The organism is Burkholderia sp. ZZQ-2 (assembly GCF_050768715.1).
In the GTDB taxonomy this organism is placed as follows: domain Bacteria; phylum Pseudomonadota; class Gammaproteobacteria; order Burkholderiales; family Burkholderiaceae; genus Burkholderia; species Burkholderia cepacia.
The window spans coordinates 57254-113424 of the sequence record NZ_LDVA01000297.1; the positions used below are offsets into that span (position 1 = coordinate 57254).

55 protein-coding genes (2 of these 55 running past the window's edge) are annotated in these 56171 nt (G+C 68.1%); 32 read left to right on the plus strand and 23 right to left on the minus strand.

Annotated features, from left to right (window positions below; all coding sequences use genetic code 11):
* The 4 genes from ABY44_RS26175 to ABY44_RS26190 form a co-directional block, all read left to right on the plus strand.
* Positions 1-1799: the 3' portion of a DUF2126 domain-containing protein gene (locus ABY44_RS26175; RefSeq protein ID WP_060171224.1), read on the plus strand. 1615 nt of this gene lie to the left of the window's left edge; only the last 1799 of its 3414 coding nucleotides appear in the window; its start codon lies off the left edge, out of view; its stop codon occupies positions 1797-1799.
* 204 nt (positions 1800-2003) lie between these two features.
* A complete protein-coding gene (locus tag ABY44_RS26180; protein WP_060085090.1) occupies positions 2004-4610 on the plus strand; it encodes a circularly permuted type 2 ATP-grasp protein in 2607 nt (868 codons plus the stop codon).
* Entirely contained in the window at positions 4604-5653 is a 1050-nt protein-coding gene (locus tag ABY44_RS26185; protein ID WP_060171222.1) for a transglutaminase family protein, read from the plus strand. Before ABY44_RS26180 ends, ABY44_RS26185 begins: the two co-directional genes overlap by 7 nt.
* 184 nt (positions 5654-5837) lie before the next feature.
* Positions 5838-6110 carry a hypothetical protein gene (locus ABY44_RS26190; protein ID WP_027791308.1) on the plus strand — a complete coding sequence of 91 codons (273 nt, stop codon included), beginning with the start codon at positions 5838-5840 and terminating at the stop codon, positions 6108-6110.
* Between the two features lie 72 nt (positions 6111-6182).
* Here ABY44_RS26190 and ABY44_RS26195 read toward each other — a convergent pair whose 3' ends face one another.
* A complete protein-coding gene (locus ABY44_RS26195; protein ID WP_081072565.1) occupies positions 6183-7076 on the minus strand; it encodes an alpha/beta fold hydrolase in 894 nt (297 codons plus the stop codon).
* A 176-nt stretch (positions 7077-7252) separates the two neighbouring features.
* Positions 7253-8185, minus strand: coding sequence for a prolyl aminopeptidase (gene pip, locus ABY44_RS26200; RefSeq protein ID WP_060171220.1), 933 nt, complete (start codon positions 8183-8185; stop codon positions 7253-7255).
* 289 nt (positions 8186-8474) lie between these two features.
* On the opposite strand from pip, the gene ABY44_RS26205 reads away from it, so the two are divergent.
* From ABY44_RS26205 to ABY44_RS26240, 8 genes are all read left to right on the plus strand, one after another.
* Positions 8475-8723, plus strand: a complete 249-nt coding sequence (locus ABY44_RS26205) for a response regulator transcription factor (protein ID WP_060171218.1) — start codon at positions 8475-8477, stop codon at positions 8721-8723.
* 7 nt (positions 8724-8730) lie between these two features.
* A complete protein-coding gene (locus tag ABY44_RS26210; RefSeq protein ID WP_230942755.1) occupies positions 8731-8886 on the plus strand; it encodes a LuxR C-terminal-related transcriptional regulator in 156 nt (51 codons plus the stop codon).
* A gap of 168 nt (positions 8887-9054) precedes the next feature.
* Positions 9055-9417 carry a hypothetical protein gene (locus tag ABY44_RS26215; protein ID WP_060171216.1) on the plus strand — a complete coding sequence of 121 codons (363 nt, stop codon included), beginning with the start codon at positions 9055-9057 and terminating at the stop codon, positions 9415-9417.
* Between the two features lie 110 nt (positions 9418-9527).
* Positions 9528-10838: a DUF2589 domain-containing protein gene (locus ABY44_RS26220; RefSeq protein ID WP_080981948.1), complete on the plus strand. Its 1311-nt coding sequence runs from the start codon at positions 9528-9530 to the stop codon at positions 10836-10838.
* 61 nt (positions 10839-10899) lie between these two features.
* On the plus strand, positions 10900-11751 hold the full coding sequence (locus tag ABY44_RS26225) for a hypothetical protein (protein WP_060171214.1): 852 nt from the start codon (positions 10900-10902) through the stop codon (positions 11749-11751).
* A gap of 4 nt (positions 11752-11755) precedes the next feature.
* Positions 11756-12397, plus strand: a complete 642-nt coding sequence (locus tag ABY44_RS26230; RefSeq protein WP_431642627.1) for a DUF2589 domain-containing protein — start codon at positions 11756-11758, stop codon at positions 12395-12397.
* Positions 12394-12633 (plus strand): hypothetical protein, encoded by a 240-nt coding sequence (locus ABY44_RS26235; RefSeq protein ID WP_027791314.1) that lies wholly within the window; start codon positions 12394-12396, stop codon positions 12631-12633. Before ABY44_RS26230 ends, ABY44_RS26235 begins: the two co-directional genes overlap by 4 nt.
* A 235-nt stretch (positions 12634-12868) precedes the next feature.
* Positions 12869-14020 carry an acyltransferase family protein gene (locus ABY44_RS26240; RefSeq protein ID WP_027791315.1) on the plus strand — a complete coding sequence of 384 codons (1152 nt, stop codon included), beginning with the start codon at positions 12869-12871 and terminating at the stop codon, positions 14018-14020.
* A 25-nt stretch (positions 14021-14045) separates the two neighbouring features.
* Here ABY44_RS26240 and ABY44_RS26245 read toward each other — a convergent pair whose 3' ends face one another.
* Positions 14046-14864, minus strand: a complete 819-nt coding sequence (locus ABY44_RS26245) for a hypothetical protein (protein ID WP_060171264.1) — start codon at positions 14862-14864, stop codon at positions 14046-14048.
* A 137-nt stretch (positions 14865-15001) separates the two neighbouring features.
* The gene (locus ABY44_RS26250; RefSeq protein WP_060171212.1) at positions 15002-15571 is read right to left on the minus strand and encodes a GNAT family N-acetyltransferase; all 570 of its coding nucleotides are present in this window, start codon (positions 15569-15571) and stop codon (positions 15002-15004) included.
* A gap of 24 nt (positions 15572-15595) precedes the next feature.
* On the opposite strand from ABY44_RS26250, the gene ABY44_RS26255 reads away from it, so the two are divergent.
* Positions 15596-16282: a GNAT family N-acetyltransferase gene (locus tag ABY44_RS26255; RefSeq protein WP_081072566.1), complete on the plus strand. Its 687-nt coding sequence runs from the start codon at positions 15596-15598 to the stop codon at positions 16280-16282.
* Between the two features lie 215 nt (positions 16283-16497).
* Here the strand turns inward: ABY44_RS26255 and ABY44_RS26260 are convergent, their stop codons facing one another.
* The 8 genes from ABY44_RS26260 to ABY44_RS26295 form a co-directional block, all read right to left on the minus strand.
* Complete coding sequence (locus tag ABY44_RS26260; protein ID WP_230948724.1) at positions 16498-16962, minus strand: lysozyme inhibitor LprI family protein; 465 nt, start codon at positions 16960-16962, stop codon at positions 16498-16500.
* Between the two features lie 244 nt (positions 16963-17206).
* On the minus strand, positions 17207-18271 hold the full coding sequence (locus ABY44_RS26265; RefSeq protein ID WP_431642631.1) for a 2-aminoethylphosphonate aminotransferase: 1065 nt from the start codon (positions 18269-18271) through the stop codon (positions 17207-17209).
* Complete coding sequence (aepY, locus tag ABY44_RS26270) at positions 18271-19452, minus strand: phosphonopyruvate decarboxylase (RefSeq protein WP_060171205.1); 1182 nt, start codon at positions 19450-19452, stop codon at positions 18271-18273. Before aepY ends, ABY44_RS26265 begins: the two co-directional genes overlap by 1 nt.
* Positions 19449-21134, minus strand: coding sequence for a phosphoenolpyruvate mutase (gene aepX / locus ABY44_RS26275; RefSeq protein WP_021162084.1), 1686 nt, complete (start codon positions 21132-21134; stop codon positions 19449-19451). The genes aepY and aepX overlap by 4 nt, the downstream gene beginning before the upstream one ends.
* Positions 21131-21898 carry an NTP transferase domain-containing protein gene (locus ABY44_RS26280; protein WP_027791322.1) on the minus strand — a complete coding sequence of 256 codons (768 nt, stop codon included), beginning with the start codon at positions 21896-21898 and terminating at the stop codon, positions 21131-21133. The genes aepX and ABY44_RS26280 overlap by 4 nt, the downstream gene beginning before the upstream one ends.
* A 36-nt stretch (positions 21899-21934) precedes the next feature.
* Positions 21935-22936 carry an HpnL family protein gene (locus tag ABY44_RS26285; protein WP_027791323.1) on the minus strand — a complete coding sequence of 334 codons (1002 nt, stop codon included), beginning with the start codon at positions 22934-22936 and terminating at the stop codon, positions 21935-21937.
* Positions 22933-23742: a HalD/BesD family halogenase gene (locus ABY44_RS26290; RefSeq protein ID WP_059485097.1), complete on the minus strand. Its 810-nt coding sequence runs from the start codon at positions 23740-23742 to the stop codon at positions 22933-22935. The genes ABY44_RS26285 and ABY44_RS26290 overlap by 4 nt, the downstream gene beginning before the upstream one ends.
* Positions 23739-24419 carry a CDP-alcohol phosphatidyltransferase family protein gene (locus ABY44_RS26295; protein WP_021162080.1) on the minus strand — a complete coding sequence of 227 codons (681 nt, stop codon included), beginning with the start codon at positions 24417-24419 and terminating at the stop codon, positions 23739-23741. Before ABY44_RS26295 ends, ABY44_RS26290 begins: the two co-directional genes overlap by 4 nt.
* Positions 24420-25073: 654 nt before the next feature.
* Here ABY44_RS26295 and ABY44_RS26300 point away from each other — a divergent pair.
* Positions 25074-26588, plus strand: coding sequence for an acetyl-CoA hydrolase/transferase family protein (locus ABY44_RS26300; protein WP_027791325.1), 1515 nt, complete (start codon positions 25074-25076; stop codon positions 26586-26588).
* A 37-nt stretch (positions 26589-26625) separates the two neighbouring features.
* Here ABY44_RS26300 and ABY44_RS26305 read toward each other — a convergent pair whose 3' ends face one another.
* Positions 26626-28155 (minus strand): DHA2 family efflux MFS transporter permease subunit, encoded by a 1530-nt coding sequence (locus tag ABY44_RS26305; protein WP_027791326.1) that lies wholly within the window; start codon positions 28153-28155, stop codon positions 26626-26628.
* A 135-nt stretch (positions 28156-28290) separates the two neighbouring features.
* Here ABY44_RS26305 and ABY44_RS26310 point away from each other — a divergent pair, with 135 nt between their 5' ends.
* The gene (locus ABY44_RS26310; RefSeq protein ID WP_060171202.1) at positions 28291-28731 is read left to right on the plus strand and encodes a MarR family winged helix-turn-helix transcriptional regulator; all 441 of its coding nucleotides are present in this window, start codon (positions 28291-28293) and stop codon (positions 28729-28731) included.
* Between the two features lie 258 nt (positions 28732-28989).
* On the opposite strand, the gene ABY44_RS26315 is transcribed toward ABY44_RS26310, so the two are convergent.
* Positions 28990-29487, minus strand: a complete 498-nt coding sequence (locus ABY44_RS26315) for a DUF2938 domain-containing protein (RefSeq protein ID WP_431642635.1) — start codon at positions 29485-29487, stop codon at positions 28990-28992.
* Positions 29488-29627: 140 nt separating this feature from the next.
* Between ABY44_RS26315 and ABY44_RS26320 the strand changes: the two genes are divergently transcribed.
* On the plus strand, positions 29628-30053 hold the full coding sequence (locus ABY44_RS26320; RefSeq protein ID WP_060171198.1) for a helix-turn-helix domain-containing protein: 426 nt from the start codon (positions 29628-29630) through the stop codon (positions 30051-30053).
* Between the two features lie 114 nt (positions 30054-30167).
* A complete protein-coding gene (locus ABY44_RS26325) occupies positions 30168-30977 on the plus strand; it encodes a hypothetical protein (protein ID WP_155637848.1) in 810 nt (269 codons plus the stop codon).
* A 5-nt stretch (positions 30978-30982) separates the two neighbouring features.
* On the opposite strand, the gene ABY44_RS26330 is transcribed toward ABY44_RS26325, so the two are convergent.
* Complete coding sequence (locus ABY44_RS26330; protein WP_021162072.1) at positions 30983-31864, minus strand: helix-hairpin-helix domain-containing protein; 882 nt, start codon at positions 31862-31864, stop codon at positions 30983-30985.
* Positions 31865-32044: 180 nt separating this feature from the next.
* Positions 32045-33580 carry a sigma-70 family RNA polymerase sigma factor gene (locus tag ABY44_RS26335; RefSeq protein WP_175757395.1) on the minus strand — a complete coding sequence of 512 codons (1536 nt, stop codon included), beginning with the start codon at positions 33578-33580 and terminating at the stop codon, positions 32045-32047.
* A gap of 298 nt (positions 33581-33878) precedes the next feature.
* Here ABY44_RS26335 and ABY44_RS26340 point away from each other — a divergent pair, with 298 nt between their 5' ends.
* Both ABY44_RS26340 and ABY44_RS26345 read left to right on the plus strand, forming a co-directional pair.
* A complete protein-coding gene (locus ABY44_RS26340; protein WP_060171193.1) occupies positions 33879-34334 on the plus strand; it encodes a hypothetical protein in 456 nt (151 codons plus the stop codon).
* Between the two features lie 33 nt (positions 34335-34367).
* Positions 34368-35267 (plus strand): SH3 domain-containing protein, encoded by a 900-nt coding sequence (locus ABY44_RS26345; RefSeq protein WP_060171191.1) that lies wholly within the window; start codon positions 34368-34370, stop codon positions 35265-35267.
* Between the two features lie 140 nt (positions 35268-35407).
* Here the strand turns inward: ABY44_RS26345 and ilvD are convergent, their stop codons facing one another.
* From ilvD to ABY44_RS26370, 5 genes are all read right to left on the minus strand, one after another.
* Positions 35408-37267 (minus strand): dihydroxy-acid dehydratase, encoded by a 1860-nt coding sequence (gene ilvD / locus ABY44_RS26350; protein WP_027791333.1) that lies wholly within the window; start codon positions 37265-37267, stop codon positions 35408-35410.
* Between the two features lie 285 nt (positions 37268-37552).
* On the minus strand, positions 37553-38575 hold the full coding sequence (locus tag ABY44_RS26355) for an Ldh family oxidoreductase (protein WP_060171188.1): 1023 nt from the start codon (positions 38573-38575) through the stop codon (positions 37553-37555).
* The gene (locus ABY44_RS26360) at positions 38568-40160 is read right to left on the minus strand and encodes an aldehyde dehydrogenase (NADP(+)) (protein ID WP_060171186.1); all 1593 of its coding nucleotides are present in this window, start codon (positions 40158-40160) and stop codon (positions 38568-38570) included. The genes ABY44_RS26355 and ABY44_RS26360 overlap by 8 nt, the downstream gene beginning before the upstream one ends.
* Before the next feature lie 75 nt (positions 40161-40235).
* Positions 40236-41861, minus strand: a complete 1626-nt coding sequence (locus tag ABY44_RS26365; RefSeq protein ID WP_060171183.1) for an APC family permease — start codon at positions 41859-41861, stop codon at positions 40236-40238.
* A gap of 233 nt (positions 41862-42094) precedes the next feature.
* On the minus strand, positions 42095-43015 hold the full coding sequence (locus tag ABY44_RS26370; protein WP_060171181.1) for a dihydrodipicolinate synthase family protein: 921 nt from the start codon (positions 43013-43015) through the stop codon (positions 42095-42097).
* A gap of 251 nt (positions 43016-43266) precedes the next feature.
* Between ABY44_RS26370 and ABY44_RS26375 the strand changes: the two genes are divergently transcribed.
* From ABY44_RS26375 to ABY44_RS26390, 4 genes are all read left to right on the plus strand, one after another.
* Entirely contained in the window at positions 43267-44199 is a 933-nt protein-coding gene (locus ABY44_RS26375; RefSeq protein ID WP_060171262.1) for a 4-hydroxyproline epimerase, read from the plus strand.
* Positions 44196-45323 (plus strand): NAD(P)/FAD-dependent oxidoreductase, encoded by a 1128-nt coding sequence (locus ABY44_RS26380; protein ID WP_060171179.1) that lies wholly within the window; start codon positions 44196-44198, stop codon positions 45321-45323. The genes ABY44_RS26375 and ABY44_RS26380 overlap by 4 nt, the downstream gene beginning before the upstream one ends.
* A 245-nt stretch (positions 45324-45568) precedes the next feature.
* Positions 45569-45802 carry a 2Fe-2S iron-sulfur cluster-binding protein gene (locus ABY44_RS26385; RefSeq protein WP_027791339.1) on the plus strand — a complete coding sequence of 78 codons (234 nt, stop codon included), beginning with the start codon at positions 45569-45571 and terminating at the stop codon, positions 45800-45802.
* A complete protein-coding gene (locus ABY44_RS26390) occupies positions 45799-47067 on the plus strand; it encodes an NAD(P)/FAD-dependent oxidoreductase (protein WP_060171177.1) in 1269 nt (422 codons plus the stop codon). The genes ABY44_RS26385 and ABY44_RS26390 overlap by 4 nt, the downstream gene beginning before the upstream one ends.
* Positions 47068-47174: 107 nt before the next feature.
* On the opposite strand, the gene ABY44_RS26395 is transcribed toward ABY44_RS26390, so the two are convergent.
* Complete coding sequence (locus tag ABY44_RS26395; RefSeq protein WP_059696422.1) at positions 47175-48119, minus strand: LysR family transcriptional regulator; 945 nt, start codon at positions 48117-48119, stop codon at positions 47175-47177.
* A gap of 164 nt (positions 48120-48283) precedes the next feature.
* Here ABY44_RS26395 and gtdA point away from each other — a divergent pair, with 164 nt between their 5' ends.
* The 8 genes from gtdA to ABY44_RS26435 all read left to right on the plus strand — a co-directional run bounded on the left by gtdA (position 48284) and on the right by ABY44_RS26435 (position 54742).
* Positions 48284-49327 (plus strand): gentisate 1,2-dioxygenase, encoded by a 1044-nt coding sequence (gene gtdA / locus ABY44_RS26400; protein WP_060171175.1) that lies wholly within the window; start codon positions 48284-48286, stop codon positions 49325-49327.
* Positions 49328-49411: 84 nt separating this feature from the next.
* Positions 49412-50110 carry a fumarylacetoacetate hydrolase family protein gene (locus tag ABY44_RS26405; RefSeq protein ID WP_060085119.1) on the plus strand — a complete coding sequence of 233 codons (699 nt, stop codon included), beginning with the start codon at positions 49412-49414 and terminating at the stop codon, positions 50108-50110.
* A 25-nt stretch (positions 50111-50135) separates the two neighbouring features.
* A complete protein-coding gene (maiA, locus tag ABY44_RS26410) occupies positions 50136-50777 on the plus strand; it encodes a maleylacetoacetate isomerase (protein ID WP_060171173.1) in 642 nt (213 codons plus the stop codon).
* A gap of 19 nt (positions 50778-50796) precedes the next feature.
* On the plus strand, positions 50797-52005 hold the full coding sequence (locus tag ABY44_RS26415) for a 3-hydroxybenzoate 6-monooxygenase (protein WP_060171171.1): 1209 nt from the start codon (positions 50797-50799) through the stop codon (positions 52003-52005).
* An 80-nt stretch (positions 52006-52085) separates the two neighbouring features.
* Positions 52086-53447 (plus strand): MFS transporter, encoded by a 1362-nt coding sequence (locus ABY44_RS26420; protein ID WP_060171260.1) that lies wholly within the window; start codon positions 52086-52088, stop codon positions 53445-53447.
* Between the two features lie 96 nt (positions 53448-53543).
* A complete protein-coding gene (locus tag ABY44_RS26425) occupies positions 53544-53894 on the plus strand; it encodes an ArsR/SmtB family transcription factor (protein ID WP_027791347.1) in 351 nt (116 codons plus the stop codon).
* Positions 53884-54318: a YeeE/YedE family protein gene (locus ABY44_RS26430; protein ID WP_060171169.1), complete on the plus strand. Its 435-nt coding sequence runs from the start codon at positions 53884-53886 to the stop codon at positions 54316-54318. Before ABY44_RS26425 ends, ABY44_RS26430 begins: the two co-directional genes overlap by 11 nt.
* A 1-nt stretch (position 54319) precedes the next feature.
* Positions 54320-54742: a DUF6691 family protein gene (locus tag ABY44_RS26435; protein WP_059696413.1), complete on the plus strand. Its 423-nt coding sequence runs from the start codon at positions 54320-54322 to the stop codon at positions 54740-54742.
* Between the two features lie 158 nt (positions 54743-54900).
* Here the strand turns inward: ABY44_RS26435 and ABY44_RS26440 are convergent, their stop codons facing one another.
* Positions 54901-55251: a hypothetical protein gene (locus tag ABY44_RS26440; RefSeq protein ID WP_027791350.1), complete on the minus strand. Its 351-nt coding sequence runs from the start codon at positions 55249-55251 to the stop codon at positions 54901-54903.
* Between the two features lie 202 nt (positions 55252-55453).
* Here ABY44_RS26440 and ABY44_RS26445 point away from each other — a divergent pair, with 202 nt between their 5' ends.
* On the plus strand, positions 55454-56171 hold the 5' end (the start) of the coding sequence (locus ABY44_RS26445; RefSeq protein WP_060171167.1) for a PLP-dependent aminotransferase family protein. It continues 767 nt past the right edge of the window; the window shows 718 of its 1485 coding nt (coding positions 1-718); the start codon lies at positions 55454-55456; the stop codon falls past the right edge of the window.

Consider the following 56171-nt stretch of genomic DNA (forward strand, 5'->3'; position numbering starts at 1 on the left):
ATCGGCTGCCGCTCGATTCGCTGCCGTGGGCCAGCCGCGCCGACTATCCGTATCTCGTCGAGCGCGATCCGTTCGCGCCGCGCGACGCGCTGCCTGAAGCCGCCGCGATCCGCGCGCGCTACGCGGGGCCGGCCGATGCGCCGCGCTACCTGTCCGGCGTGCATCGCGAGGCGTCCGCGCAGACCGTGATGCAGTGGCGCGACGACAGCCCGGCCGGGAACGATCGGCCTGCCGCGCGCGACCCGGGTCGCGTTCCCGAGCGCTTCGAATCGGCCGCGTGGATCACGCGCACCGCGCTGTGCGTCGAAGTGCGCAACGGCATCCTGTACCTGTTCATGCCGCCGCTTGCCGCGCTCGAGGATTATCTCGACCTGCTCGGCGCGATCGAGCTGACCGCGCACGCGCTGGGCGTGAAGCTCGTGCTGGAAGGCTATCCGCCGCCGCGCGACGCGCGGCTGAAGCTGCTGCAGGTGACGCCCGATCCCGGCGTGATCGAGGTGAACATCCACCCGGCCGCCAACTTCGACGAGCTCGTCGACCACACCGAATTCCTGTACGACGCCGCGTGGCAGTCGCGGCTGTGCAGCGAGAAATTCATGGTCGACGGCCGCCACGTCGGCACCGGCGGCGGCAACCACTTCGTGCTCGGCGGCGCGACGCCGGCCGACAGCCCGTTCCTGCGCCGCCCGGACCTGCTCGCGAGCCTGATCGCGTACTGGCACAACCATCCGTCGCTGTCCTACCTGTTCTCCGGGCTGTTCATCGGGCCGACGAGCCAGGCGCCGCGCGTCGACGAGGCGCGCAACGACCAGCTCTACGAGCTCGACATCGCGTTCGCCGAGATCCAGCGCAACAAGCTGCTGTTCGGGCAGGACATGCCGCCTTGGCTGGTCGACCGCGTGCTGCGCAACCTGCTGATCGACGTGACGGGCAACACGCACCGCAGCGAATTCTGTATCGACAAGCTGTATTCGCCCGACTCGTCGACCGGCCGGCTCGGCCTGCTCGAACTGCGCGCGTTCGAGATGCCGCCGCATGCACGGATGAGCATCGTGCAGCAATTGCTGCTGCGCGCGCTGGTCGCGCGTTTCTGGGCCGCGCCGTACACGACGCCGCTCACGCGCTGGGGCACCGCGCTGCACGACCGCTTCATGCTGCCCGAGTTTCTTCAGATGGATTTCGACGACGTGCTGGCCGAGCTGCGCGACGCCGGTTTCGCGTTCGATCCGGCGTGGTTCGCGCCGCACTTCGAATTCCGCTTCCCGCTGTTCGGCCAGATCGCGGTAAACGGCATGCAGCTGTCGCTGCGCGGCGCGCTGGAACCGTGGCACGTGATGGGCGAGGAGGGTGCGCCCGGCGGCACGGTGCGCTACGTCGATTCGTCGGTCGAACGGCTCGAAGTGCGCGTGACGGGGCTGAACGACAACCGCCACGTCGTGACCGTCAACGGCCGCGCGTTGCCGCTGCAGCCGACCGGCACCGTCGGCGAATATGTCGCGGGGGTGCGCTACAAGGCGTGGTCGCCGCCGTCCGCGCTGCATCCGACCATCGGCGTGCACGCGCCGCTCACGTTCGACATCGTCGATACGTGGCTGCAGCGCTCGCTCGGCGGCTGCCGCTACCACGTCGCGCATCCGGGCGGACGCAACTACGCGACGTTCCCGGTCAATGCCTACGAAGCGGAGAGCCGCCGGCTCGCACGCTTCGTCGAGATGGGGCATACGCCGGGGCGGATGGAGGTCGCGCCTGCCGCGCCGAGCCGCGAATTCCCGTTCACGCTCGACCTGCGGCGGCCGTGACCGGACGATGACGAGGCGGACGACGATGCGCGGTGTGCGGTCTCCCGGCAAATGGGGTGATGGCGGCCCCGCCGGAATGCTAGGATGCGGGCAGATTGCGGCCGCACGCCGCCGGCGCGGCGGTGCGCGTGCGCGGCCGCGCCCTGACGACGGAACGACACCGTGCCGCCCATAAACACCGACCATCTCGCCGCCCTCGACGCGATGCCCACGCTTTTCGATACCGGCGCGCAGCCGGATGCCGCGGAACTGGCCGCCGCGCTCGCGGCGCCGGCGGCCGCCGGCCGCTACGACGAACTGCGTGGCAGCGCGGCCGGCCTGAACGCGCCTGCGCTCGCGCCCGCGTGGCGCAGTTTCTTCACATCGATCGGCAGCGACGGCGTGGCCGACCTCGATCGCCGCGCCGACGCGCTGCACCGGCGCATGCGCGAGAACGGCCTGTTCTACCAGCTGCACGAGCAGCGCGCCGGCGACGGTGCGGCCGGCCCATGGTCGCTCGACCTGCTGCCGCTGATCGTCACGCCCGAGGACTGGGTCGCGATCGAGCGCGGTGTGCTCCAGCGCGTGCGGCTGCTCAATGCGACGCTGGCCGACCTGTACGGGCCGCAGACGATCCTCGAGCGCGGGCTGCTGCCGCCCGCGCTCGTCACCGGGCACCCCGGCTACCTGCGCGCGATGCGCGGCGCGAGCGTGCCGGGCGACACCTGGCTGCACGTGGTCGCGTTCGATCTCGCGCGTGGCCCGGACGGGCAGTGGCGGATCGTCGCGCAGCACACGCAGGGCGCGGCCGGCCTCGGTTACCTGCTCGAAAACCGGCTGATCGTGTCGCGGCTCTTTCCGCGCGGGTTTCGCGGGCTGCGCGTGCAGCGGCTCGCGTCCGCGTACCGCGCGCTGCTGCAGAGCATGCAGGCGCTCAGCCCGGCCCGCAAGAACTCGCGGATCGTGCTGCTGACGCCGGGGCCGCACAGCGCGACGTATTTCGAGCACGCGTATCTCGCGCGCTACCTCGGCCTCACGCTCGTCGAAGGCGGCGACCTGACCGCGCGCGACAACCGCGTATTCCTGAAGACGCTGAGCGGCCTCGAACCCGTGCACGGCATTCTGCGGCGTGTCGACGACGCGTGGCTCGATCCGCTCGAACTGCGGCCCGATTCGATGCTCGGCGTGCCGGGGCTGCTGCAGGCCGTGCGCGCGGGCAACGTGCTGCTCGCGAACGCGCCGGGCTCGGGCTTCCTCGAATCGCCGGCGATGCTCGGTTTCATGCCGCGTCTCGCGGAAGGGCTGCTCGGCGAAACGCTGACGCTGCCGGCCGTGCATTCGTGGTGGTGCGGCGAGGCGGCGGCCTGCGACGACGCGTTGCCGCAACTCGCGCGCGCCATCGTGAAGGCATCCTATCCACCCGACGTGCAGCCCGGCGGCCCGCTCGAGCCGGTGATCGGCGCGCGGCTCACGCAGGCGCAGCTGGCCGAATGGCGCGCACGCATCCTCGCGCGGCCCGAACACTACACGGTGCAGGCCGACCTGCCGCTGTCGCAGGCGCCGACCTGGCCGCGTCAGGACGCGCCCGACGGCCACGGCGGCGCGCGCATCGTGCCGAAGCCGGTGCTGCTGCGCGTCTTCGCGCTCGCCGACGGTGCGCAGCGCTGGCGGCTCCTGCCGGGCGGGCTGTCACGGGTCGGCACGCGCGACACGCTGTTCAATGCGCCGATGCCGCGCGGCGGCAGCACCGTCGATACATGGGTGATGACCGAAGGCATCGTCGACTCGACGACGCTGCTGCAGACGCATCTCGGCCCCGACGACCTCGTCGAACGGCCGCGCGCGATCGCGAGCCGCGCGGCCGAGAACCTGTTCTGGCTCGGCCGTTACACCGAGCGCGCGACCAACCTGATGCGGCTCGCGCGCGCGGCGCTCGAACGGCTGCGCGGCGAGGACGACGTCGACAGCCCCGCGCACCTGGAGCTGCTCGACACGCTGTGTCGCGACACGGGCCTGATCGCGGCCGATGCACCGAACGCCGTCGATGCGCCGCGTGCGTTCCAGCATGCGCTCGCGACGTCGCTGACGCGCGGCGCGGATCGCACGTCGGGCATTGCGTCGTGCCTGTTCGGGATGCGTGGCGCGGCTGCCGCGATCCGCGAACGGCTGTCGAGCGACCAGTGGCGCCTGATCGACGATGCGACCCAGCTGTTCGCGGACAGCGCGGGCCAGCCGGAAGCCGAGGAACAGATCGGCAACGACGCGCTGCAGTTGCTGGAGCGCCTCGGCCTGCTGCTCGGCGCGATCACGGGCGCGCAGACCGACAACATGACGCGCGACGACGGCTGGCGGCTGCTGTCGATCGGCCGGCAGATCGACCGGCTGGACTTCCTGTGCAGCGTGCTGAAGTGCGCGTTCGACGAAGGCGCGGTGCACCGGCAGGACGGCTTCGAGCTCGTGCTGGAGCTGTTCGACAGCACGATCACGTTCCGTTCGCGTTTCCAGCGCGGCTTCGATGTCGCGCCGCTGCTGTCGCTCGTCGTGCTCGATACCGACAATCCGCGCTCGCTCGGCTGGGTCGTGCAGGCGCTGCGGGGCCGGCTGACGAAGGTCGAGCGCAGCGAAGGTTATGCGCTGTCCGAACTGGCCGAGACGATTCCGGACGTGCCCGCGTGGTCGCTGCACGAGCTGTGCGAAACCACCGACGGTGGCCGGCACGGCGCGCTGCTCGAAGCGCTCGACACGACGGCGAAGGCGGTCTGGGAACTGTCGAACCGGATCGGCGAGCGCTATTTCAGCCACGTACGCGAGGCGGGCAGGACGTTATGGTGACGACGAAAGGCGCGGGGAAAGCCCCGCCGGGTTCCGGCGATGCCCGGAACGCATCGGCATCGGCATCGGCCGCGAAAGCAACGACCGCCGACGTCGCGCCGGGCCGCTTGCTGCGCGTCACGCACGACACCGAATACCGTTACGCGGCGCGCGTCGAATCGGCGCAGCACCAGGCACGGCTGCAACCGCTCGAGACGCCGCGCCAGCAAGTGCTGTCGTTCGCGCTCGACATCGATCCCGAGCCGGAATCGGTCTGTACCGAGATCGATGCATTCGGCAACGCGCGCGCATCGTTCGCGTTGAACTTGCCACATGACGCGCTGCTCGTGCGCAGCTGCAGCACGGTACGCGTGACGCCGCCCGTGTGGTCGCGCGGTGCGCGCGGCGCGCCGCCGCCCGCCATCGCGCATCCCGATGCGAAACAGGCGACTGCGTGGGAAGCCGTGCGCGACCGCCTGCGGTTTCGCGCAGGGCAGCCTTACGATGCCGCGAGCGAATTCGTGTTCACGTCGCCGCATGTCGCGTGCGACGCCGAACTCGCCGCGTATGCGGCTGCGAGCTTCACGCCGCAACGGCCGCTCGTGCAGGCTGCCTGGGACCTGATGCGGCGCGTGCATGCCGATTTCGCGTATACGCCGAACAGCACCGACATCACGACGTCGGCGCTCGACGCGCTGCACTTGCGCAAGGGCGTGTGCCAGGATTTCGCGCACGTGATGATCGGCGGGCTGCGCTCGCTCGGGCTGGCCGCGCGTTACGTGAGCGGCTACCTGCTGACGCAGCCGCCCCCCGGGCAGCCGCGGCTGATCGGCGCCGATGCGTCGCATGCGTGGGTCGAGGTGTACGACCCGGCATGGCCCGAGGACAACGGCTGGCTGCAACTCGATCCGACCAACGATCGCGCGCCGGGCGACGACTACGTGATGCTGTCGATCGGCCGCGACTACGCGGACGTGACGCCGTTGCGCGGTGTGATCCGTGGCGGCGGTGCGGATCAGGAGCTGAAGGTCGGCGTGACGGTGGAGCCGCTCGACACGCCGTAATGTCGCGCGATGCCGCGTGCCCGCGCGCATTGCGGTTTAAGTCTTCGTTAATACTGCACGCCTAGCATGGCCATGCCGGTGAACGGATCTGGCTTGATTCGGAAGCCGGCGGCACGCGCGGGTGCGTCGACGTCACGGCGCCGCACCGACGCGCCGCGCCATTCCCTTGCAACGGCGGCGGATCATGATCAAGACCTTCGACTACACGCTCGGCAGCGAGACGATTGCGCTTTGTGCGAGCTTCGGCGCGGGGCCGGCGTGGCGCCGCGTGCTCGTGAGCCGTGCGGATTCGATGGAGACGCTGGTGGTGCTCGACGCGCGCGGCCTGTCGGGCTTGCTGAAGGTGGCGACCGAAGCGCCGGAGGGGCTGCTCGACGACGCGATCCGCAAGGTCGGCGACGAGCAGCTCGTCGAGCGGGCGATCAGCGGCAGGGCGATCGTCGAAACCGCGCTGTGAACCCCCGGGCAGGATCAAGCTGCTGACGGCACATCCCGGCGACTTCCGGCGATCGTCGGCAACCGGCGGACATCATCGCGCGAGAAAGTCGAGAAGGACGGACGCAAGCTGTGCCGGCTGCTCTTCGGCGGGATAGTGGCCGGAGTCGCGCAGCACGATCCCGTGCACGTCGGATGCGACCTGCGCCATGGTGGCCTTTGATCCTTCTCCGTACCCGAATTCGCATCCGATGGCGAGGACAGGCATGTCGAGTTTCTTCGCGCCGAACGTCTTGTTGTCGTCGAGATCCACGAACAGGGTGCGGTAGTAGCTGAAGCTCGCACGAAGGGCGCCGGGCTGCGTGAGCGCGGTCGCGTAGACGTCGATGTCCGCTTCGGTGATGGACCCGGGATCGACGGTGCCTACCGTGTCGCGCCGGATGAAGTGACGCACGAACAGTGCTTCACGGCCGCGCACCAGCTCTTCCGAAATGTCCCCCGCCATATTGAAGCCGAAGTGCCAGCTGCCGCCCGTGGCCACGTTCATCGCCTTTTCCTGGCCGAAGCCCGGCAAGCCGCTCTCGATGAACACGAACCGCTCCGTGAGTTGCGGGTACAGCGCCGCGAACGCGTAGCCCACCTGGCCGCCCATGTCGTGTCCGACGATGCAGGCCTTTTCGATCTGCAGCGCATGCAGCAACGCGGCGATGTCGCCTGCGACGGTCTTCTTGTCATAGCCTGCCGCGGGCTTGCTGGAGTGGCCGAATCCGCGCAGGTCGGGGGCGATGACCATGCAGTGAGGCGAAAGCAACGGCACAAGCTTTCGCCACGCATGCGACGTTTGCGGCCAGCCGTGCAGCAGCACGACCGCCCGGCCGGCTCCGGCCACTTTCGTGTGAATGCGCAAGCCGTTCACGCGGACGGCAAGCGACTTGACCGCAGGGCCGTCGAGACGCTCGGAACGGGGTTCGGTCGGGGTCAACGCCATGAATCAGCCTTCGAAGTGGAAGAGTGGCCGGTGTGCGTGCCATCCGGCAAACCGCAGCGACTCGCGATGACGGAACGGCCTCCAACTTCCCGGTCGGCAGACATCCGGCTCGCGCAATGGCTGGAGGCTCGACGCGGATCAATCGGCGCGCGCGCGACGTTGCCCGATGGCGCGCCTTAGTTCGCGAACCGGTCCGTGGCCGCGATCAGCGCCTCCAGGATCCCCGGTTCGTTGTACGCATGCCCGGCGCCGGGCACGATCTCGAACGTCGCATCCGGCCAGGCCTTCGACAGCTCCCATGCGGTGCGAGCAGGCGTCGCGACGTCATAGCGGCCCTGCACGATCACGCCCGGAATGCCGGCGAGACGATGCGCGTCACGCAGCAGCTGGCCTTCCTCGACGAAACCCTGGTTCACGAAGTAATGATTCTCGATCCGCGCGAACGCGAGTGCGTAGTGGCCGTCCGCGAAGTGCGCGGCGAGTGCGGGGTCGGGCAGCAGCGTGATCGTGCGGCCTTCCCAGATGCTCCACGCGCGCGCGGCTTCGAGCTTCGCGGCTTCGTCGTTGCCGGTCAGCCGGCGATGGTAGGCGGCGATCAGGTCGCCGCGCTCGGCTTCGGGAATCGGTGCAAGGAAGGCTTCCCACAGGTCGGGGAACAGCCACGACGCGCCTTCCTGGTAGTACCACAGCACTTCCGCGCGGCGTATCGTGAAGATGCCGCGCACGACCAGCGCGCTCACGCGCTCCGGGTGCGTTTCCGCATACGCGATCGACAGCGTGCTGCCCCACGAGCCGCCGAACACGAGCCACTTTTCCGCGCCGACCATCTCGCGCAGGCGCTCGATATCGGCAACCAGATGCCACGTCGTGTTGTTCTCGAGGCTCGCATGCGGCGTCGAACGTCCGCAGCCGCGCTGGTCGAACAGCAGGATGTCGTAGCGCTCCGGATCGAACAGGCGGCGATGGTCGGCGCTGCAGCCGGCGCCGGGGCCGCCGTGCAGGAACACGGCGGGCTTGCCGGCGGGGTTGCCGCAGCGCTCCCAGTAGATGCGGTGGCCGTCGCCGGTGTCGAGATGGCCGTGGGCGTAGGGTTCGATCGGTGGGTACATGACGTTTCCTGATTGAAAGGTCGGTGGGGTGCCGGGCAACCGGTGCCGAAAGCAGTACGCCATTATGCCCAACTCGCCGAAATGGCGCGCTTCGGTTCCGGCATGCCGCACGATTGCCGTTCCTGTCGATCGGCATTGAAAAATCCGTAAAAAAACGCATCGCATCATTCACGCATTCCGATTCAATATGTCGTTGTGTTTCATGCGCGTGCCACGCATGAAATGCACTCATGACGCTGGCCATGCGTCGCGAATCAACGAGAAATCAAAATAATTCCGGGGATTGTGAATGGTTAGCGATTCTCTGACGAGGAAGGAGCGCGAGATCGTGTCGTTGATCGCGCGGGGGATGCGCTGTACGGAAATTGCCGAGGCATTGGGGGCCGCGCCGATGACGGTGCGCAAGCATCGCTCGAACATCGTGCGCAAGCTCGGGCTGACGGGCACCGCGCAACTCGTCTCGTATGCGGTCGAACACGCGCCGCCGCTCGCGGACGACCTCTCTCCTTGCGAAGATCGCCGCGCTCGGGCCGCGTGAGCGGGATGTGCTGCGCCTGATCGGTGCCGGTCTCGCGAGCAAGGAAATCGCAAGGTTGCTCGATGTCAGCCCGCGCACGGTCAGCAAGCATCGTGAAAACATCATGCACAAATTGTCCATTCACGAACTTGCCCGCCTGATGAAAATCGGCCGCGAATTGTGATTCCGGCGATTCGCTTTTCACTACGCAATCGGAGGTATTGAGCGGCATTCGCATTCGGCGCAATTTGAATGGCGGGCGGATATTGCGTTGCATTCGCCCGCGGACGGGAGAATGCGCGATATTCCGAGGGCGAATTCACCCGGTTTTCTTAATGAAAAGGAGTGAAAAATGGAAAGCGAAAATGTGATTATCTGGAAGGACGATCGCGCCACACAGGTCGAAGTGGCGCAACTCGTCAATCGATTCGCCGGGGAGATCCTGGTCGACGTCACCGACGCGCAGCAGGTCAAGGAGTGGACGAAGCTGCTCGAACCTCGGGCCGCCGACGATCACGCGGAAGGGGACACCGCGCTGTTCACCTGGCCGTTTCGTCCCGTGCCGAACGCCGCGATCTACGGCGGCGTGGTGGTCACGACCGTCAGCACGTTCGCGCTGCTGACCGGTTTCGCGATCTGGCGGCGCTACAGCGTGGATGCGGAGCTTTCCGCAAACCGCATGCGTTTCCGCCTGCGCCCGCCGCCGCGCCCGTAACCGCCGGCCCGGCCGCCGCCCGCCGAGGGCCGGCGGCCGCATGACGTACCGCACGCGCCGGCGAGACAGCACGGCGGCGCGTGCGGAACCGAAATCACAGGAGATCAATCATGCCAGTTGACAATTCGGCGGCCGAGTCCGCCCGGAGTCTGTTGAACGGTATCGACTACAGCGCCCTGATCGGCGGCCCGTTGCAGGCCGCGATCACCGCGCAGGCGATGGCCGCGAAATCCACCTACGAGTTCATCGACAAGGTCGGCCTCACGACCGACACCGACGGCGTGAAGCAGGCCGTCAACGTCACCTTCCTGTACCAGAAGGACGGGCAGATGGTGAAGCTGATCGTGCCGCTGCTGACGATCGTGCCGGTGCCGCTGATCCTGGTCGACGAAGTGACGATCCAGTTCAAGGCGAACATCAACGCGGCGGCGTCGTCGACGTCGGAAGAGTCGAAGTCCGAAGCGATCGCGGGCGAACTCTCGGCGCAGGGCAAGATCGGCTGGGGGCCGTTCAGCCTGTCGGCGCAGATGAAGGCCAGCTATTCGAGCAAGAAGGATTCGAAGGCGACGCAGGACTCGCGCTATTCGGTCGAGTACACGCAGGACGTGTTCGTGCATGCGTCGCAGGCCGGCGTGCCGGCCGGGCTCGCGACCGTGCTCAACATCCTGTCGAGCGCCGCGACCGGCGCGAGCCGCAACGGTGACATGCAGGTCAGTCCGGCGTTGTCGACCGTGATGTCGGGCGATCCGTCACAGCAGCAGATGCTGCAGGTGCGCCTGCAGAATTCGAGCGGGCTGTTCGCCGGCAATACGGAGGTCGCGTTCCAGATCGATCCCGCGCTCGCGGACAAGTTCCGGATGAGCCGCGCGCCGTTCGGTTCGACCATCCCGTTCGATGCAGCCGGCAAGGTCACGTCGTTCAAGACCGACGGCGACGGTTCGTTGTCCGTCCTGTTCTGGGCGGAAGGCGAGGTCGACGCGCAGGCGATCGACCTGACGGTGTCCGCGTCGATCCCCGCGCCGGACAGCGGCAAGGTCGATGCGAAGTCGGTTGTCGTGCCAGTGCGCGTGCTGCACCGGCTGCCGCCGCCGTCGGCGCCGTCACTCAAGAGCGCGCAGGCGACGCTCTCGATTGCCAAGGGAGACTCCGGCAAGGACGTGCTGACCGCGCTTAAGCCGGACGGCACGCCGGCAGTGGGTGTCGAGCTGAAGTTCGCGTTCGACGCAGGCGGTGCGGGGTTCGAGGTCACCGCGAACGGCGACAGCGTGAAAGCCGATCCGCCGCCGAAGACCGACGCCAACGGCAAGGTCGAGATCGATTGCAAGGCGCTCGACGACACCAGCAAGTCGGTCGTGACCGTCAGCGCGACCATCGACGGCGCGGGCGTGTCCACGAGCCTCACGCTGCAGGCCAAGCCCTGATCCGTCCGATGTGACAATCCGCCCGCGCCGGCCTGCCGGCGCGGGTTAGAGGAGAACACCGATGACCAATCTGCGGGATATCGCCGCCGCGTTCCTCGACAGTCTCGCGGGCGCGCAGCACGAAGCGAACCTGTATTCGAAGCGCCTCGCCGTGAAGTATCGCGAGGATCCGTTGCTCAAGTATTTTCCGGTGCCGAACGGCCTGCTCGACGAAGCGGACGTGACGCTGCGCTTCGCGGTGCCGCCGGGCGCCGATGGCGACGAACGGGCATCGCGGCTCGACGCGGACACGCTGGCGGCCGATGCGCTGCCGTCGCAGGTCGCCGTCGCCGACCTGGCGACGGAGGCCGGCGCACTGCTGCTGCGCGATCTCGCCGGCGCGCTCGGCCGCGTGCGCGGCACGCGCGGTGCGGCCGGTGGGGGCGCCGATCCGGCGCACGACCGGATCGACGCGTTGCGTTCGTCCCGCGTCGTGCGCGAGCTGGGCGGCAACCTGCACGCGTTGCTCGGCGACGCACTGACGCAGGCCATGCGCGGCACGCCGCCGACGCGCGATGCGCTGCGTGCCGGCCTGCTCGACGTCCTTCACGCATCGCTGGACGACGGCCTGGCGGACGTGTTCGACTCGCACGAGCGCGCGGATGCAGGACACACGTCGTTCGAGGGGACAGTCGACGCGAGCTGGGACGCACTGCGCGGGCTGATCGAAGCGGCGGCGGAGCGGCAGCGCGGGATCCAGGCGGAGACCGCGCGCGTGCCGTCGCTCGCGGTGACGCTGGACCCGGCCGCGCTGCAGGGTATTCCATCCGAATTCGTGCAGACGCTGACGCTGCGCGCGAAGCTGCGCAATTACAAGTGGGTGCTCGTCGGCGAAGGCGGCCGCGAGCGCGACGAACTGGTTGTCACGGAGTGATGCCATGACCGATTCCATCAGCCCCGTCGTCGATCTGCAGTACCTGTTCGCCGCGCCGATCGAGGCCGTGATCGAGGCGGACTTCATGGCCGCGCGCCAGTTCGTCCGGTACGTTCGCGAGTTCGGCTTCGTGCGGAAGCCGTCCACCGGCTGCGAGCCGGGAGATCTGGACGACAGCGACTTCGGCGAACTGCGGATGATCACGTTCTTCTATGAACAGGTGCTCGGCAAGGACAAGACCGAATGGCGCCGCGTGCAGGTTCCGGTGCTGTCATTGATCCCGCTGCCGCTGCTCGAAGTGAAGACCGCGACTTTCGATTTCGGCGTGCGCCTGCTGCTTGCCGAGCGCGTGAAGGCGTCGTGCGCGATCCCGCTGCTGCCCGGCGATGCGGACGATGCCGCGCCGCGCCAGTATCGCTGGAGCGCCATGCTCGCACGCGGCCGGCCTGAGGCCGGCGGCCAGACGCGCGAGGACGTGTCGCCGTTTCTCGAGGCGAACATCGGCGCGAAGGTCGAGGTCGGGCAGGCAGGCATCCCGGCCGGTATCGGCAACCTGCTGGCGCTGCTGGGCATGAATATCCAGGTCGGCGGCGCGGGCACCCAGGCCACCGGCGAAGGTGGCGATCACTCCAGGAGGGAGTCATGAAGACGAGCGAGAAGATGCTGAACGACGCACCGGGTTTCATGTGCCCGGTCTGCACGCGCGGGCGGGTGAAGTTGTCGCTGGCGGATTTTCTCGGCAACAGCGAGGTCCGCTGCCCGATGTGCGGCACGCCGTTCCAGATGGACAAGACGGGCTGCGCGGAACTGGTGGATCGGCTGCAGGATCTCCAGGTCGCGCAGCAGAACGTCCGGCTGCTGGAGAAGAAAGCCGACCGGTGAACGCGCCGCCGCGATCTTGCCGCGTCCCGTTGATCGTTGCGCCGCAACAGGCGGCCGGCGCTGCGCCACCCGCCCCGGACGTCCAGCCGGGGCGGCTTGCGTTTGGGGGGATCGGGATTTTTGAAGTAATTTCATTCGGATATTTTTCATACAAAATCCCGGCGGCATATCGGCGTGCCGAAGCGGGGGCGGCGCCGGTCTGCTGCCCATCCACCGTGCCGACGGAAACCAGCCGATGAACCATCGCGTCACGCAGTTGACCGGATTGCGCGCCGTCGCGGTGGCGATGGTCGTGGTCGGACACGCCGAGCACGTGCTGCCCGGCGGCTACACGGGCTGGTACGCGCCGTTGCGACTGATCGCCGACGGCCGGCTCGGCGTGCTGATTTTCTTCGTCCTCAGCGGCTTCCTGATCACCAACGTGTTGCGCGCCGAATTCGCGCGCACGGGCGGCATCGCGCTGACGTCGTTCTACGTGCGTCGCGCGCTGCGGATCTGGCCGGCCTGCTACGTCTATCTCGCGGCGGTCGCGATCGTGGCTTTCGCCGGCTGGTTCGACGTCGACCGCCGGCAGTGGCTGTATGCGGCGCTGCACCTGTGGAACTACTCGGCGTGGTTCGGGCTGACCGGCGACAACACGTTGCATCCCGACGGGGCGTGGTATCTCGGCCATTTCTGGTCGCTCGCGCTCGAGGAACAGTTCTACTGGTTCTGGCCGCTGCTGTTCGTGTACGGCATGCGCCGCGGCGGGACGCGCTGGCTGGCCGCGCTGATCCTGGTCGTGCCGCTCGTGCGCGCCGTCACGTACTTCGTGGCGCCCGCGCTGCGCGGGCAACTCGGGATGATGCTTCACACGGGCGTCGATCCGATCCTGATCGGTTGTTATGCGTCGCTCAACCGCGAACGGCTCGAAGCGTGGATTCGCTCGTGGCGCGGCGGGACGCGCATCGTGACGGCGATCATCGTGGTCGTGCTGATCGGCGGCCCGCTCGCCGAACACCGGTTCGGTGGCTTCTGGAATGCTACGTACGGCGTGACGCTCGAGGCGGCGCTGATCGCGATCGTGATCGTCGTGCTGAATTTCCGCAGCGAATTCTGGTGTGCGCGATGGTTGCGTGCGCAGCCTGTCGTGTTCGTCGGCACGATCTCGTTCAGCCTCTATCTGTGGCAGCAGCCGTTCGCGAATCCGGATCTGCCGGTTGCGCATGCGTTTCCGCTTGGGATCGTGTGGGCGCTGATGGCGGCGACGGCCAGTTATTTCCTTGTCGAGAAACCGTTCCTGCGGCTGAAGGATCGGTATACGGCGCGCGAGATGCGGCGGGGGCGGGAGGAAGCGCGGCTCAGGCCGGCGTCGGGCGAGGCGATCGGGGCGAAGGTGGTGGAGTAGGCGGGCAGGGTGGCCCGCTGTCGTTTTACTTGAAGCGCTTCATCGCGGCCGGCGAATACCAGAAGTTCCGGAACATATCGATCCCGTAGGTCTTGCCGTCGTAGTGGACGGTCGTCCGTGCGGTGCGCTTGCCCGTATCCGAGTATTCGCGGTCCTTGCGCTGCGACTTGGTGATGTGTGCGGTGATCGACAGGTCTGCGAAGCCGTGGCTCGAAGTTTTCTCGACGGCGATCGTCATACGGGCATCTTCGCTGGTCGCGTCGCCGACGCCGGGGCCGCAGGCTTCGCCTTCGACGCTGACCCATCCGGAGAGATTGGTGCCGAACACCGGACGGATGCGGTTGCCTTCGCGTACCCAAAGCGTCAACTCGTTGCTGGCGTCTGCATCGGGGCAACTCGCCCCGCGAGCGCTGCTCGTGAATACGACGCCGAACGCGCGCACGTCAGGCGACAGCCGGTAGGGTGCCGTGTCGATGCGATAGCTGTTCTCGCCGACCTCCGTCGCGGCATCTTCTTCGATTTGCGATTTTTCGGCCGCAACAACCTTGCCGCCTTCAACGAGCGCGACGACCTGCAACTTCCTGCTTTCGTCCGGGTTCCTGCTCTTCGGCAGCGAATCGAACGCGACGGCCGCGATCGTCGTTTCGGGCGCATTCGGCATGACCTTGCAGGCCGCCGCGACGACGAGCCGGTCCGCGTCACGTGTGGCGATGCGGGCGCTCGCGATGCCGGCCCAGCGGGCGATGGCAGTCACGGTGTCGTCGTCGCAAGGCTGGCTGTCGGCGGCGTGAACGATGGGGGAGGCGGCGAGCGCCAGCAACGGGGCGAAATGGAGGATTCTCACGGTCATGATGGAAAGAGGTTCTTCATTGATGTCGTGTATGTCGCTTACCGACGGCGGATTCAACCCGTCGATGCAACGCATCACTACATGGCTCAGACGAGCGGCAGAAAGCGGCCGAATAAGGGCTGACAGCTTGCTCAGTCGTTCAATTCAATGCGATAGCGGAGCGTCTCAGCGAATCCGTAAGCTGCCGGCTTTCTGAAGCGCTCGATCAATACGCCATTGCACGCAGCGATTACCCTCTGCGAGGCGATATTCTCCGGATCAACTGTTAGTTCGACATAGGGCAGGCCTTCTCCCTTTGCTTCGCCCAGCATCAAATCGAGCGCCTGCGTGGCATAGCCGTTGCCCCTCTTCCACGGCACGACCGAGAAGCCGATATGTCCGAGTACGTACGACGGCAATTCGGCGGTTCCGGCCTGCCAACGAAATCCGATTGCGCCGCTGAAATCACCGTCCCATATCCAGCGGACAATGCTCGGGAGCCGCGCGACAGTCGAGCCATCGGGTAAGGGAATCGGACCGCCCGATGCAGTTGGATCGTCCAGTCCGTCCACGAATCGCTCAGCATCTACGTCAATAGCGTCCAATTGTTCGCGCGCAGCGATCTCCTTACGGACGTTGTCGGGCGACCATCCTGCCTCAAGCGCCGCAACGTAGCTCGGCAGCAAGGCGGTCGTAGGTCTCAACAGTTTGATTGCGCTCATGCTGATCGGTGCGTGTCTGGGAAGATGATTGCCAACAGTTTAATCGGCGGCGTCGAGCATCTCAAAATGGCCGACCGCCGCCTGATGCGGTCGGCCGAACCCGACCGGAAGAGACACTCAACTTTCCGTGAAGCGGACGCTAGCGCCATGTTGCGCTGCGTGTGTTCATGGGTAAATCGACTTAGAATTACGCCTCACACTTCGAAAGAGCGCCTGATGGTCACAGTCCGCGCACTCAGCGGCGATTCGGATAACGATTACGCGAACGTATCGCGCGTCTTTATCGAAGCCGCCTCTTATACTCAACTGGTCGAAGGACGGTCACCCTCCAAAGAAGATGTTGATGATTTCTTCTACGGCAAGCCTGCAGGCAAAGATGGGGGAGATAAATCAGTCTTCGGCTTTTACGTCGGGCCAGACATGGTTGGCTGTGCCGACGTGATTCGCGCATATCCAACTGACGACTGCATCTGGATCGGACTGCTGTTATTTTCCGATGCGTACCAGCGTCGTGGTTACGGAAAGACTGCGTTGGCGTTGCTCGATGCTATGGCGCGTGAGTGGGGCTTCCGCAGGGCGCAACTCGCGGTCGTTTCAACGAATCCGCGTGCGTTCGCATTTTGGCAGCGCGAGGGATTCGAGGAAATCAGACGGACGACCAATCAGCGATTTCTCGGCGAGCTGATCGTCATGGAGCGACCCATTCCGTAGCTGCGTCGAATGGCTCAAACTGGCGGTGGTTTGATGCAGTACAGGCGGAAATTGGCGGCCGCTCCTGACCGGAAACTGCCCGATATGCCCGGCGGAGTAGCTGACAAGAAGCGCCCAGGGCGAGGGCGTCGCGGTCGGCGCTTTTTGGTTCGTTGAGCGAAACCCTCTCTCTAATATCCGCCGACCTGGTGATGCTGTCTTCATCTGGCGCTGCGCTAATCATGGCTCAATTGCTTGAGCCACGCGTTCAATTCACGCGTACGATCACGTGTTCTGTCGATTTCGCAAGTCAGTAGATCAAGATTACGATCTGCGCCTGCCTCGTTTATCAGATACCAAGCGGTACACTCTTTATCGAGAAAGCGGACCCATTGACGCTGAGCCTCGACGAATTTCGTCTTGAGTGCCGGATAGTCGACGTACTCGTCACGCGGCCGAGATATCGACTTCAAAACCTTTTGGTAAGTGCGGTTCAACTCGTCATCCGCTTGCTGAAATTCGTCTTGACTACGCTGCAGCAAGCACTCGGGCGCCACGCTGTCAGGTGCGCAGCTCTGTGCCTGTGCAGAGGTGAACCACGATAATGTCAGCGCCATGGCGACCCCGAGCGCTGCGCAACGACGGCCGGATGCCGATGCGTGGATATGCATTCTTGCTCCCACTGCTGTTTTTTCATTCATGTGGCGATCGGAGTAATTCTGGCGTCGATCGTGGTCGACAGCGCCGACTGAAGTACATATCGTTGGCTTGCTTTAAACAAGCACGGTCAACTTTGTAAAAGCCGATTGTCAACGAACGACTCGGTCATGTCGAGTGACTGATAATGGCTGCGGGCTCAACCGTCCGGAGTTTCCGAAAAATCCGCAAAGAATAAAAAAGGCCCTTCCGAGAAGGGCCTTTCATGGACGAAGGTACGAGCGACGCTTACCGCGTCAGCGCCGTAAACCCTTCCAGCAACCGATCGACATCAGTCGCCTGAATCGCGCCCATCGTCGAAATCCGGAACAGTTCCTTCGACAGCCCGCCTTGCCCCGCGTAGATCACGAAACCACGCGCCTTCAAGCCGTCATGCAACGTCTCGTACGTCACACCCTGCGGCAACCGATACGCGCGCAGCACGACCGACGATTCACCTTCCGGCAGCACGAGCGGCATCCCGCGCGCCGCCAGTCCGGCCTGTGCCTGATCGGCGAGCGCCTTGTAATGCGCATGATGCGCACGCCAGCCGCCAGCCTCATCAAACTCGCGCAGCGCCTCGACGAGCGCGTAATACGCGTGCACGGAAGGCGTGAACGGCGTATTCCGCTGATCCTGCAGCTTTGCCAGGCGACCGAGATCGAGGTAGTAAGTGCGGCTTGCAGCCTTCGCGAGCGCGCTGCGCCGCACGATCACGAACGCCGCGCCCGGCACGCCGTGCAGGCACTTGTTCGCGGTGGCGGCAACCGCGTCGATGTCGCCGCCGGCGAAGTCGATCGCTTCCGCGCCGAAGCTGCTGACGCCATCGACGAGCATCTTCACACCACGCGAACGGCACACCCCGGCAATCGCGCCGAGATCGTTCAGCCGGCCCGTCGTCGTCTCGTGATGAATCACGGCGACATGCGAGTACCCACCCGCATCGAGCCGTGCGGCGATCTGCGCGAGATCGGGCGCCTGCATCCACTCATGCTTCAGCACCTCATGCGCGATCCCGTACTGCGTCGCGATCTGCGTGATCCGCTCGCCGTACACGCCGTTCTCGATCACCAGCAGCTTGCCGTCCTGCGGCACGAGGGCCGCGATCATGCTTTCCACGGCGGCCGTGCCCGAACCCGTCATCAGCGCGGCGGTCCATTCGGCCGGATCGAGCTCGTACGCGGCAACGAGGCGCGCACGTGCTTCGTCCTGCAGATCGAAGAATTCGCTTTCGCGATGGCACAGGTCGGGTTGCAGCAGGCTGCGGCGCACGCGTTCGGTGAGCGTGACCGGGCCGGGGTTCAGCAGCAGCATCAATGGGCTCCTTCAACGTGGGCTTCGGTCTGCGCGGCGCCGATGTGCCGCATCAGACGGGTCTTGACCTCGACCGGCGTGACGGTCGGGCGGGGCAGGCCGTCGGGCACGCCGGTGCGGATCGCCAGGCGCACGAACTGCGCACCGTCGCTTGACCCGGCCAGCGCCGTATCGAGTACGTCGAGCGTGTCGCCTTCGACCGCCGACGCGTAGCCGCACGCCGCCGCGACACCCGCGAACGACACGTGCTGCGACACCGTTGCCTGGCCGCCCGTCGATTCGTGCGCGCCGTTGTCGAGCAGCACGTGCGTGAGGTTCGCCGGGCCGTAGGTGCCGAGCGTCGCGAACGCGCCCATGCGCATCAGCGCGGCGCCGTCGCCGTCGACCGCAACGACCTTCAGGTCGGGTCGCGCGAGCGCGAGGCCGAGCGCGAGCGGCGTCACGCAGCCCATCGAACCGACCATGTACAACTGGTTCGGGCGATCGTCGATCGCGTAGAGTTCGCGGCCGCAGAAGCCGGTCGATGCAAGCACGACGGTCGAATCGACCGGCGTGTGCGCGATCACGCGCTGCAGCGCGTCCTGGCGGCTCGGCCAGGCTTCGGCCGACGCGGCGCGCGACGACGATTGCGCGACGACATGCGTGCGCGGCCTGGCTGCCGGGTTTGCCTTCAGCTCATACGGCGCGACGCTGCCTTTCTGCATCACGAGCGCGTACGGGCGGCCCGTCGCGTCCATGTGCGCGATCGCGCGGTCGAGTGCCGGGCCGACCTGTTCGGGGTCGGTCGGGAACGTCTCCCACGGGATCTCCATCGTGTCGAGCATCGCGGGCGTGATCGGGCCCATCAGCGCGTGCTGCGGCTCGTCGGATACACCCGGCTGGCCGCGCCACGTGACGATCAGCAACTGCGGCAGGCGGAACGTCCAGGTCAGCGACGTGAGCGGGCTCACCGCGTTGCCGAGCCCCGAGTTCTGCATCATCGCGATGCCGCGCTTGCCGCCGAGCGTCGCGCCCGCGATCAGCGCGACCGCGTCGCCTTCGTTCGCGGCCGACACGTAATTCAGCGTCGGGTCCTGCAGCACGTAATTGATGAACGGCGTCAGGTACGAGCAGGGCACACCCGCGTACCAGTCGAAACCGCGCTCGCGCGCGGCCTCGACGAACTGTGCCGCTTCGATCATTGCGCGCCCCCGTTGCCGGTGCCCGGTTCGGACAGCGGCGTCTGGCCGTGCGCGAAGTCGCCCGCGCGGCGGAAGTCTTCGAGATCGTTCACACCGCGCCAGTGGCCGTGTACGTACTGCACCTCGATCTTCTCGCCGGCGGCGATCAGTTCGTTGAGCAGCGACGGGATGTCGAGCGTGTCGAAATCGTCGCGCGCCTGCAGCGTCGCGAGCATCGCCTTCAGGCGCTCGACACCGGCACCGCGCACGTTCAGCAGGCCGATCCAGCGGCCGTGCGGCGTGCCCGTGGCGACGTCGCTCGATACGCGTTGCAGGTAGGTCTTCTGGCCGAACAGGCCGCGATCGTCCGCCGCCGAGCACAGCGCGAAATCGCGCACGCTCTGGTTGGTTTCCGTCAGCGACGAATCGACCACCACGCTGAACTCGGCCTCGCTCTCCGCGAGGTCGCGCACGATGTAGCTGCGGAACAGCAGGTCGCCGTACGAGATCACGGTGTCGCCGGTCAGGCGTTCGGCCGCACATGCGAGCGACGCGAGTTCGCCCGTTTGCGCATGGCGCTCGTTGACCACGAGCTTGATGCCCGACGTGTCGATCGCGTCGGCGCGATAGCCGCCGACCACGGTGATGTCGTTCACGCCGTGCGTCTTGAAGCCGTCGACGAGCCAGCGCAGCAGCGGCTTGCCGGCGACCGGCAGCATGACCTTCGGCTTGTCTTCGGTCACGGCTTCGAGGCCCTTGCCGCGGCTCGCGGCGAGCACGATCGCCGCGTTCGACGCGCGCGACGACGACGACAGGTAGATGCGCTCGGCCGCCGAGTACTCGTCGGCATCCTGCAGGCGGAAGATCTCGTTGACCGATGCCACGCGGTCCTCGACGTTGATCAGCGTTTCGCTCTCGTGGATCTCGCGCGCGGTCGCCTGCATCGCGGACGCCGACGCGCGGATCAGGTGGTTCGCCCAGATCACGGTGCTGATGCCGGCCTGGCGGAACACGTCGGTCGGCGTGCTGTAGTACTTGGTCGGCACGATCACGAGCGGCGCCTTGCCGCTCCATTCGCGCGCGAACTGCAGGATCTCGTCCGGGCGCGACAGCTTGCTGTGGATCAGGATCGCGTCGGCGCCGGCTTCCGCGTACGCGTTTGCGCGACGCAGTGCCTCGTCCATCCCCCAGCCTGCGATCAGCGCTTCGACACGCGCGACGATCGAGAAGTCGGGATCGGTCTGCGAATCCTTGCCGGCCTTGATCTTGCCGCAGAACTCGTCGATTTCCGCGAGCGGCTGGCGCTCGCCGCCGATGAAGCTGTTGGTCTTCGGGAACTGCTTGTCCTCGATACAGACGCCGGCGATGCCGCGCTGCTCGAGCTTCTTCACGAGGCGGCGCACGTTGTTGAAGTTGCCGTAGCCGGTGTCGCCGTCGAGCAGGATCGGCAGGTCGCTCGCGTCGGCCATGAATTCGAGCACGTCGACGACCTGCGTCCAGCTCGCTTCGTTGTTGTCGCGCACGCCGAACTGCGCGGAGATCGCGAGGCCCGATGCCCAGATGCCCTTGAAGCCGGCTTCGCGGACGATCCGTGCGGACAGGCCGTTGTGCGCTTCCATCAGGAATTCGAGGTCGCTGCTGACGAGCATGCGGCGCAGGCGTGCGCTGCGCGATTCGGTGAAGTTGGGTTCGCGTGCGTTCATCGTGCGACTCCTGCGGTGGTGCGTTGAATCAGGGGGAGGATTTCTTGGGTGGCGCGGGCGACGTCGTTCGGGAAGTCGATCTCGATCCACGGCGAGCCGGTGACGTCGGCGACGTCGAACGAATGACCGCCTTCGAGCAGCAGGTCGCGCACGGCTTCCTCGTGCGGCATGTTCGCGCGGCCGCTGTCGACGTAGCCCGCGACGATCGTCGCGAGGCGGCGCGCGGTGCCTTCGGTGAAGCGGAAGAAGCCGACCGATTCGCCGATCGTGTCGTATTCGAGGTCGACCGCGAGCTGCTTGCGCAGCTCGACCGGCACGCCGTTCTTCAGGCACAGCTTGACGGGTTCGTCGCCGGCCTCGAAGTCGCGGTCGATCAACAGGCGATCGACCGCCTTGTCGGCATCGGCCACCAGCGCGTGCAGGATGTTCTCGTCATACAGCACGTCGGCGTCCATCAGCAGCACGTCGCCGCCGCGCGTCATCGCGTCGGCGACGGTATGCACGGTCAGCACGCTGCCGAGGTCGTAGCGTTCGTTGATCACGATCTCGGCCTGGCGGCCGAGGCGCTTCAATTCCTGCTCGACCTTCCCGGCCTGGAAGCCGAGCCCGAGCACGATTTCGTCGACGCCCGCGGCATCGAGCACGCGCAGATGGCGCTCGAGCAGCGACACGTCGTCGAAGCGCAGCAGGCACTTCGGGAACTGTGCCTCGGGCGGTTGTTGCAGGCGCAAGCCGAGGCCTGCCGCAAGAATGATGGCTCGCATGGGTTCTCCAACCAAAAAGCCGGCGGATCTGAACGATCAGTCGGCGAGCGGCTGCGGCGCACGGCGCCGCTGCCAGTTTCTTTCACTGAAATGCAGATAGAGCAGGCCGGGCAGGCCGAGCGCGAGTTCGCGCGCGCGCTTCGCGAGCGACAGCGCGAGCGCCGCGTCGGGCGGCAGTCCGACCAGCGGCGCGAGCAGCAGGTAGCCGCCTTCCTGCGCGCCGAGCGAGCCCGGGATCGCGAAGGCCGCGCCACGAATGGCCTGGCCGACGCTCTCGAGCAGCAGCGCGTCGAGCCAGCTCACCGGGTGCCCGAGGAAGTGCAGCGCGAGCCACACTTCCGCGGTGCCGACGATCCAGCCGACGAGACTCAATGCGAACGTCTTCGCGACCTTCGCACGATCGCGGTACAGCGCGCCGACCGCGTCGTCGATTGCGTCGGCGCGGGTCGCCAGCGACGACCAGTCGCGCGGGCCGAGCAGCTTCGACGCGAGGCGCAGGCCACGGCCGAACAGCCCGCGCCGCTGCGCGACGTAGAACAGCGCGGCGAGGGCGCCGAGCACGCCGGTGGCGATCAGCGCGGGCGTGCGCAGATGCGCGACCGATTCGTGCGTGGCGTACAGGCTGAACGCGGCGATGCCGATCAGCGCGAACGCCATTTGCGAGAGCGCCTGCATCGTCGTGCTGACGGTGACGGCGGCCGCCGCGTCGGCCATCCGCGTGCCGCGCTGCGCGAGGTGGCGCACCATCAGCACGGGGCCGCCGATCTGCCCGGCGGGCAGCAGGCTGTTCACCGATTCGCCGACCCAGCGCGCGCGCAGCGCGTTGCGGAGTTCGGCGCCGGGCTGGCCGTGGCGGAACATCACGGAGATCGCCATCGCGTCGATCACGAGCGGCACGACGTGGAACGCCGCGACGAGCGCGAGCCCCCAGCCGGCCGCGAGGAACGTGGACGCGACCGCGCCGACGCCCTGCCAGGCGAGGAGTGCGACGAAGAGTGCGGTCCCGAGGGACAGCAGGATCAGGCCGGCGCGTGTCATGACCCGGTCGGGCGTCGCGTCGCCAGTTGCTTGAACACCTGGCGGAAGCCGAAATACGCGATCGCGTCCTTCATGTTCGAGATGAAGCGCTTCCACGGGCGCATGCCGGGGTTCGTCACGTATTCGAAGGTGAGCGACACGCGCATCTCGTTCTGGCCCAGCGGCGTGATGCGGTGGCGCAGCTTGTCGCCGTCGAACAGCACGATGCCACCGTCGGCGATCTGGACGGAGCCCGGTTCGTCGGCGACGTCCGGATTGCGCGTGTGCAGCTCGTAGTCGAGCCGGCACGACGATTCGTCGATCACGCCGATCAGCAGCGTATAGCGGCGGCCGTCGTAGTACGACGTGTCGTAATGCCAGCCGATGTGGTCGCCGGGCTTCGTGTAGTAATACAGCGCATACGCGTGCGGATCGTCGTCCGGCGACAGCATCAGCTTGTCGCCCGTGACCTTCTCCAGGAAGGAGATGAGCGCCTTCGAGCGATACAGCTCGGCGATGTACGGCGCCTGCTCGTCGATCGTATGGCGGCTGACGCTGCCGCCCTGCTTGTGGCCGGGCAGGTAATTGCGGTTCAGGCCGGCCTGCATCGCGCGGGCCGCCGCCGCGAGCTTCGCGTGCGCGTCGGCCGGCAGGAAGGCGTCGAGGTACAGGAACGAGCCCTGGCGCGTGTAGTCGCCGCGCAGGCGGTCGAGGTCGAGCGAACCGACGCAGTCGGCCACGGTGCGATCGGGATCGGCGGCCGCCGCGCGCGCAGGCGCGGGGCGTGCCGGGCTCAGCACGGAGTCGTCGCGCGTGCTAGGAGTCATTTGGAAGCCTGGATTTCAGTTGGATTCTGCGCGACGTTGCCGCGCCGGACGATGCGCCACCAGTCGATCACGACCCATGCGGCGAAGAGCGGGGCGCCGATCGACGCCGCGAGCAGGAACGGTTCGACGCCGTCGAAGAGCGTCACGAGCGGCAGCAGGTACAGCACGTCTTCGGTTTCGAAGCCGCCGGCGAACGCCTGCTTGGTGCCGGCCTTGCCGGCGATCGATTCGATCCGCATGCGCAGGAAGAAGATCAGCGCGACGGCGGCGCCGGCCACCGCGCCGAGCAGCACCGGCGACGCGGCCATCTGGCCGCCCTGGGCGACGATGCCGAGGCCCATGCTGACGAACAGCGCGATCGTGACGAGCGCGTCCGCCGCGAGGTCGTAAAAATGACCGATCTTGCTGGATTTCCCGCTGATGCGGGCGAGCTCGCCGTCGGTGTGGTCGACGAAGTTCGACAGCACGATCAGGAACGCGCCGGCATTGCTCCAGCCGAAGCCGCCGTGCGCGAGGCACCAGGCGCCGGCGAGGCCGATCAGCAGACGAACGGTGGTGAGGTGATTCGGGGTGACGGGCGTGTCGACGAGCGGTCGGACAAGCGAGCGCGCGAGCCGCGCATCCCAGGTGCGTGGCAGGGGCGGTTCGGAACGTGTGGCGGTTTTTCTTTGGTCCATCGGCGAAATATATACGGAATTGTAATTTGTTGCTTTTTATTCGATCAATGTCCTGACATGAGCGAGTGTTACCGCGTCTTGCAACGATCGGCCGACCGAAAAGCGCGTGCGCGAAAGGGCGGCCGAACGGGGCGGCGGGATCCGTATTCCAGTGTGGTTCGCGTCGCGCGCCTGTCAAGGGCGGACGGGCCTCACAGGCCGGTGCGGCGGTGTTTTTCGCGCTTCCCGGCGCGCGACGCGCGGCGCGTGCGAGCTTGACGTGCGTCAGGCCGGCACAACCGGCATCGGGTGACAATTGGCCGCGCCGGATGCGGCATCGACCATTGCCGATCGACAGGCGATGAATCGCAATGAAAATCCGTCGATTGATGTGTGCGGATTGGTGATCGTCGACCGATCGTTGTGTCCGATGCTTTCGTGCACCTTTCACGTGCATTCGAATTGAACGGGGCGCCTGTCACAGAACGGCCGTTCGATACGCGGCAAATCCGGCAACGATCTTTTTCATACGGCGGACATTTCGCGGCGACCGCCTCTGAGATACTCCGACCATGCCTGTGGTGCCGGCCGCCCGTCGCGGCCACAAGGGCTTCATGTCGCTCAGGAGACACCCCCAGCGACGTCAACGACAGACCAAAGCATCAGAATCCAGCCATGTCTTCATCACGCATCCTCGCTCCCGCCCTGCGTTCGCTCGTCCGCACCGCCGACGAAGCCGCCGCGCTGATCCGTCCCGGCATGACCGTCGCCATGAGCGGCTTCACGGGGTCGGGCTATCCGAAGGCCGTTCCGGCCGCGCTCGCCGCCCACATCGACGCGGCGCACGCGCGCGGCGAGGACTTCCGGATCAACGTGCTGACGGGTGCGTCGACCGCACCGGAACTCGACGGCGCGCTCGCCCGCACCAACGGCATCTCGATGCGCCTGCCGTACCAGTCCGACCCGACGCTGCGCGACAAGATCAACGGCGGCGAAGTCGACTACCAGGACGTCCACCTGAGCCACGTCGCGCAATACGCATGGTTCGGGCTGTACGGCGATCTCGATGTCGCGATCGTCGAAGTCGCGGGCATCCGCGAGGACGGGCTGCTGATTCCGTCCGCCTCGATCGGCAACAACAAGACATGGCTCGAACGCGCGAAGCACGTGATCCTCGAAGTCAACTCGCGCCAGCCGCTCGGCCTCGACGGGATGCACGACGTCTATTACGGCACCGCGCTGCCGCCGCACCGCAAGCCGATTCCGCTGACGAAAAGCGACGACCGGATCGGCGAGCCGTACCTGCGCTGCCCGGCCGACAAGATCGTCGCGATCGTCGAGACGGATGCACCGGATCGCAGCAACGCGTTCTCCGCGCCGGACGCCACCTCGAAGCAGATCGCGCACCAGCTGATCGATTTCCTGCGCCACGAAGTGAAGCGCGGCCGCCTGCCGGAAAACCTGCTGCCGCTGCAGTCGGGCGTCGGCAACATCACGAACGCGGTGCTCGCGGAGCTCAGCTCGGCCGGTTTCTCGAACCTGACCGCGTACACCGAAGTGATCCAGGACGGCATGCTCGACCTGCTCCAGGACGGCACGCTGAGCTTCGCATCGGCCACCGCGCTGTCGCTGAGCCCGGCCGCCGTGCAGCGCTTCGCCGACGAAATCGCGACGTTCCGCGAGAAGATCGTGCTGCGCCCGCAGGAGATCAGCAACCATCCGGAACTCGTGCGCCGTCTCGGCTGCATCGCGATGAACGGGATGATCGAGGCCGACATCTACGGCAACGTGAACTCGACGCACGTGATGGGCACGAAGATCCAGAACGGCATCGGCGGCTCGGGCGACTTCGCGCGCAACGGCTACCTGTCGTGCTTCATGTCGGCGAGTACCGCGAAGGGCGGCGCGATTTCGCGGATCGTGCCGATGGCGAGCCACGTCGACCATACCGAGCACGACGTCGCGGTGGTCGTCACCGAGCAGGGCCTTGCCGACCTGCGCGGCCTGTCGCCGAAGCAGCGTGCACGCAAGGTCATCGCGACCTGCGCGCATCCCGACTACCGGCCGATGCTCGAGGATTACTTCGAGCGTGCGTCGCGCGAGAGCTTCGGCAAGCACACGCCGCACCTGCTCGCCGAGGCGCTGTCGTGGCACGAGCGGTACGTGCGTACGGGGACGATGAAGGCCTGACGGTTCGGCCTGCGACGGGCGCGCGCCCGTCGCATCGTCAATCCATCGCCGCATGCGCGATCTCCACGCTCGCCGTTTTCTGCGGCGGGCGGATCAGCAGCAAAAGCGGAATCATCAGCAGCGTCGCGACGAACATCAGCTTGAAATCGTTCAGGTAGGCGATCATCGATGCCTGCTGGTTGATCGTGCGGTCGAGCAGCGCGAAGTCGAGACGGCTGCCGGCCATCGCCTGCACGGCCGGGTTGAACGGCGTGATCTGCGCGGCGAGATCGGCGTGCGACACCTGCGTGTTGCGCGTCATCAGCGTCTGCACGATCGAGATGCCGATACTGCTGCCGATGTTGCGCATCAGGCTGTAGGTGGCCGTGCCGTCCGCACGCAGGTCGGGCGGCAACGTCGAGAACGACAGCGCGCTCAGCGGCACGAACACGAGCCCCAGCCCGAAGCCCTGCACCACGCCCGGCCACACGATGTCCGCTTCGGACAGCACGACCGTGTACTGCATCATCTGCCATAGCGCGAGCGCGGAAATCGACAGCCCCGCGAGCAGCAGCATCCGCGCATCCACGTATTTCAGCAGCCTGCCGACGAACAGCATCGCGATCATCGTGCCGGCGCCGCTCGGCGCGGTGACGAGGCCCGTCGTCGCGACCGGGTAGCCCATCAGGTTCTGCAGCATCGGCGGCAGCAGCGCGCGCGTCGCGTACAGCACCGCGCCGACCACGAAGATGAACAGCGTGCCCGTCGCGAAGTTCGGGTCGCGCAGCAGTTCCGACTTGAAGAACGACGCCTTGCCGACGGTCGCGGTATGCACGAGGAAGAACGCGAAGCTGAGCGCCGCGACGATCGCCTCGATGCGGATCTCGTACGAGCCGAACCAGTCGAGCTGTTCGCCGCGGTCGAGCATCGCCTGGAACGCGCCGATCGCGAGCGCCAGCGTCGCGAAGCCGAACGCGTCGAATTTCACGTGCGGGCGCGGCGCGCGGGCGGGCAGGAAGGTCATCACGCCGGCCAGCGCGAATGCGCCGATCGGCACGTTGATGAAGAACACCCAGCGCCAGTTGTAGCTGTCGGTGAGCCAGCCGCCGAGCGTCGGGCCGAGGATCGGGCCGACCATCACGCCCATCCCCCAGATCGCCATCGCCTGGCCCTGCTTCTCGCGCGGGTTGATGTCGAGCAGGATCGACTGCGACAGCGGCACCAGCGCGGCGCCGAACACGCCCTGCAGCAGGCGGGCGCCGACAATCTGCACGAGTGTCTCGGACAGCCCGCACAGCGCGGATGCGACCGTGAAGCCCGCGATCGACACGATCAGCAGCCGTTTCACGCTGAGCCGGTCGGACAGCCAGCCGGTGAGCGGTGTCGCGATCGCCGCCGCGACGATGTAGGAGGTCAGCACCCACGTGATCTCGTCCTGCGATGCGGACAGCGTGCCTTGCATGTGCGGCAGCGCGACGTTCGCGATCGTGCTGTCGAGGGTCTGGATCAGCGTGGCGAGCATGATCGACAGGGTCAGCATCGGCCGGTTCAGGGCGGGTGAGGCGGGGGCGTCGGCGGCGGGGTTCAAGCGGGTGTCTCCATGGGGCGGTCGCCGTGGGCGGCGATCCGGTATCGCTGGAATTATAAGCACGCTTATTATAGATCCGCTTATCGCCTGGCCGCGAGCGATGGGCGGCCGTCGGCTTGACCCTATAATCCCCGCATGGACAAGACCTACGAGAACCGGATCGGCTACCTGATTTCTGACGTGGCCCGCCTGAACGGGCGCCTGTTCGACCGGCGCGCGAAGCGCATCGGGCTGACGCGCGCACAAAGCCGCGTGCTCGCATACCTGACGTGGAAGGGCGAGATGAATCAGGCGCGGCTCGCGGAATGGCTCGAGATCGCGCCGATCTCGCTTACCCGGTTGCTCGACCGGATGGAAAGTTATGGCTGGATCGAACGCGTCGCGAACGACGACGATCGCCGTGCATTCGTGATCCGGCTGACCGACAAGTCGCGCGAGATCTTTCCGCAGATGCTCGAAGTGGGTGACACCGTCGTCGACGACGGTTTGCGCGGCTTCACGCCCGACGAGCGCGATACGCTGGTGCGGCTGCTCGGGCGCGTGCGCCACAACCTGATCGACTGCGGCGGGGAGTGATGGGCAGCGTCATCCGGGCCGGCCGGATGAACGGGTTGACCGCTACGGGAATACCGGGTGGTCGTGCGCAGGCGTGCCACGTTGGCCCGTATGACGGCATGGGCGTGGTCATTGCCGTTGCCGTTATGTCGGCGCGGCCATCACTCGGCTCGCGCGGGACAAAGCGCCCGCCACACTTCGACGAAGCGCTTGTGCGGGCGTCGACGTCGGCTCCGTGGAGCCGGCGCTACCCGTCAAGGCTTCGGCAAGACGGTGTGCTCAACGGGGCAGCGCTGCCAGCGTGAACGCCGCCAGATAAAGCCCCACGCCATACGACAGATGCGCGATGACACTGCGCCGGCGCGCGACGCCCGGGTGCGGCGTGCGCGACGCCGCGATGCCGAGGCCGAAGGCGGGCTGCATCACGAAGAACGGCGCGACCACGCTGGCGATGCCGGCGACGAGCGTGGGGAGCGGTGTCGGTGTGCCGATCCATGCCGTGCCCGCGATCGCGACGGGCAGCGCCGCGTACGCGATGCCGATCGCGTAATGCGCGATCCAGCCGAGCGTGCGTTCGCCTGGCACGGGCGGCGCGGCGGCGATCGACACATGCCGGAACCGGCCTTGCATCATGTGACTGATCCAGCGGCCGACCAGCGCATAGTCGAGCGACGGAATGCCGAATGCACGTCGGCGCAACAGCGCCCACAGATCCATCACGAGCGTGGCGCCCGTGCCGATCAGCAACAGGTTGAGCAGGACATCGGACAGGCTCATCGCGAACCACCGGCGCGGAGGGCGACGGCTGCGCGGCGCAGCGGGATACAGCGTGGATTCGGCGGTTTCATGGCAGTCAGGGCTTGTCTTTATGGAGTCGAGCGCCTATCTTGCAACCTCAAGTTCACTTGAGGTCAAGCATGAGTCGGCTGGACATTGCGGATGTGGCGCGGCGCTCGGGATTGCCCGCGTCGACGCTGCGCTACTACGAGGAAAAGGGGCTGATCGTCCCGATCGGCCGCCACGGGCTGCGGCGGCAATACGACGAGTCGGTGCTGGAGCGCCTGGCACTGATCGCGCTGGGCCGCGAGGCCGGTTTTTCGCTCGACGACATCCTCGCGATGGTGGACACGGGCGGCCTGCCTGCGATCGATCGCGCGAAGCTCGACAGCAAGGCCGACGAACTCGACCGCACGATCCGCCGTCTCGGCGCCGTGCGCGATGCGCTGCGGCACGCGGCCGTGTGCCCGGCGGTGAACCATCTCGAATGCCCGTCGTTCCAGAAGCTGCTGCGCATTGCCGCGCATCGCAATCCGGCGCGTCGCGCGAAGGGGGAGGGCGCATAGGTGTAGCGGGCCTGCGCGATGTGCGGGTGGCATCAGCAGTCCGGCGGCAGGGCGGCGGCGCCGCCATTTCCGGCCGGAATTCGAAAACGAAAGCAGGAACAACGGGGTTGACGCGTGTCGTTATTGCTTGCGCCATTGCTGGTGCTTTATGTGCTTCCGGCCGCGTACGCGGCATCGAAGGTCGGGCCGCACTACGGATTTCTCGCGGGGTGCGCGACGATGGCGGTCGTGCTGGCGGCGCAGACAGCCCTGCTGGCGTGGGGAACTGCCTGGGTGAAGCGACGGCGTGGGGGTATCGGGCAGCCCGAGACGGCCGCGCAGGCCGTACCGGCCGACAGTCCGGACGACGAACCGGCTGACGGCGCCGAAGACCCGCCCGACGTACCGCTTCGATACGGCGAGCATGCACGATTCAAGCAAGTGGATCCGATGGCTGGCGACGCGCGCTCCGACGTCGCGCGCTATTTCTACGACAACGCGAAGCAGGCGATCGAATCGTATGTGGACGTCGAGACGGGGCACGGCGATTCGGGCGCGTCGATGGTGTCGATGGCCGAACTTGCCGTCGAGGATGGGGGGCCGGCCGCGCCGCCTGACCACACGCTGACCGTGTTCGTGTCGAACGACGGCGCATGGTCGGGGTTCCGCGTGGGCGACGACAGCTTCCGCTTCCGTCACGGCGCGATCACGAGATTGCGGCTCACGCGGGTGATACCGATACGCTGGAAGGGCGGCTACACGGTGACGTTGTGGTTCGATGTGCCGAACCGGAAAAGCGGCGCCGATTACGTGTCGTATTCGACCTGGTTCGATCTCGCGGTGGAATATTCCGGTCGCCGCACACGCGCGCTCACTCATGCCTGTCGCGAGATCGCGTCCGTGCTCGGCGTGGCGTTCGACGTCGACGAAACCTCCGACGACTGACTGACTCAGCCCGCGTAGTACACGCGGCACTCCTGCTCGCGCCCGCGTACGATGCGCTTGCCGACGAGCGAGCCGACCGTTTCGGTGAAGACGGTGCGCTGGTGTTCGCGCTGCCCGGCGTCGTAGAAATAGAGCGAGACCCAGTCGGTCGGGCGGGAGGCCTCCGGCGTGCGCATCGCGGCAAGCAGGCACAGTGCCGTGAAATGCCAGCCGCCCTTGGTCATGTGCATCACGGGCGACGGCACGTAACCGTCCACGTTCAGGCGCCGATGCGCGAGCGTCGGCAACACGCCGGCGGCGGCCTTGTTGCGGTACAGGCGGTCGATGTAGAGCAGCAGTTCGACGGGGGGCTCGGTGCCGGGGCCGGCGTCCTGCACGTGGCCCTGCCAGCGCCGGCGGCGGCTCAGCACGTCGTCGAGCGCGGTGCGGATGCCGGCTGCGCGCCGCGGTCCGACGCCCGAGATCGTTTCGAGCTGGCCGTTGCGGGCCGCGCGTTCGAGCTCCTCGAGCGTATCGATGTGAAGCAGGTCGTGAATGCGTAACGCGAGCGCGTGGCCGATACCCGGCACCGCTTCGAATGCGGAGGTGCGTACGGCGTCGCCGCACAGCCGGTCGAGCTGCCGCCAGCGCCCGGTCACCAGCAGCTCGGCAATCGCCTGGGCGACGCCCGTGCCGATCTCGGGCAACGTACCGAGCGCATCGACGCCGCCGGACTCGAACAGCGTGCGGATGTCGAGGTCGAGCGCTTCGACCGTGCCGGCCGACGCGCGGTACGCGGCGACCCGGTAAGGATTCGCGCCCTGGTCAGCCAGCCGTTGCGCGGCCTCGCGCAGGCAGGCCGCGATATGCCGGTTTTCCTCGTACGTTTGGCTGGCGCTCGTCTGCATCGCGAGGGACCCGGGGAAGCACAAACGGAATGGACACGGCGAACGATGCGCCGGTCGGCTTTTCATCATTGTCGCGACACGCGTTGAAGAAAACTTGACGCACGTCAATAGCAAACGTAGCACAGGTGCGAGGTGCACGGTCGTGCCGGTAGGGGCACGACCGTGCGTCGCGTGATGCGGTCACGCGTCGAGAAACGACTGCGCGTTCTCGGCCTCGGCGGCCGTGCGCAGCGCGGCGAGCGCCCGTTTCTCGATCTGGCGCACGCGTTCGCGCGACATGCCGGCGTCGTGCGCGATCGCATCGTAGGTATCGGGCTCGGCGCCGCCGAGACCGAACCGCCGGCGCAGCACGTCGGCCTCGGCCGGCGTGACCGACCGGAGCAGCGACCGCACACACTCGCGCATGCGCGTGTCCGCCAGTTGCTCGAACGGGCTGGCCGACGCCTGGTCCTCGATCAACTCCACGAGGCCGGTGTCCGCGTCGGGCAGCGGCGCATCGAGCGACACGGGCTCGGCAGGCAGCGCGAGCACTGCACGCAGCTTGTCCTCGTCGAGGCCGGTTTCGGCCGCGAGTTCGGCCGGCGTCGCCCGGCGCCCCGTGCGCTGGTGAAAACGCAGCGCATGCCGTTGTACACGCTGGTACTGGTCGCCCACGTGCACGGGCACGCGGATCGTGCGTGCGCGATCCGCGACCGCGCGCGCGATCGCCTGGCGGATCCACCAGGTCGCATAGGTCGAGAACTTGAACCCGCGCCGGTATTCGAATTTCTCGATCGCACGCATCAGGCCGAGGCTGCCGTCCTGCACGAGATCGGGCAGGTCGACGCCGCGGTTCATGTACTTGCGCGCGATCGACAGCACGAGCCGCAGGTTCGCCTCGAGCATCGCGCGCGTGGCGTCGCGCACTTTCTGCTGGCCGTCGGCGAGCGCTGCGGCGAGTGCCCGCCGCGCGACCGCGTCGAAGCTGGCGGCTTCGCCTGCTTCGGTGCCATGCGGCGCGGACGCGAGCGTGCCCACGACGCGGCTCGCGTCGTCGACCGCCGGTGCGAGCCACGCGATCGAGCCCAGCAGGGCGGCCATGCGGTTACGCGCGTCACGGTATTCGTCCGAACGGACGCCATGCGCGTGCAACGCGCCGCGCAGGGCCGCGACGGCCGTCTGCAGTGCGTCGTAGCTGGCCGGCGCGGGCGTGTCGGGGGCGTCGCCGTCGGAAGCCCCGGCGCCGCCGGTCGTCGCCGTCGCGCGGTGACGCGCAAGCAACGAGTCGACCGCCGCCGGATAGCCGGCGATCGCATGCAGGATCTGGTGACGGCCCGTCTCGAGTTCGCGGGCAAGCACGATTTCGCCTTCGCGCGTGAGCAGCGGCACCGCCTGCATGCGCCGCATGTAGAGCGCGAGCGGGTCGGTCGACGCGCTCGTGCCGCGTGCGAGGTCGCCGAGCATCGCGCGGCCTTCGTCGAGCGCATCGCGATCGACGTCGACCGGCGACGAACCGGCGAACGGCGCAGGCGCGGCCGGCTCGTCGAGCACGGCGATGCCGATGTCGGCGAGTGCGGCGCGCACGACGTCGAGCGCGTCGGGGCTGTCGCTTTCGGGCGGCAGCGCGTCGACGAGGTCGGCGTGGGTCAGATAACCCTGTTCGCCGGCGAGCGCCAGCAACTGGATGATCGGATCGAGCGGCGTGTCCGCCCGGGGAGTGGGGCGTGGCGTAGTCATGTCGATGGCGGCGTGAGCCGCGCTCCTGTCTGGGCGGGCCGAAGCCCGCCGGTTTCGGGCCGCCGGTTGCTCGCGAACCCCGTCCGCGCCGGCCAGCCTGACATCGTTCAAGTTGAGGGCATTTGCGCGAACTTCAACGCGAGCGCGGCAGACCTGCCAGCATGCGGCGTGCCTGCGCGCGCGTCTGGTGCTGGAAACAAAAAGTAACCGATCATACCGGGCGGAAATCTGCAGGGGACGTAAGCTAGAGTCAGGCGCGCAGCCTGGCTGCGCAGCGCAGATTCCGCCGGAGCAAGAAATGACCCCGATTCCTGCCGCGAGGTATGCGGTATTCGCGTTGACCACGCTGGCCCTCGGCGGCTGTTATTACACGAGTCCGTACGGCTATGCGCCGTATTACGCGCCGGCGCCGGCCACGCTGACGCAGCGCGAGATACCCGTCACGCCGGCTGCACCGGGTAGCGCCGCATCGAGCCAGGGCTCGACGGCGGTCGCGCCGCCCGTGGCCGACCCGGCTCCCGTCTACGTCGCGCCGGCCTATCCGCCGCCGTATCCCTATCCGTATCCGTACTATGCCCCCGCGTATTACCCGGGCTGGTACGGCTGGGGAGCGCCGGCGATCTCGGTCGGCTTCTGGGGCGGCTGGGGCGGTGGCTACTGGCGCGGACGCGGCGGGTACTGGCATCGTCCGTGGGGTGGCGGCCACTGGGGCGGCGGCCATTGGGGTGGCGGCTGGGGCGGGCATCGGCACTGACCGGCGCGCGGCGGCACCGCGCGGGAGAGCATCATGAGGAATTCGATTGTCCGAAGTCTGTACGTCGTCCTGCTCGGCCTCGCGGCCGCGCCGGGCGTCGCCGACGCGCAGAGCAGCGCCTACACGAACTCGCCGGCCGAACTGTTTGCGGGGCCGGCGCCCGACTATCCGGTGGTAGCGCAGATTCCGCCCGACACGGCGCTGGACGTCTTCGGCTGCCTGAGCGACTACTCGTGGTGCGACGTCGCGCTGCCGGGCGTGCGCGGCTGGATCGATGCGCAGTTGCTCGAGTATCCGTACCAGGGTAGCTACGTGCCGTTGCTCGAATACGGCGCGATCATCGGGGTTCCGGTGACGGGATTCGCGATCGCCGCGTACTGGGATCGTTATTACCGGCACCGTCCGTGGTATCACGACCGCGATCGCTGGGCGCATCGTCCGGAACCGCGGCTCGGTCCCGGAGGCATGCCGCCGGGACAAGGCCGTCCGCAACCGGGCGGGCCGATGCAGGTTGCACCGGGCGGCCCGCCGCCCGTGCACGACGCGCGGCCGTCGGCTGCACGCGGCGGCTGGAACGGCGCGATCCGCACACCGCCGCCGGCAGCACCGGCGCCTTCACCGATGCCGGGCGGGGCGGGCAACGCGCGTCCGACTAGCCCGCCGCCCGCGCCGGGAGGCGAGGCGCGTCCGATGCCGCCGGCGATGCACCAGGGAGGCGAGGCGCGTCCGATGCCGCCACCGATGCACCAGGGAGGCGAGGCGCGTCCGATGCCGCCACCGATGCACCAGGGAGGCGACGCGCGTCCGATGCCGCCGCCGGTGCGTCAGGGAGGCGGGGGCGGCGGCGGTTATGCGCGGCCGCAAGGTGGTGGAAACGGTGGCGGTAACCACGGTGGTGGCGGAGGCGGTGGCCCCGAAGATTTCCGTCACTGATGTCGCCGGCGCTGGGGATTCCCGGGCGCCGGACGAAAAAAAAGCCGCTCCGGAGAGCGGCTTCCACAGCGGCGCGGGCGGGGTGTCCTAGCCCAGCCTGACCGGCTGCGCGTGGCGGGCAGCCGGCCGTACTACTCGCGTCAGTCGTCGAGCAACGACAGGTCGCGCACGGCACCCTTGTCGGCGGACATGACCAGCTTCGCGTAGGCCTTCAGCGCCGCGGACACCTTGCGCGGACGCGGCTGCGCAGGCTTCCAGCCCTTCGCGTTCTGCTCTTCGCGGCGGCGCGCCAGCTCTTCGTCGGACACGAGCACGTTGATCGTGCGGTTCGGGATGTCGATGCGGATCTTGTCGCCGTCGCGCACGAGGCCGATCGCGCCGCCCGCCGCGGCTTCCGGCGAGCAGTGGCCGATCGACAGGCCCGACGTGCCGCCCGAGAAGCGGCCGTCCGTCAGCAGCGCGCATGCCTTGCCGAGCCCCTTCGACTTGATGTAGCTGGTCGGGTAGAGCATCTCCTGCATGCCGGGGCCGCCTTTCGGGCCTTCGTAGCGGACGATCACGATATCGCCGGCCTTGACCTTGTCGTTGAGGATGTTCTCGACCGCTTCATCCTGCGATTCGGTCACGTGAGCCGAGCCTTCGAACACGTGGATGCTCTCGTCGACGCCGGCCGTCTTCACCACGCAGCCGTCGAGCGCGATGTTGCCCGTCAGCACGGCGAGGCCGCCTTCCTTCGAGAACGCATGCTCGTACGAGCGGATGCAGCCTTCGGCGCGGTCGAGGTCGAGGCTCGGCCAGCGCGTGTCCTGGCTGAACGCGACCTGCGTCGGGATGCCGGCCGGGCCGGCCAGGTAGAACGTGCGGACCGCATCGTCCTGCGTGCGGACGATGTCCCACTGGTCGAGCGCATCCTTCAGCGACGGCGCGTGCACGGTCGGCACGTCGGTGTGCAGCTTGCCGGCGCGGTCGAGCTCGCCGAGGATCGCCATGATGCCGCCTGCGCGGTGCACGTCCTCGATGTGGTACTTGTTCGTGTTCGGCGCGACCTTGCACAGCTGCGGCACGACGCGCGACAGGCGGTCGATGTCCTTCATCGTGAAGTCGATGCCGGCTTCCTGCGCGATCGCAAGCAGGTGCAGGATCGTGTTGGTCGAACCGCCCATCGCGATGTCGAGCGTCATGGCGTTCTCGAACGCCTTGAAGCCCACCGAGCGCGGCAGCACGCGTTCGTCGTCCTGCTCGTAGTGCTGGCGGGCGAGCTCGACGATCCGGCGGCCGGCGCGCTTGAACAGCTGCTCGCGATCGGCGTGCGTGGCCACCACCGTGCCGTTGCCGGGCAGCGACAGGCCGAGCGCTTCGGTCAGGCAGTTCATCGAATTCGCGGTGAACATGCCCGAGCACGAACCGCAGGTCGGGCAGGCCGAGCGTTCGACTTCAGCGACGTCGGCGTCCGAATACGACGGGTCGGCCGCGATCACCATCGCGTCGACGAGGTCGAGCTTCTTCAGTTCGACGGTCTTGGTGACCGGGTTCGCGAGGCGCGTCTTGCCGGCTTCCATCGGGCCGCCCGACACGAAGATCACCGGGATATTCAGGCGCATCGCGGCCATCAGCATCCCCGGCGTGATCTTGTCGCAGTTCGAGATGCAGACCATCGCGTCCGCGCAGTGCGCGTTCACCATGTATTCGACCGAATCCGCGATGATGTCGCGGCTCGGCAGCGAATACAGCATGCCGTCGTGGCCCATTGCGATGCCGTCGTCGACCGCGATCGTGTTGAATTCCTTCGCGACGCCGCCGGCAGCCTCGATCTCCCGCGCGACGAGCTGGCCGAGATCCTTCAGGTGCACGTGCCCGGGCACGAACTGGGTGAACGAGTTGACGACCGCGATGATCGGCTTCGAGAAATCGTCGTCTTTCATGCCGGTGGCGCGCCAGAGCGAGCGCGCACCCGCCATGTTGCGGCCGGCGGTGGAGGTTTTGGAACGGTAAGTGGGCATTGTCGTTGCTGAAGAAATATCGCGGGAAAAGGGTGGAGGCACGGGGAATAAGGGCCTCTCTCGCGCCCGTGCGAACAACCTCTTGAGCTGCGCCCTGGGCAAACCCGGCGATTATCCCACAGCCGCCGCGGGCGTGGCGCCCGCGGGGCCGGCAACCGGCGCCGCAGGCGTGCCCGGCGTAAAACGTGCCGAAGGCCGCGGGACGGCCGCGCGACCGGGCGGGGAGCCGACCGGGCCGCGCATCGATCGGTGATCGCCGCGCGATCCGGCCCCGTGCGCGGGCGATCAGTCGAGCAGCGTCAGGATCTCGTCGTACAGCGCCTTCGGAATCCGCACGCCGTTCGCGATGCTGCGCGCGCGGGCGTCGAAGCGCCGTTGCGACGGCAGCCGCGCGCCCTGCGCGACGATCGATTCGAACATCCGCTCGCCGCGCGCGAGCCCGGTATCGAGATCGTCGCCGAGGAACACCTTCGGGTCGAAGGCGATCACGAGTTCGCCATGGCACGGCGTCGCGCCGACGCCTTCGTCGAAGTCCATCGACTCGCGGCTCGTCATGTCGCCGATCAGCGCGCCGCCGAGCAACTCGACCATCGCCGCGAGCGCCGACCCCTTGTGACCGCCGAACGTGCGCATCGCGCCCTGCAGCGCGGCCTTCGGATCGGTGGTCGGCCGGCCCTCGGCGTCGATCGCCCATTCCGGGGGGATCGCCTTGCCTTGCTTCGCATGCAGCTCGATGTCGCCGCGTGCGATCGCGCTCGTCGCGAAGTCGAACACGAACGGCACGCCGCCCGGGCGCGGCCACGCGAACGCGATCGGGTTCGTGCCGAACACGGGCTCCCTGCCGCCTTCCGGCGCGACCCAGCTATGGCTCGGATTCATCGCGATGCCGACCAGCCCCTCGGCCGCGATCGCCTCGACTTCCGGCCACAGCGCGGAGAAGTGGTAGCAATGGTTGATCGTCATCGCGGCGATGCCGTGCTGTTTCGCCATCTCGACGAGCACGGGCAGGCCCGTTTCGAAACTCAACAGCGAGAAGCCGCGATGCGCGTCGACCGCGACGATCGACGACGACAGCCGGCGCAGCGTCGGCACGGCCTGCGGATCGACCTTGCCCTTCTTCAGCGAACGCACGCACACGAGCAGCCGGTACACGCCATGCGAATGGCATTCGTCGCGCTGACCCTGCGTGATCACGTTGGCGATGGCCCGGGCATGGGCGTCGGACATGCCGTGGTGCGTCAGCACGCGCAGCGCGAGCGCATGGACTTCATCGAGCGACAGGACGACTTCGGCGGTTTGCTCAGACATGGTTCACCTCGCGCGGCGCGGGCACGCCGTCGATGCGCTGCGGCACGTTCAGCGGATTGCCGTTGCGGATCGCGTCCGGCAACAGCGCATCCGGCAGGTCCTGATACGACACCGGGCGCAGGAAGCGCTCGATCGCTCGCGCGCCGACGGACGTCGTGCGCGTGTCGGACGTCGCCGGGAACGGGCCGCCGTGCACCATCGCATGGCCGACCTCGACGCCCGTGCCGAAGCCGTTGACGAGAATGCGGCCGGCCTTGCGCTCGAAGGTCGGGCGCAGCGCGGTGAACAGGGCGGCGTCGCCGTCGGCGAGATGCGCGGCGATCGTCAGCTGGCCTTCGAGCGACTTCAGCACGCGATGCAGCGTGTCGGCGTCCGGGCAGCGCACGAGCAGCGAAGCGGGGCCGAAGACTTCTTCGCGCAGCTCGGGATGCGCGACAAACGCGTCGGCCGAGGTCGCCAGCAGGGCGGCGCGGGCCTGCAGCCGGTCGCCTTCCGCGCCTTGCGCGAGCAGCTCGACCGCAGCGTGAGCGCGCAGCGCCGCGACACCGCCTTCGTAGCTGGCGTGAATGTGCGGCGTCAGCATCGTTTGCGCGGGCGCTGCACGCACCGCGGCGGCGGCCGTTTCCTCGAACGCGCGCAAGGCAGGGCCGTCGACCGCGAGCACGAGGCCCGGATTCGTGCAGAACTGGCCGGCGCCGAGCGTGAGCGACGCGACGAACTGCGGCGCGATCGTGTCGTGACGCGCGTCGAGCGCGGCGGGAAACAGCAGCACGGGGTTGATCGAGCTCATTTCCGCATAGACGGGAATCGGCTCGGGGCGTGCGGCCGCGATGTGCATCAGCGCGACGCCGCCGCGGCGCGAGCCGGTGAAACCGACGGCCTTGATGCGCGGATCGGCGACGAGCGCCTGGCCGATCTCGCGCGATGCGTCGAACAGCAGCGAGAACACGCCGGCGGGCATTCCGCATTCGCGCGCGGCCTGCTGGATCGCGCGGCCGACGAGTTCCGACGTGCCGGGGTGCGCCGAATGCGCCTTGACGATCACCGGGCAGCCGGCCGCGAGCGCCGACGCCGTATCGCCGCCGGCGACCGAGAACGCGAGCGGGAAATTCGACGCGCCGAACACGGCGACGGGCCCGACCGCGACGTTGCGCAGGCGCAGGTCGACGCGCGGCAGCGGCTTGCGTTCGGGGCGCGCCGGATCGATCCGCGCGTCGAGAAAGCCGCCGTCGCGCACGAGCGACGCGAACAGCGCGAGCTGGCCGACCGTACGGCCGCGCTCGCCTTCGATGCGGGCGCGCGGCAGGCCCGTTTCGACGACGCAGCGCTCGATCAGGTCGTCGCCGAGCGCCATGATGTGGCGGCCGATCGCGTCGAGAAACGCTGCCCGTGCTTCGAGTGACGTTTCGCGATAGATGTCGAACGCGTCGTCGGCGAGCGCGCAGGCCGTCTCCAGGTCGTGCAGGCTCGCGCCGCCGAAGGCGGGCTCGAGCCGTTCGCCGGTGGCGGCGGCGATCGCGTGGAGGGTGCCGTTCTGTCCGGCGACGGCGGACTGGCCGATCAGGAGCTGACCTGTGAGTTGCATGGTTTTCCTCGGAAAATGCAGGGGCCGGGCGTGGCGCGCCCGGCCGAAGGGATCATGGGAAACGGCGGGGGCGCGTCAGTCCTCGTCGTCGTCGAGCTGAAGCTTGTCGGAACGGACGCCTGTATTCGCCCCCCAGTAGTAGATGACGAGCGCGACGGCCGCGACGACGACCGTGTCGTACGGATGGGCGAGCCGGCCCGTGCCGCCGAAGCCGCCGAGATATGACAGCACGATCATCGCGGCATAAAACGCGATCAGCCACGCGGACGAGCGCACCTGTTCGGCGAGGCTCAGGTGTGCGGTCGGCACCCAGCGGCGGCACGCGAGGTAGATGACGAACATCACGATCTGCAGGCCGAGCAGCCAGGACACCGTGCTCCAGCCCGACCAGTAGACGATCAGCGCGGCGATCACGAACGATGCGGGGCCGGTGATGCCGAACGCGCTCGCGCGGAACGGCCGCGGCAGGTCGGGCGCGGTGCGGCGCAGTGCGGCGACCGAGACCGGCGCGACCGCATAGCTCAGCACCAGCGCGGCGGACACGATGTTGATCAGCGCTTCCCACGACGGGAACGGCATCGTCCAGAAGATCGCGAGGCCGAACGTGAGCCACAGGCCCGCGCGCGGGATGCCCGACGCTTCGTCGACGCGCGTGAACACCTTGAAGAAGGTGCCCGTCTTCGCCCAGCCGTAGACGACGCGCGGCGTCGCGTTCATGTAGATGTTGCCGCAGCCGCTCGGCGAGATCATCGCGTCGGCGACGACCATCACCGCGAGCCAGCCGACGCCGAGTGCGAGCGCGATGTCGCGGTACGGCAGCGTGAACGCCTTGCTGATGTCGTGCCAGCCGCCGGCGAGCATCGCGGTGGGGATGCTGCCGATGAACGCGAGCTGCAGCAGCACGTAGATCAGCGTCGACAGCAGGATCGACAGGATCAGCGCGATCGGGATCGTGCGCTGCGGATTACGCACCTCGCTCGCGACCGACACGATCGGCGTGAGCCCGAGGTACGCGAAGATGATGCCGCCGGCGGACACGGCCATCTCGATGCCCGGCATGCCGAACGGCGCGAAGCCGTGCACGGTCAGGTTCGCCGGCTTGAAGAACGTGAACAGCACCGCGATCACCGACAGCGGCACGATGAACTTGAAGATGCTGATGATGTTGTTCGCTTTCGCGAACGTCTTCACGCTCGAATAGTTCAGGTAAAAGAAGAAGCACAGCAGCGCGGCCTGCACGAGCCAGCCGAGCGTCGTCGGGTCGCTCGATCCTTCGACCGTCAGGCCCGGAAACCACGCGGCCGCGTACTGGCGCGCGGCGACGACCTCGATCGCGATCAGGCTCGAAAAGGCGATCAGCGTGATGAAGCCCATCAGGTAGCCGAGCAGCGGGCCGTGCGAGAACACCGGGTAGCGGACCACGCCGCCCGCGCGCGGCAGCGCGGCGCCGAGTTCGCAGTAGACGATGCCGAGCAGCAGTACCGCGAAGCCGCCGAGCAGCCACGAGAAGATGCCGGCCGGGCCCGCGATCGTCGAGACGTGACTCGCGGCGAACAGCCACCCCGAACCGAAAATGGCGCCGAGACCGATGAACGTGAGATCGGTCAGCGACAGCTGTTTCTTGAACTTGCCGTGACCCGCGTCGGGGTGCGCGGAACGGGAAAGCGGGACAGACGGGTGTGCGTTGCCTTGGCCTGGCATGGGCTTGTCTCCTGGGGGGAATATCGGCACAGGCTCGAGGTGCGTCGCGCTCCGACGGAGCAGCGGCGCAGGCCTGCCGGCCGGCGTCGCCCGGTTCGAACGACCGGGGCGGGCGGCGGGGCGTTCACGCGCGGCGCGGGTTGGCGCCGGTACGAACGGGCCCGCAGGCCATGCCGGACCGGAGACGGCGGCGCGCAGGCGCAGGGCCGGCGCACCGCCGCACGGGGAGTCGGTCAGAGACCGACGTCGGGCAGCGCCGGGCGCGTTTCGAGCGCCTTCGCGACGATGGCCTTCACTTCCGCGAGCGTGTCGCCCTGCAGTGCGAGGCGCGGCGGGCGCGTGATCGCGCTGCCGCGGCCGACCAGCTCTTCGCACAGCTTGATGCACTGCACGAGGTCGGGGCGCGCGTCGAGGTGCAGCAGCGGCATGAACCAGCGGTACAGCGCGAGCGCTTCGTCGAAACGCTTTTGCTTCGCGAGGCGGAACAGCGTCTCGCCTTCCTTCGGGAACGCATTCGACATGCCCGACACCCAGCCTTCGGCGCCGACGGCGATGCTCTCGACCACGACGTCGTCGAGGCCCGCGAACAGCACGAAGCGATCGCCGACCGCGTTGCGCAGGTCGATGAAGCGGCGCGTATCGCCCGACGAATCCTTGAAGCAGACGATGTTCTCGCAATCCTGCAGCGCGATCAGCACGTCGGGCGTCACGTCGTTCTTGTAGATCGGCGGGTTGTTGTAGACCATCACCGGCAGGTCGGTACTCGTCGCGACCGCGCGGAAGTGCGCGGCGGTTTCGTGCGGCTTGGCCGAGTAGACCAGCGCGGGCATCACCATCACGCCGTCGACGCCGACGCGCTGCGCTTCGCGCACCGTATTGCGCGCGAATTCGGTCGTGAATTCGGCGATGCCGGCGATCACCGGAATCTTGCCGCCTGCCGCGTCGCGGGCGGCCTCGATCACCTGGAGTTTCTCGCTCGTCGACAGCGACGTGTTCTCGCCGACCGTGCCGCAGACCACGAGGCCCGACACGCCGTCGTTCACCAGGTTCTTCACCACGCGGTGCGTGGCGTCGATGTCGAGGGAAAAGTCAGGCTTGAACTGGGTGCTGACGGCCGGGAAAACCCCGGTCCATTGAATGGCTTTGCGGTTCACTGAAATCTCCTACGTTCGTATCGGTCGGCCGACGGGTGTGTCGGTGTGGCAACCAGTATCGCCGCGCAAATGCCCATCACGCTTGAGTCGTATCGCGGAGCAAAATGACGAAATCGGCACAGCGGCCGGACGGCGCGGGAAGGGCGCTTCGCACTATGCCGATTTCGTCGTCGTCCTCATCGAAAAGCCACAAGCGGACGGACGCGCGACGGAGGAAGCTATGCTCCTTTCCCCACTTCGGACGGCTCATGATGAAGCGCATCCAGATCATCGATTCGCACACGGGCGGCGAACCCACTCGGCTCGTCGTGTCCGGCTTCCCCGCGCTCGGCAGCGGCACGATGGCCGAGCGCCGCGACGTGCTCGCGCGCGAGCACGACCGCTACCGCACCGCATGCATCCTCGAGCCGCGCGGCAGCGACGTGCTGGTCGGCGCGCTGCTGTGCGAGCCCGTGTCGCCCGATGCGGCGGCCGGCGTGATCTTCTTCAACAATAGTGGCTATCTCGGGATGTGCGGGCACGGCACGATTGGCGTCGTGCGCACGCTGCACCACATGGGGCGCATCGCGCCCGGCGTGCACCGGATCGAAACGCCGGTCGGTACCGTCGAGGCGACGCTGCACGACGACCTGTCGGTCAGCGTGCGCAACGTGCCCGCGTATCGCCATGCGAAGGGCGTCGCGCTCGACGTGCCGGGTTACGGCCCCGTGAAGGGCGACATCGCGTGGGGCGGCAACTGGTTCTTCCTGATCAGCGACCACGGGCAGCGCGTCGCCGGCGACAACGTCGCGGCGCTCACCGCGTATGCGTCGGCCGTGCGCGAAGGGCTCGAACGCGCGGGCATCACCGGCGCGAACGGCGGCGAGATCGACCATATCGAGCTGTTCGCCGACGATCCGGAGCACGACAGCCGCAGCTTCGTGCTGTGCCCGGGCCTCGCATACGACCGTTCGCCGTGCGGCACCGGCACGAGCGCGAAGCTCGCGTGCCTCGCGGCCGACGGCAAGCTCGCGCCGGGCGCCGTGTGGCGGCAGGCGAGCGTGATCGGCAGCGTGTTCCACGCGAGCTACGAAGAAGCCGACGGCGGGATCGTGCCGACGATCCGCGGCAGTGCGCACCTGAGCGCGGAAGCGACGCTCCTGATCGAGGAAGCCGATCCGTTCGGCTGGGGTATCGCGCCGTGAGCGACGCGAAGACGGATGTCGTCGTGATCGGCGCCGGCATCGTCGGCGCCGCGTGCGCGCACGAACTCACGCAGCGCGGGCTGCGCGTGCTCGTCGTCGACGACGCGAGCGGCGGGGCGACCGGCGCGGGCATGGGGCACCTCGTCGCGATGGACGACAACGCGGCCGAACTCGCGCTGAGCCATTACTCGATCGAACTGTGGCGCGCGTTGAGCGGCGAGATGCCCGAAGGCTGCGCGTACCGCAACTGCGGCACGCTGTGGCTCGCGGCCGATGCGCACGAGATGGATCTCGCGCGCGCGAAGCAGGCGGCGCTCGCCGCGCACGGCGTGGCCGGCGAACTGATCGACGCGGCGGCGCTCGCGCAACTGGAGCCGATGTTGCGCGCGGGCCTCGGCGGCGCGCTGAAGATTCCCGGCGACGCGATCCTCTATGCGCCCGTCACCGCGAACTGGCTGCTGCAGCGCGCGCCGCGCATCACGTTGCGGCGCGACCGGGCCGTCGCGGTCGACGGCCCGAGCGTGACGCTCGCGAGCGGCGACACGCTGCGCGCGGAGCGGGTGGTCGTGGCGAACGGCGTTGCGGCGCGCACGCTGCTGCCCGAACTGCCGCTGCGCCCGAAAAAGGGCCATCTGCTGATTACCGACCGCTATCCGGGCCAGGTGTCGCACCAGCTCGTCGAGCTGGGTTATGCGGCGAGCGCGCATGCGAGCGACGGCACGTCGGTCGCGTTCAACGTGCAGCCGCGGCCGACCGGCCAGTTGCTGATCGGCTCGTCGCGCCAGTTCGACACCGAGGACGCGCAAGTCGAGCCGCCCGTGCTCGCGCGCATGCTGCGTCGCGCGGTGGGCTATCTGCCGGACCTGGCCGACCTGAACGGCATCCGCGCATGGACGGGGTTCCGTTCCGCGAGCCCCGACGGTCTGCCGCTGCTCGGCGAGCACCCGGCACGGCCGGGCGTGTGGCTCGCGGTCGGGCACGAAGGGCTCGGCGTGACGACCGCGCCGGGCAGCGCGCGGCTCGTCGCCGCACTGATGGCCGGCGAGCGGCCGCCCATCGATATCGAACCGTATTTGCCGGGACGCTTCCTGACCGCGTCCCCTGTAGCCGGAGTGCTGACATGAAACGACCCCCACGCTCACTTCGTTCGCTGCCCCCCGGGGGGGCGGTCAGCCTCCTTGGGGCGGCCCGGCGGAGGCTGACATGAAACGACCCCCACGCTCACTTCGTTCGCTGCCCCCCGAGGGGGCCGTCAGCCCCCTTGGGGCGGCCCGGCGGAGGCTGATATGAAACGACCCCCACGCTCACTTCGTTCGCTGCCCCCCGGGGGGGCGGTCAGCCTCCTTGGGGCGGCCCGGCGGAGGCTGACATGATCATTCATCTGGACGGCCGCGCGCTGACGGTGGCCGACGGCGCGACCGTCGCGGCCGCCATTGCGGCGAGCGGCGACGACACGACGCGCGTGTCGTGCACGGGTGCGGCGCGCGCGCCGTTTTGCGGGATGGGCATCTGCCAGGAGTGCCGGATGACGATCGACGGGCGGCGCCGGCTGGCTTGCCAGACGTTGTGCCGCGACGGGATGCAGGTGGAGCGTACGCGATGAAACAGGAACGACTGAGCGTCGACATCGCGATCGTCGGCGCGGGCCCGGCCGGGCTGTCGGCCGCGCGGGCCGCCGCGCGAAGCGGTGCGACGGTGGCGATCGTCGACGACAACCCGCGCGCGGGCGGGCAGATCTGGCGACAGGGCGCAGCGGCCACGCCCGCGCCGGTCGCCACCGAGCGGCTCGCCGTATTGCGGCAGCCGAACGTCACGCATCTCGCGGCAACGCGCATCGTCGCCGAAACGCAGCCGGGCACGCTGCTGCTCGAAGACGACGAACGCGGGCTGCTGCTCGATTTCCGGACGCTGATTCTCTGCTGCGGCGCACGCGAACTGCTGCTGCCGTTTCCGGGCTGGACGCTGCCGGGCGTCACCGGTGCGGGCGGCCTGCAGGCGCTGGTCAAGTACGGCCTCGACGTGCGCGGACAGCGCACGGTGATCGCGGGCAGCGGGCCGCTGCTGCTGGCGAGCGCGGCGACGGCCCGCCAGGCCGGTGCGCGCGTGTCGCACGTGCTCGAACAGGCGGGCTGGGGCGATGTGGCCGGCTTCGGCGCCGGGCTGTGGCGCTGGCCGTCGAAGCTCGCGCAGGCCGCGAAGCTCGTCACGGCTGCGTACCGGGCCGATGCGCATGTCGTCGAGGCGTTCGGCGACAAGCGGCTCGAACGCGTGCGGATCCGGCACGGCGACCGCGAGTTCGACGTCGACTGCGACCGGCTCGCGTGCGGTTTCGGCCTCGTGCCGAATACGGTGCTGCCGAGCCATCTCGGCTGCCGGATCGACAACGGGGCGGTAGCGGTCGATGCGCACCAGCGTACGAGCCGCGACGGGGTGTTTGCGGCCGGCGAGTGCACGGGCGTCGGCGGCAGCGAACTGGCGATGGTCGAAGGCGAGATTGCCGGCCATGCGGCAACCGGGCAGACGGCGCCGCTGGCTGCGCTCGTCGCGCGGCGCGCGCACTGGCAGGCGTTTGCGGACGCCGTGCGCGAACGGTTTGCGATCCGCGAGCCGGTCCGCCGGCTGGCGCGGCCCGATACGCTGCTGTGTCGCTGCGAAGACGTGCGTTTCGAGGCAGTCGCGCAAGCGCCGGGCTGGACGGCGGCGAAACTGCAGTCGCGTTGCGGGATGGGCGCATGCCAGGGCCGCGTGTGCGGTGCGGCTGCACAGGCGTTGTTCGGCTGGACGCCGCCGGTACCGCGCACGCCGCTCGTGCCCGCGCGGGTCGGCACGCTGATGCTGGACGGTAGGGCTTCCTGCGACGGCGCGTGACGCATCGCGGCATCGCGGCATCGCGGAATCGCAGCATCGCAGCATCGCAGCATCGCAGCATCGCAGCATCGCAGCATCGCGGCCCGGTTGACACCGGGCCGCGTCATTCATTCCGCCGTCACTTTCTCCCATCCGCCGACCTGCGGCGCGGCGCAGGCGCGCAGGCACTCGATCGTCGCGGCCACCGCCGCGCGATTCGCACTGTCGGGGTGCCAGTACATCGACACCGCGCCCTGGCCTTCGAGCTGCATCGGCAGGATCCGGATCGCGTTCAATTGCTCGAAGCGCTGCGCGGCACGATAAGACGCGACACCGAGCAGGTCGGTGTTGTTCAGCAGCGTGAGGTTGAGGATCGACGAATTCGATTCGACACAGTGGGGCGGCCGAACGCGGCCGGCGGCCGTCAGCGCGGCCTCGAGCGCGTTGTGCACGGGCGTGCCCGACGGCCACACGATCCACGAACAGGCGAGCACGTCGTCCCAGCCGACCGACGCCGCACCGGCGAGCGCGTGACCGGGTCGCGCGACGAACACGACCGGATCGACATACAGCGCTTCGGCATGCAGCAGCGGATCGACGGATGTCGACCCCGAGCGGCCCACGACGATATCCAGTTCGCTGCGCGCGAGCTGCGGCATCAGCTGGTTCATCGTGCTTTCGGTGAGCCGCACCTGCGCGCGCGGCATCCGTTTGAGCAGTTGCGACACCGCGAGCGGCACCGTGTCGGCCGCCGCGACGCCTGACGTGCCGATCGTCACGAGGCCGCTGCCGCCTTCGCGCAGCGCGGCCATGTCGTCGCGCGCGACGTCGAGCTGCGCTTCGACGCGGCGCGCATGCTCGATCAGCGCTTCGCCGTAGGCGGTCGGCCGCAGCCCGCGCGCATGCCGTTCGAACAGCGGCAGCCCGACGTCCTCTTCCAGTTCCTTCAGCCATTTCGACAGCGCGGGCTGCGTGGTCGCGAGCGCCACCGCCGACTGGCTCAGGTTGCCGGTGCCGGCAAGGCTCAACAGTACCTGCAGATGCCGCAGTCGCAGCCGGTGGGTCCAGTCCATCGCATGCCTCGTCGCGAGAAGGTATATCCAGAATGATATGGATTAGATGATTTGATCATTTTACCGGGTATGTCTGGGTCGAATATAAATCTGCTGACGGACTGCAGCACGGTCCCCGACCCGACATAGCGCCGACGCCGATCGGCCGACTCCCAGGAGACATCATGACGACCCATCCGGACGCGTCGCGCGCCGCCTACTACGCACGGATCGCCGAGCAACGCCTGGCACCGCTGTGGGAATCGCTGCACAACCTCGTGCCGAAATCCCCGCAGCCGGCCGCGCAGGCCGCGATCTGGAAGTACGCGCAGGTGCGCGACCTCGTGATGCAGGCCGGCAGCGTGATCAGCGCGGAAGAAGCCGTGCGCCGCGTGCTGGTGCTGGAGAACCCCGGGCTGCCCGGCAAGTCGAGCATGACGCCGAGCCTGTACGCGGGGCTGCAACTGATCCTGCCCGGCGAGATCGCGCCGAGCCACCGGCATACGCAGTCGGCGCTGCGCTTCATCGTCGAAGGGCGCGGCGCGTGGACGGCGGTGAACGGCGAGCGCACGACGATGCATCCGGGCGACTTCATCATCACGCCGTCGTGGGCATGGCACGACCACGGCAACCCGTCGGCGGAAGCGGGCGGCGAGCCGGTCGTGTGGCTCGACGGGCTCGACATTCCGCTCGTCGCACACCTCGACGCGGGCTTCGCGGAGAACTACCCGGAAGCCGTGCAGCCCGTGAATCGCCCGGAAGGCGACAGCCTCGCCCGCTTCGGTCACAACATGGTGCCGGTGCGGCATCGCGCGAGCGATCCGACGTCGCCGGTGTTCAGTTATCCGTACGCACGCACCCGCGAGGCGCTCGACGTGCTGTACCGGAACGGCGAGCTCGACGCGTGGGACGGCGTGAAGCTGCGCTATGTGAACCCCGCGACGGGCGGCTGGCCGATGCCGACGATCGCCACCTTCATGCAGTTCCTGCCCGCCGGTTTCGACGGCCGCACGTACCGCAGCACCGACGCGACGATCTACTGCGTCGTCGAGGGTAGCGGCACCGCGTTCATCGGCGGCAACGCATTCGGATTCGAGCCGCACGACGTCTTCGTCGTGCCGTCGTGGGCGCCGGTGCGGCTGTCGGCGTCGTCCGACAGCGTGCTGTTCAGCTATTCCGACCGGCCCGTGCTGTCCGCGCTGAACCTGCTGCGCGAAGCGCGCGACTGACGCCGGCAGCGTTCAAGGATTCCGTTTTCCGCGCGCCGCCGCCGCGGTGCGCCTCCTTCATTCACGTTCTGGCTGGAGCCATTGATGACTTTCGTTTTTCCGCCCGAAGCGCCCGTGGCGCTCCCCGTCGTCGGCAGCGATGCCCGGTTCGCGGTACGCCGCGTCTATTGTGTCGGCCGCAACTACGCGGCCCACGCGCGTGAAATGGGCTTCGATCCCGATCGCGAGCCGCCGTTCTTCTTCTGCAAGCCGGCCGATTCGATCGTGCCGGTCGCGTACGGCGAAACGCTCGATCTCGCGTATCCGTCGCAGACGCAGAACTATCACTACGAAGCCGAACTCGTCGCGGTGATCGGCAAGGGCGGGGCGGACATTCCGCTCGAACGCGCGCTCGAACACGTGTGGGGCTATGCGGTCGGCCTCGACATGACGCGTCGCGACCTGCAGATGAAGATGCGCGAAATGGGCCGGCCGTGGGAGATCGGCAAGGCGTTCGACCGCTCGGCGCCGATCGGCCCCGTGCATCCGGCGAGCGACGTCGGTCATTTCGAACAGGGCGGCCTGTGGCTGACCGTCAACGGCACGACGAAGCAGAAGAGCGACGTGTCGCACCTGATCTGGTCGGTCGCGGAAACGGTGGCCGACCTGTCGAGGTTCTTCCGCCTCGAACCGGGCGACGTGATCTTCACGGGCACGCCGGAAGGTGTCGGCGCGGTGGTGGCGGGCGACGTGATGAAGGTCGGCGTCGAGCGGCTCGGCGAACTGGCCGTGCGCGTGGTCTGACGCATCTTCCCCGAAAGGCGACATCGTGCAACTGCATAGCTTCTTCAACAGCTCGACCTCCTACCGGGTGCGCATCGCGCTCGCGCTGAAAGGGCTGCCGTACGACACGCTGCCGGTGAACATCCGCGCCGGCGAGCATCGCGACGCGGCCTACGTCGCGAACGTGAACCCGTCCGCAGCGGTGCCGGCGCTGGTCGACGGCGATTTCGGCCTCGGCCAGTCGCTCGCGATCCTCGATTACCTCGACCAGATCCAGCCGACGCCGCGACTGATTCCGCTCGAACTGCGACATCGTGCGCGCGTGCTGGAACTCGCGGCGCTGATCGCCTGCGACATCCATCCGGTCAACAACCTGCGCGTGCTGCGCTATCTCGACAGCGAGCTGAAGGTCACGGCCCAGCAGAAGACCGCGTGGTACCGGCACTGGGTCGCGGAAGGGATGGCCGGCGTCGAGCGGCTGCTCGCGCGCGCGGACGAGGGCCCATGGTGCTTCGGCGACGCGCCGACGCTGGCCGACGTGTGCCTCGTGCCGCAGGTCGCGAACGCGCTGCGGATGGATTGCGACCTGAGCGCGTATCCCCGCAGCCTCGCGGTGTACGAATACGCACGGCACGAGCCGGCGTTCGACGCGGCGCAGCCGCAGCGGCAACCGGATTACGTCGCGTAACACGAAGCAGGAGACAAGGATGGGCGAGACACAAGACAACGGCCGGCGCGTGCTGGTGATCGGCGGCGGCATCGGCGGGCTCGCGGCAGCGCTCGCGCTCGCGCGCCAGGGCATCCGCGTGAAGCTGCTCGAACAGGCGGAGCAGATCGGCGAGATCGGCGCGGGGATTCAGCTCGCGGCGAACGCGTTCAACGCGCTCGATGCGCTGGGTGTCGGCGAGGCCGCGCGCAGCCGGGCCGTGTTCACCGACTGGCTGCAACTGATGGATGCGGTCGATGCGCGCGAGGTTGCGCGCATCGATACGGGTGCCGCGTACCGCGAGCGCTTCGGCAATCCGTATGCGGTGATTCATCGAGCGGACATTCACCTGTCGATCTACGAGGCGGTCAAGGACCATCCGCTGATCGAGTTCCGGACGAGCACGCAGGTGTGCGGGTTCGAGCAGGACGGCAACGGCGTGACCGTGACCGACCAGCACGGCGAACGTTATCGCGCCGATGCGGTGATCGGCTGCGACGGCGTGAAATCCGCGATCCGCCAGGCGCTGATCGGCGATGCGCATCGCGTGACGGGCCACGTCGTGTATCGCGCGGTGGTCGACGTCGACAACATGCCGAAGGATCTGCAGATCAATGCGCCGGTCGTGTGGGCCGGCCCGCATTGCCATCTCGTCCACTATCCGCTGCGCGGCGGGCGGCAGTACAACCTCGTCGTCACGTTCCACAGCCGCGAGCAGGAAACCTGGGGCGTGCGCGAGGGCAGCAAGGAAGAGGTGCTGTCGTACTTCGACGGCATTCATCCGCTGCCGAAGCAGATGCTCGACCGGCCGACGTCGTGGAAGCGCTGGGCGACCGCGGACCGCGATCCGGTCGAGCGCTGGAGCGAGGGCTGCGCGACGGTGCTCGGCGACGCCGCGCATCCGATGACGCAATACATTGCGCAGGGCGCGTGCCAGGCGCTCGAGGACGCGGTGACGCTCGGCGCGGCCGTCGCGCGGGCCGACGGCGATTTCGAGGCCGCGTTCGCGCTGTACGAACGCGTGCGGATTCCGCGCACCGCGCGCGTGCTGTATTCGGCGCGCGAGATGGGGCGGATCTATCACGCGAAGGGCGTCGAGCGGCTGGTGCGCAACGGGCTCTGGGTCGGCCGTACGCAGGCGCAGTTCTACGACGCGCTCGACTGGCTGCACGGCTGGCGCGCGGAGGACTGCCTGACGCCGGCTGCGTGACGCAGCTCGGCGAGCCCGATTCCGGCGGCGCGCAATTCAACGACACGACGCGCGACCGCCTTCCTGGAGGAGACATCACCATGACCGATACGCTGTCCATCGACGTCAGCGAATGGATCGACCGGCATCGCGTTGCGCCGTTTCAGGCCGCGATCGTCGTCCTGTGCTTCCTGATCGTCGCGATCGACGGTTTCGATACCGCATCGATCGGTTTCATCGCCCCCGTCATTCGCGCGGAATGGGGCCTGTCGCCCGCGCAGCTCGCCCCGGTGTTCGGCGCGGGGCTCGCGGGGCTGATGGCCGGCGCGCTCGTGTTCGGGCCGTTCGGCGACCGGTTCGGCCGCAAGCGCCTGCTGCTCGCATGCGTCGCGTGCTTCGGCATCGCGAGTGCCGCGTCGGCGAGCGCGGGCGGCCTGACCGAGCTGATCGCGTGGCGTTTCGTGACCGGGCTCGGGCTCGGCGGCGCGATGCCCAATGCGATCACGCTGACGTCCGAGTACTGCCCGGCACGGCGCCGTTCGCTGCTGGTGACGACGATGTTCTGCGGCTTTACGATCGGCTCCGCGCTCGGCGGGCTCGCGGCCGCCGCGCTGATCGAGCACCACGGCTGGCGCGCGGTGCTCGTCGTCGGCGGCGCGGCGCCGCTGCTGCTCCTGCCGGTGCTCGCATGGCGGCTGCCGGAATCGGTGCGCTATCTCGTCAATCGGCACGCACCTTCCGCGCGGATCGCGGCGATGCTGGGCCGCATCGCGCCGGATCCCCGGCTTTCGAACGCGTCGTTCACCGCGCCCGCCGGCAAGCCGGCCGGATCGCCGCTTGGCCGCCTGTTCGGCCCCGACCTGTTGCGCGGCACGCTGCTGCTGTGGCTCACGTTCTTCATGAGCCTGCTCGTCATCTACCTGCTGTCCAGCTGGCTGCCGACGCTGCTGCGCACGACCGGCGCGACGCTGCGGACGGCCGCGCACGTGACCGCGATGTTCCAGGTCGGCGGCACGCTCGGCGCGATCGTCCTCGGCTGGCTGATGGACCGTTTCGACCCGCATCGCGTCCTGGCCTGCAGCTACGCGGCGGCCGGCGTGTTCGTCGCCGCGATCGGCGTGGTTGCCGCGTCGCCGTGGGGCGCCGCGCTCGCCGTGTTCGCGGCCGGTTTCTGCGTGTCGGGTTCACAGGTCGGCGCCAATGCGCTGTCGGCCGCGTTCTATCCGACCGAGTGCCGCACCACCGGTGTGAGCTGGGCGAACGGGATCGGCCGTGGCGGTTCGGTCGTCGGATCGATGGCGGGCGGTGCGATGCTGGCGATGGGCGTGCCGTTGTCGACCGCGTTTGCGGTCGTCGCGGCACCGTGCGTGATCGCCGCGATCGCGGTGCTCGCGCTCGGCGCGGTTCGTGCCGGTGCGGCGCGCGTGCCCGCCGCGAAGACGATGGCGGGCGAACGGGCCTGAGCGAAGGAGGGCGCAAGGCCACCTGTCGGCAGACCGGGAGACGCAACATTATACAAATCAATATAATATTGATTTTTTAATTGTCTCCCAGTGCCGATGAACGACGATCTTTCCGCCGGGTTTCCGGAACCCGACCAGATGCGCGCGGCCGCCGAATCGGCCTGCGCGCTGCTCAAGGTGCTGTCGAATCCCGACCGGTTGATGCTGCTCTGCGAGCTGTCCCAGGGTGAGCGCTGCGTGAGCGATCTCGAGGCAGCGCTGGACATCCGTCAGCCGACGCTGTCCCAGCAGCTCGGCGTGTTGCGCGACAACGCGCTGGTCCGCACGCGCCGCGACGGCAAGAACATCCACTACTCGCTCGACAGCCCCGCCGCGATCGCGGTGATGGGCGTGCTGTACGAACAGTTCTGCGGCCCGGCCGCGAAGGGGCGGCGCGATGCAGCTTGATGCGCTTCATTTCACGCCGTGGCTGTCGCTGGCGGGCGGCGTGCTGATCGGGCTCGCCGCCGCGTGGCTCGTCGCGTTCAACGGCCGGATCGCGGGCATCAGCGGTATCGTCGGCGGCTTGCTCACGGCACGCGCCGGCGAACGCGGCTGGCGCGCCGCGTTCGTCGCCGGGCTGGTCGCGGCACCGCTTGCGATGCGCGTCGCCGGGAACAGCCTGACGCCGCAGGTCGATGCGGGCTGGTTCGAACTGGTGGCGGCCGGGCTGCTGGTCGGAATCGGCACGCGGTACGCGGGAGGCTGCACGAGCGGCCACGGCGTGTGCGGGATGTCGCGCGGCGCGCTGCGTTCGGTGGTCGCGACGGTGGTCTTCATGGTCGCGGGCTTCGTGACCGTATTCGTGCGACGGCACGTGCTGGGAGGCTGACATGCAGGCAGGATTCGCGTTTCTGGCGGGGCTGCTGTTCGGCGTCGGCCTCATCGTGTCGGGCATGGCCAATCCGCAGAAGGTGCTCGGTTTTCTCGACCTGGCGGGCCGCTGGGATCCGTCGCTCGCGTTCGTGATGGCCGGCGCGACCGGGGTGGCCGTGTTCGCGTTCGCATGGGCGAAGCGCCGGACGCGGTCATGGCTCGGCCTGCCGATGCAGTTGCCGGCCCTGCGGGCGATCACCGTGCGCCTGGTTGCCGGAAGTGCCGTGTTCGGCATCGGCTGGGGGATCGCCGGGTTCTGCCCGGGGCCCGCGATCGTGTCGATCGGCTTCGGGTCGGCGAAGGGGATCGGGTTCGTCGTCGCGATGCTGGCCGGGATGGCGGTATTCGAGTGGTTCGAAAGGCGCAGAAGCGTGCGGTGATGCCGTGACCGCCGGATGCCGGAGGCGCACTGCGGCGGTTGCGCCGGTCAAGGTCGGTCGATCCGCATGAGCACGGCCCTACCGGGTCGTGCCGGATATCCATCGGCTGATGCGGCGCGGCGTGACGCTCTTCCATGACACCACGGCAAGTTTCCATGTCACGAATGCTCGTGTACACGACGGCCGCCGCGCATCCTCCCGGACAGCCGGCGCAGGATCGCGCGCCATGCCACGAGCCAGCCGCTCCGGCTTGCCGGTTCCACGACGGCCGTGCTGACCGCGCCCGCGCCGCCGGCCGACAGCGCCACGTGGCCGGCCGTCTCGAGCGTCAGGCATTCCCCTTCGTCGAGCAAGCGGCGGATGTGCCGCGGCGCGTCGGGCAGCCAGTCGAGCCCGCCGTGGCGCAGCGTGACCGCAAGCGCGCCGTCCAGCACGATCAACTGGCTGCCCTTGTCGAACCACGCAAAGTGGCTTTGCCCGGCGTCGAGCCGGATGTGATGCGTTCGCATGGCGATTCCCTTTGCGGTTGCGCGGCCTCGCGACGGCGAGGCGACAGCGTGCAGTCAGGTTAGGGAAACGGGCACCGGCACGACAGATTCAGGGGACGGGAATCTGTTGCGGTGCAGACGACGATTTTGCGCTGCTGTATCGGTGGGTTTCCCCGGAATCTGTATCTGGCGTGCCATCGGCCGCGCGGGCACGATCGCCTGCATGACGCCTTTCACCGATTCATCCCGCCCACCGTTGCCGATGGATGGCGAGCCGCTTTACGAACGGCTCGCCGAGCATTACCGCCGCATCATCGCGGCCGGCACGCTGTCGCCCGGCGACCGGATGCCGTCGGTGCGGGCGTTCATGGCACAGCACGGCGTGAGTCTGTCGACCGCGATTCAGGCGTTCCGGCGGCTCGAGGATACGGGCTGGTGCGAGGCGAAGCCGCGCTCCGGCTACTTCGTGCGGCGCCGCGCGGCTGTCGCGCTCGAAACGCTGCCGGAAAGCGACGGGCCGCCGCTGAGCGTCGAGCCGCCGTTCGCGGGCCTGCACGAGCGCGTGTCGCGTGTGATCGACCGCGCCAACGCGACGCCCGATGCGCTGAATCTCGGCGGCGCGTCTGCGCTGGCCACGCTGTATCCGGCCGAGCCCCTGCAGGCGCTCGCGATCCGGTTGTTGCGGCGCAAGCCTACCTTGCTGACCGATGCGGGGCCCGTCGGCGGGTCGCCCGAGTTCCGGCAGACGATGGCCAAGCGCGCGCTGTCGTACGGCGTGACGGTGACGCCGGACGACGTGATGTCGACGAGCGGCGGCGTCGATGCCGTGAATCTCGCGTTGCGTGCGGTCGCGCGCCCCGGCGACACGATCGCGATCGAATCGCCCGCGTTCTTCGGCCTGATCCAGTTGCTCGAAAGCCTCGGCTTGCGCGCCCTCGAAA

Coding starts and splice junctions, on each gene's coding strand:
- ABY44_RS26205 (WP_060171218.1), top strand. CDS start 8,475: ATGGTTAGCGATTCTCTGACGAGGAAGGAGCGCGAGATCGTGTCGTTG.
- ABY44_RS26375 (WP_060171262.1), top strand. CDS start 43,267: ATGAAGCGCATCCAGATCATCGATTCGCACACGGGCGGCGAACCCACT.
- ABY44_RS26355 (WP_060171188.1), bottom strand. CDS start 38,575: ATGTCTGAGCAAACCGCCGAAGTCGTCCTGTCGCTCGATGAAGTCCAT.
- ABY44_RS26235 (WP_027791314.1), top strand. CDS start 12,394: ATGAAGACGAGCGAGAAGATGCTGAACGACGCACCGGGTTTCATGTGC.
- aepY (WP_060171205.1), bottom strand. CDS start 19,452: ATGATCGAAGCGGCACAGTTCGTCGAGGCCGCGCGCGAGCGCGGTTTC.
- ABY44_RS26180 (WP_060085090.1), top strand. CDS start 2,004: ATGCCCACGCTTTTCGATACCGGCGCGCAGCCGGATGCCGCGGAACTG.
- ABY44_RS26330 (WP_021162072.1), bottom strand. CDS start 31,864: ATGCAGACGAGCGCCAGCCAAACGTACGAGGAAAACCGGCATATCGCG.
- ABY44_RS26295 (WP_021162080.1), bottom strand. CDS start 24,419: ATGGACCAAAGAAAAACCGCCACACGTTCCGAACCGCCCCTGCCACGC.
- ABY44_RS26255 (WP_081072566.1), top strand. CDS start 15,596: ATGATTGCCAACAGTTTAATCGGCGGCGTCGAGCATCTCAAAATGGCC.
- ABY44_RS26230 (WP_431642627.1), top strand. CDS start 11,756: ATGACCGATTCCATCAGCCCCGTCGTCGATCTGCAGTACCTGTTCGCC.
- ABY44_RS26250 (WP_060171212.1), bottom strand. CDS start 15,571: ATGAGCGCAATCAAACTGTTGAGACCTACGACCGCCTTGCTGCCGAGC.
- ABY44_RS26240 (WP_027791315.1), top strand. CDS start 12,869: ATGAACCATCGCGTCACGCAGTTGACCGGATTGCGCGCCGTCGCGGTG.
- ilvD (WP_027791333.1), bottom strand. CDS start 37,267: ATGCCCACTTACCGTTCCAAAACCTCCACCGCCGGCCGCAACATGGCG.
- ABY44_RS26310 (WP_060171202.1), top strand. CDS start 28,291: ATGGACAAGACCTACGAGAACCGGATCGGCTACCTGATTTCTGACGTG.
- gtdA (WP_060171175.1), top strand. CDS start 48,284: ATGACGACCCATCCGGACGCGTCGCGCGCCGCCTACTACGCACGGATC.
- ABY44_RS26215 (WP_060171216.1), top strand. CDS start 9,055: ATGGAAAGCGAAAATGTGATTATCTGGAAGGACGATCGCGCCACACAG.
- ABY44_RS26395 (WP_059696422.1), bottom strand. CDS start 48,119: ATGGACTGGACCCACCGGCTGCGACTGCGGCATCTGCAGGTACTGTTG.
- ABY44_RS26415 (WP_060171171.1), top strand. CDS start 50,797: ATGGGCGAGACACAAGACAACGGCCGGCGCGTGCTGGTGATCGGCGGC.
- ABY44_RS26280 (WP_027791322.1), bottom strand. CDS start 21,898: ATGCGAGCCATCATTCTTGCGGCAGGCCTCGGCTTGCGCCTGCAACAA.
- ABY44_RS26315 (WP_431642635.1), bottom strand. CDS start 29,487: ATGAGCCTGTCCGATGTCCTGCTCAACCTGTTGCTGATCGGCACGGGC.
- ABY44_RS26430 (WP_060171169.1), top strand. CDS start 53,884: ATGCAGCTTGATGCGCTTCATTTCACGCCGTGGCTGTCGCTGGCGGGC.
- ABY44_RS26435 (WP_059696413.1), top strand. CDS start 54,320: ATGCAGGCAGGATTCGCGTTTCTGGCGGGGCTGCTGTTCGGCGTCGGC.
- ABY44_RS26260 (WP_230948724.1), bottom strand. CDS start 16,962: ATGAATGAAAAAACAGCAGTGGGAGCAAGAATGCATATCCACGCATCG.
- ABY44_RS26440 (WP_027791350.1), bottom strand. CDS start 55,251: ATGCGAACGCATCACATCCGGCTCGACGCCGGGCAAAGCCACTTTGCG.
- ABY44_RS26320 (WP_060171198.1), top strand. CDS start 29,628: ATGAGTCGGCTGGACATTGCGGATGTGGCGCGGCGCTCGGGATTGCCC.
- ABY44_RS26290 (WP_059485097.1), bottom strand. CDS start 23,742: ATGACTCCTAGCACGCGCGACGACTCCGTGCTGAGCCCGGCACGCCCC.
- ABY44_RS26425 (WP_027791347.1), top strand. CDS start 53,544: ATGAACGACGATCTTTCCGCCGGGTTTCCGGAACCCGACCAGATGCGC.
- ABY44_RS26300 (WP_027791325.1), top strand. CDS start 25,074: ATGTCTTCATCACGCATCCTCGCTCCCGCCCTGCGTTCGCTCGTCCGC.
- ABY44_RS26335 (WP_175757395.1), bottom strand. CDS start 33,580: ATGACTACGCCACGCCCCACTCCCCGGGCGGACACGCCGCTCGATCCG.
- ABY44_RS26185 (WP_060171222.1), top strand. CDS start 4,604: ATGGTGACGACGAAAGGCGCGGGGAAAGCCCCGCCGGGTTCCGGCGAT.
- ABY44_RS26345 (WP_060171191.1), top strand. CDS start 34,368: ATGAGGAATTCGATTGTCCGAAGTCTGTACGTCGTCCTGCTCGGCCTC.
- ABY44_RS26365 (WP_060171183.1), bottom strand. CDS start 41,861: ATGCCAGGCCAAGGCAACGCACACCCGTCTGTCCCGCTTTCCCGTTCC.
- ABY44_RS26265 (WP_431642631.1), bottom strand. CDS start 18,271: ATGCTGCTGCTGAACCCCGGCCCGGTCACGCTCACCGAACGCGTGCGC.
- ABY44_RS26190 (WP_027791308.1), top strand. CDS start 5,838: ATGATCAAGACCTTCGACTACACGCTCGGCAGCGAGACGATTGCGCTT.
- ABY44_RS26195 (WP_081072565.1), bottom strand. CDS start 7,076: ATGGCGTTGACCCCGACCGAACCCCGTTCCGAGCGTCTCGACGGCCCT.
- ABY44_RS26405 (WP_060085119.1), top strand. CDS start 49,412: ATGACTTTCGTTTTTCCGCCCGAAGCGCCCGTGGCGCTCCCCGTCGTC.
- ABY44_RS26285 (WP_027791323.1), bottom strand. CDS start 22,936: ATGACACGCGCCGGCCTGATCCTGCTGTCCCTCGGGACCGCACTCTTC.
- ABY44_RS26220 (WP_080981948.1), top strand. CDS start 9,528: ATGCCAGTTGACAATTCGGCGGCCGAGTCCGCCCGGAGTCTGTTGAAC.
- ABY44_RS26225 (WP_060171214.1), top strand. CDS start 10,900: ATGACCAATCTGCGGGATATCGCCGCCGCGTTCCTCGACAGTCTCGCG.
- ABY44_RS26360 (WP_060171186.1), bottom strand. CDS start 40,160: ATGCAACTCACAGGTCAGCTCCTGATCGGCCAGTCCGCCGTCGCCGGA.
- aepX (WP_021162084.1), bottom strand. CDS start 21,134: ATGAACGCACGCGAACCCAACTTCACCGAATCGCGCAGCGCACGCCTG.
- ABY44_RS26420 (WP_060171260.1), top strand. CDS start 52,086: ATGACCGATACGCTGTCCATCGACGTCAGCGAATGGATCGACCGGCAT.
- ABY44_RS26385 (WP_027791339.1), top strand. CDS start 45,569: ATGATCATTCATCTGGACGGCCGCGCGCTGACGGTGGCCGACGGCGCG.
- pip (WP_060171220.1), bottom strand. CDS start 8,185: ATGTACCCACCGATCGAACCCTACGCCCACGGCCATCTCGACACCGGC.
- ABY44_RS26390 (WP_060171177.1), top strand. CDS start 45,799: ATGAAACAGGAACGACTGAGCGTCGACATCGCGATCGTCGGCGCGGGC.
- ABY44_RS26340 (WP_060171193.1), top strand. CDS start 33,879: ATGACCCCGATTCCTGCCGCGAGGTATGCGGTATTCGCGTTGACCACG.